Source organism: Streptomyces sp. NPDC093064, from assembly GCF_044754605.1.
In the GTDB taxonomy this organism is placed as follows: domain Bacteria; phylum Actinomycetota; class Actinomycetes; order Streptomycetales; family Streptomycetaceae; genus Streptomyces.
Genome location: NZ_JBIVPK010000011.1, coordinates 115,344 through 172,304, shown reverse-complemented (window position 1 = coordinate 172,304; position 56,961 = coordinate 115,344). Strand labels below are relative to the sequence as shown.

The following is a 56,961-nucleotide window of genomic DNA, read 5'->3' as shown; positions in this document are numbered from 1 at the left end:
GCGCATCGGTCGTTCCCTTCGGATGGACGTCGTCGCCTGGGTGGATGACGGAGTGGATGACTGACGGACGGGCTGATTGTTCGGTGGATGTTCGTCTGGTGAAATTTATTTCACTATGATGTGCCCTGAGTTTCCGTCCGGACCCATCCGATGTCAATGGTTGCCCTCGTCAATGGGGGGCCGCGTCAGCGAGTGCCCGCGTCGACGGGGTGTCGCGGGTACGGAAGCGCGCTGCCGCCAATGAGGTGAAGTGAGAGCGCGCGGGCCCCGGGTGCGGGGAGACCTGCTCGGACCCGCCCTCCGGCCGCGGGGCACGGTCCGTTGGCCGGACCGTGTGCGGCGTGGTGGTGCCCGGAGCCGGACTTGAACCGGCACGCCCGCGAAGGGGCAGCGAGGTTTAAGCTCGCCGTGTCTGCTTTCCACCATCCGGGCAGGCCATGGGCTCCGCGCTGCGGCTCCGACCCTATCGGGACCCCTTCCCCGAACAGCGGGCGGGTGGACTCATGTTGTCTTATTTTATTGGTAACTGAGGGAGCATCAGCACGCGGGGGTGGCCATCGGCACTTGCCAACAGCCTTGCGGGCGAGTGCCGGACGCGCACGTGGAATGACGGAATTTCACCGTCCGAACCAGGGGGCTCCACCTGTTCTCGACGACCCGGCGCGGAGGACGCGTCTCGGGGACGGCCTCCTCCCTCGGCATCAGGGACGGTCCTCATCCCCAGGTATGACGTGCCCGACGCCGGTCCGACCCCAGTCGGCCCCCGGAACGGGAACAGCGGCTGACTGCACGGGCCCGATCGGCCGCGACGATGGTCTACGACCCGCGAACATCGTCGTCCCGTCAGGAGCACCCACCCGTGACCACCTCCTCCATCGCCGGCCGGACCACCGCCGTGGCCGCGCGTGCCACGGATCTGTCGAAGATCTACGGACAGGGCGAGACCCAGGTGGTCGCCCTCGACCGGGTCTCCGTCGACTTCCGCCAGGCCGAGTTCACCGCGATCATGGGTCCCTCCGGGTCCGGCAAGTCCACGCTGATGCACTGCGTGGCGGGCCTGGACACGTTCTCCTCCGGTTCGGTGCGCATCGGCGACACCGAGCTGGGTTCGCTGAAGGACAAGCAGCTCACCAGGTTGCGCCGGGACAAGATCGGCTTCATCTTCCAGGCGTTCAACCTGCTGCCGACGCTCACGGCCCTGGAGAACATCACCCTTCCGATGGACATCGCCGGCCGCAAACCGGACCGGAAGTGGCTCGACTCCGTGATCGCGATGGTCGGGCTCGCCGACCGGCTGGGCCACCGGCCCTCCCAGCTGTCCGGCGGTCAGCAGCAGCGCGTCGCCGTCGCCCGGGCGCTGGCCGCCAAGCCGGAGATCATCTTCGGTGACGAGCCCACCGGAAACCTCGACTCGCGCGCCGGCGCCGAGGTGCTCGGCTTCCTGCGCAACTCCGTGCGCGAGCTGGGCCAGACGGTGGTCATGGTGACCCACGACCCGGTGGCCGCGGCGTACGCGGACCGGGTGGTGTTCCTCGCGGACGGGCGGATCGTGGACGAGGTGTACGAGCCCACGGCGGACGCGGTCCTCGACCTCATGCGGCGTCTTCCCGGGGGGAACCTCCGGACCCCCGAGTCCGACGGCAAGAGCCGCGTCGGCTGACCTGTCGCCGCCTCCCACCCCCCTCGCCACCCCCTCGTACACCCTGGACTGAGACGAACCCATGTTCCGCACAGCCTTGCGCAACGTACTCGCGCACAAGGCCCGGCTCCTCATGACCGTGCTCGCCGTGATGCTCGGCGTCGCCTTCGTGTCGGGGACCCTGGTCTTCACCAACACCATCTCGGACGCGTTCCAGAAGAGTTCCGCCAAGGGCTTCAACCATGTCGACGTGGCCGTGCGGGCCAAGTTCCAGCAGAGCAAGGGCGACCGGGTCGGCAAGCGGCCCGAGCTGACCCAGGCGCTGCTGGACGAGAGCGCCCGCGTCCCCGGCGCCGGCTCCGCCATCGGCGTCGTGCACGGCTTCACCGCGATCGCCGACAAGGACGGCAAGCTGATCGGCGGCGGCTTCCAGTCGCAGGGCGGGAACTACTGGGGCGCGAACGACCCCCGGTACCCGCTGAAGTCCGGCGCCGCCCCGCACGGCGAGGGCCAGGTCCTCATCGACTCCGAGACCGCCCGGCGCGCCGGGTACAAGGTCGGCGACCCCATCCGCATCTCCGTCGACGGCCCTGTCCTGACGCCCACCGTCAGCGGCGTCTTCACCACCGACGACGGCAACGTCGCCGCCGGCGGCAGCCTCGCCCTGTTCGACACGACGACCGCCCAGAAGCTGTTCGGCAAGCCGGGCACGTACGACGAGATCGACGTACGGGCGAAGGCGGGCACCAGCCAGGCGATGCTGAAGGCGCAGCTGGACCGGGTGCTGCCGAAGGGGACGACCGAGACGACCACCGCCAGGCAGCTCGCCGACGACCAGGCGCGGATGATCTCGGACTCGATGAGCGGACTGCGTCAGGGCCTGCTGGTCTTCGCCGGCATCGCGCTGTTCGTCGGTACGTTCATCATCGCCAACACCTTCACCATGCTGGTCGCCCAGCGCACCAAGGAGCTGGCGCTGCTGCGCGCGGTCGGCGCCTCCCGCCGGCAGGTCACCCGGTCCGTGCTGATCGAGGCGTTGCTGGTGGGCGCGGTGGCCGCCGTGACCGGTCTGGTCGCGGGCATCGGCATCGGCGCCGGGCTGAAGTCCCTGCTGGGCTCGATGGGCGCCACCGTGCCCGACGGGCCGCTGGTCGTCACGCCCGGCACCATGGCCGCCGCCCTCGCGGTCGGCGTCCTCGTGACCATGCTGGCCGCTTGGCTGCCCGGCCGCCGGGCCGCCAAGATCCCGCCGGTGGCGGCGATGAGCAGCCTGCACGCGCAGGCGACCACCAAGTCGCTGGTGCTGCGCAACACCATCGGTGCCCTGTTCTCGGCCGCCGGTGTCGCCGTGGTCCTGGTGGCCACGGCGATGGACGACATCGAGGCCGCCCAGGCACCCATGGGTCTCGGCGCGGTGCTGCTGATCATCGGCGTGTTCATCCTGACCCCGCTGCTGTCCCGTCCGCTGATCGCGGCCGCGGCCCCCGTCCTGCGCGCCTTCGGCGTCTCCGGCAAGCTGGCCCGGCAGAACTCGGTGCGCAACCCGCGCCGTACGGCGGCCACCGCGTCCGCGCTGATGATCGGCCTGACCCTCATCACCGGCATGACGGTGATGGCGGGCAGCCTCCAGCACGCGATCGACAGGATGGCCTCGTCCGCGATCCGCGCCGACTACGTGGTGTCGATGGCGAACGGCAACTTCCTCTCACCGGACGTCGACAGGAAGCTGCGTGCCGCCGAGGGCGTGACGGCCACCAGCCCGCTGCGCAACGCGCCCTCCCGCATCGATGGCCGGACCGAGTTCCTGACCGGGGTGAACGGCGAGTCGATCGGCGAGCTGACCGATCTCCGCGTCGACGACGGCTCCTTCACGGTCGGCGGCACGAAGGTCGTCGTGGACGCCAAGACCGCCACGTCGCACGACTGGAAGGCCGGTTCGGTCTTCACCGCCGCCTTCGAGGACGGCAAGAAACAGCGCCTGACCGTCGCCGGCGTCTACGAGGGCAACGAGATGATCCGCGGGATCATGCTCGACAACGCCACCCTCGCGCCGCACCAGCCCGACCCGACCGACATGCAGGTCATGGTCAAGACCGCCGACGGCGCGTCCGACGCGACCAAGGACCGGCTGGTGAAGGCCCTCGGCTCCAACCCGGCGATCAAGGTCCAGGACAAGAAGGACATCTCCAACGGCATCGCGCAGATGTTCACCCTGATGCTGAACCTGCTCTACGGCCTGCTCGCCATGGCGGTGATCGTCGCGGTCCTCGGCGTCATCAACACCCTGGCGATGTCGGTGTTCGAGCGCTCCCAGGAGATCGGCATGCTCCGCGCGATCGGCCTGGACCGCAAGGGCATCAAGCGGATGGTCCGCCTGGAGTCCCTGGTGATCTCCCTGTTCGGCGGCGTCCTCGGCATCGGGCTCGGCGTGTTCTTCGGCTGGGCGGCCGGTGAGCTGCTGGGCTCCAGTCTGTCGACGTACCAACTGGTCCTGCCCTGGTCGCGGCTGGCCGTCTTCCTGCTGCTCGCGGCGGCGGTCGGCGTGCTGGCGGCGCTGTGGCCGGCCCGGCGCGCGGCACGGCTGAACATGCTCCAGGCCATCAAGTCGGAGTAGCGGCGCCTCTGTGCCGAAGGGGCCCCTTCCCTGGCGGAAGGGGCCCCTTCGGCGTGTGCGCTAGACGGCGGGCGCGCCCCAGGTACGGGCCCGTAGCGGCATCCCCGAGTCACCGGATCCGGGGGTCCGCACGGCCAGCACCTGGTTGACGCCGATGCGGTTGCGTTCGAAGGCGAGCGCGGAGGCCGCCATGTACAGGCGCCAGACGCGAGCACGGCCGGGGCTGGTGAGCCGTGTGGCCCGGGCCCAGTCCGCCTCCAGGTTGGCCACCCAGCGGCGCAGGGTGAGCGCGTAGTGCTCGCGAATCGACTCCACGTCGCGCACCTCGAAGCCGGCCCGCTCCAGTTGGGTGACGGTGGTGCCGACGGGTGCGAGCTCACCGTCCGGGAAGACGTAGGCGTCGATGAACTCGTCCACGTGGTACGACGATTCGTCCCGCTGCGGGCGGCGGCCGATCTGGTGGTTGAGCAGCCGTCCGCCGGGCTTCAGCAGGGCGTGCAGCTCACGCGCGTAATCCAGGTAGCGGGTGGCGCCGACGTGTTCGGCCATGCCGATGGAGGAGATCGCGTCGTAGGGGCCGTCCCGCACGTCCCGGTAGTCCTGGACGCGGATCTCCACCCGGTCGGTGAGCCCCTCGTCGGCGACGCGCTTGCGGGCGTACGCCGCCTGTTCCTGGGACAGGGTGACGCCGACGACGCCCACGCCGTGCTCGCGGGCCGCGTGGACGGCCATCGATCCCCAGCCGCAGCCGACGTCGAGGAGGCGCTGACCGGGCCTCAGGTCCAGCTTGCGCGCGATGAGTTCGAGCTTGTCGTGCTGGGCCTGTTCGAGGGTGGCGAGGGGTTCGGGGGCCGGCCAGTAGGCGCAGGAGTACACCATGGAGGGGCCGAGGACGAGCTCGTAGAAGTCGTTGCCGACGTCGTAGTGGTGGCTGATGGCGCTCTTGTCGCTGCGTCGGGTGTGCAGGTGGCCGCGGCGCTTGCGGGCCTCCTCGCGGGGCGGGGCGGGGGGCAGCGGCGGACCGGCCAGCTTCACCAGGCCACGGACGGCGGCGCGGGCCTGCGGGTCGCGCAGCGTCGCGGCGAGGCCGCGGGCGTCCTCGCCCCGCTCCCAGATCAGGCCCGAGAGCCGTTCCAGGGCGGCATAGAGGTCGCCCTCGACGGTCAGGTCGCCGGCCACCCAGGCACGGGCCAGGCCCAGTTCCCCCGGCTTGAACAGCAGCCGGCGCAGGGCCCGGCGATTGCGTACGACGAGCATCGGTGCGTCCGGCGGCCCCGCCTCGGAACCGTCCCAGGCGCGAATGCGCAGGGAAAGCGGGGACCCCAGCAGCTGTTCGAGGAGTCGTGTGAGCCGCAGCGCGGCATCGGGCATGGTGCACACCTCCATGACGACGAACGCCGGAATGTCATCCACCACGTAAACACCGGGACGCGTCGAGCGCAGTCCCGCAACGTAGTTACGACTGGGCAAATACCACCGTTCCACCGCAACGGCTCTGGGTCACGCCGCGCGGAACGCCGAAGGACCTCCCGCACCACGGATGGCGGGAGGCCCTTCGGTTCGTTCGTCGGACCGGGAGGCCCGGAGACCTGAAGGTCTGGAGGCCTGAAGGTCAGGAAGCCTTGGCCTTCTCCTCGGTCTTGCTCGCGGCGGGCACCGGCGCGGGCTTGGCGGCCTCGTAGAACTCCTCGCGGGGGTTCTCCATGGCGCCGAGGGAGACGACCTCGCGCTTGAGAAACATGCCGAGGGTCCAGTCGGCGAAGATGCGGATCTTGCGGTTCCAGGTCGGCATGGCCATGCCGTGGTAGCCACGGTGCATGTACCAGGCGAGGCGTCCCTTGAGCTTGATCTTCATCTTGCCCATGACGATCATCGCGACGCCCTTGTGCAGGCCGAGACCCGCGACCGCGCCCTTGTTGGCGTGCTCGTAGTCCGCCTGCGGGAAGCCCCGCATCTGGGAGATCACGTTGTCGCCGAGGACCTTGGCCTGGCGCAGCGCGTGCTGGGCGTTCGGCGGGCACCAGGCGTTCTCGTTGCCCGCCCGGCGGCCGACGAGGTCGGGCACCTGCGCGTTGTCACCGGCGGCCCAGATGTAGTCCGTGCCCTGCACCTGGAGGGTGGGCGCGCAGTCGACGTGGCCGCGCGGGCCGAGCGGCAGGCCGAAGCGGGCCAGCGCCGGGTTGGGCTTGACGCCCGCGGTCCACACGATCGTGTTGGAGTCGACCTCGAGGCCGTTCTTGAGCACCACGTGGCCGTCGACGCAGGAGTCCATGGACGTGGAGAGGTAGACCTCCACACCGCGGCCCTCGAGGTGCTCCTTGCCGTACTGGCCGAGCTTCGGGCCGACCTCGGGGAGGATCTTGTCGGCGGCGTCGACGAGGACGAAGCGCATGTCCTCGCGGGACACGTTGTTGTAGTACTTGGCCGCGTCCCGGGCCATGTCCTCGACCTCACCGATGGTCTCGGCGCCGGCGAAGCCACCGCCGATGAAGACGAAGGTGAGCGCCTTGCGGCGGATCTCCTCATCCGTGGTGGAGTCGGCCTTGTCGAGCTGCTCCAGGACGTGGTTGCGCAGGCCGATGGACTCCTCGATGCCCTTCATGCCGATGCCCTGCTCGGCAAGGCCCGGGATCGGGAAGGTGCGGGACACCGCGCCCATCGCGATGACGAGGTAGTCGAAGGGCAGCTCGTACGCCTCGCCGACCAGCGGGGCGATCGTCGCGACCTTCCGGTCCTGGTCGATGGTGCTGACCCGGCCGGTGAGGACCTCCGCCTTGGGCAGCACGCGTCGCAGCGGGACGACGACGTGCCGGGGGGAGATGCTGCCGGCTGCGGCTTCGGGGAGGAAGGGCTGGTAGGTCATGTACGAACGGGGGTCGACGACCGTGACGGTCGCCTCTCCGTAGCGCATCTTCTTGAGGATGCGCCGAGCTGCGTACAGGCCTACGTACCCACCGCCTACTACGAGGATCCTGGGACGCTCCGTGGTGCTCATGGCATCGAGTATCCACCTGCCCCAGGGGGGTCGCTCGTGCGCCCCTTCACAAGGTTGGGCAGACCCTGTGCTAAACTCCGCGACCCCGCTCGCCGGGCCCTGGCGGCGGCAGGCGGCCACCGTCCGGTTCGGACCGTTGTCAAGGCCGCGTGAGCTGCTGCTCTGACCGAAGAAGGTCCCCCATGGAGGGGCCCTGCGGCCCTTCCGGAACCGCTTCCCGCCGCTCACCCGAGCACGGTTTTCTGCCTGCTGAGACCCCGAAAAGGCCCCCGGAGGCCCTTCCGGCCCTTGACAGGGCCGAATTCCTTGTGAAGAACTTCACGAAGTTTTCCTGGCAGGGCGTCACCCAGGGGTGCCCGGCGGGGCCCCGGGTGCGCTCACACGGTATCCGGACTGCTCAACCGGAGGCTACCGACCAGTAGGTCCAGCGCGGAACGCGCCTACGCCACCGACCACGCGATGCCGTCGAGGATGTCGTGTTCGCTGACGACGACCTCCCGCGCGCCGATGCGTTCCATGATCGCCAGCAGGACCAGGGCGCCCGCGCCGATGACGTCGACACGGCCCGGGTGCATGGAGGGGATCGCCGCGCGCTCGGCGTGCGTGGAGTGCAGCAGGCGCTCGCTGATCTCGCGGACGCGCTCGAGGGAGACACGGGAGTGATGGATGGCCGCCGAGTCGTACGCGGGCAGCTCCTGCGCGATCGCCGACACCGTCGTCACCGAGCCGGCCAGGCCCACCAGGGTGTGCGCCTCGCGCAGCGGGACCGATTCCTCGGCGAGGTCGAGCGCGGCCTCGATGTCGGCCCGTATGGCGGCGATCTGCTCCTCGGTCGGCGGGTCCGTGACCACCCCGTCCCGCACCAGGTGACGCTCCGTCATGCGGACGCAGCCCACGTCCACCGAGCGCGCCGCGCGGACGTGGTCGTCGCCCACGACGAACTCCGTCGAGCCGCCGCCGATGTCCACCACCAGGAAGGGCCGGGCGAGGTCCGCACGGCCCGTCAGTTCCTTCGTCGCACCGGTGAAGGAGAACTCCGCCTCCTGGTCACCGGAGATGACCTCGGGCTCGACGCCGAGGATGTCCATCACCCCGCGCACGAACTCGTCCCGGTTCTCGGCGTCCCGGGAGGCGGAGGTGGCCACGAAACGCAGCCGCTCGGCGCCGTGCTCCTTGATGGCCTCGGCGTACTCCCGGCAGGCCGCGAAGGTCCGCTCCAGCGCCTCGGGGGCGAGCCGGCCGGTGCGGTCCACGCCCTGGCCGAGCCGCACGATGGTCATGCGCCGGTCCAGCTCGAGAAGTTCGCCCGTCGCCGGGTCGGCGTCCGCGACCAGCAGACGGATGGAGTTCGTGCCGCAGTCGACGGCGGCGACCCGGGTCATGCGCGGTCCTCCTCGGTCCCGACGGGCCCGGCGGGGAACCCGCCGTCCTCAAAGGCCCCGTTCTGCCGCCCCTCGCCGGACGGCGGCGCCGCGGGCGTCACGCACGGGCCCTTGCGCCACCACTCGGGCAGCATCGCGATCGCCTCGTCACCGAGCGGGTTCACGCCCGGCCCGGCGGCCAGCGAGTGGGCGACCAGGACGTGCAGGCACTTCACCCGGTCCGGCATGCCACCCGCGCTGGGGAAGCCCGTCAGCTCCTCGATCTCGTCCCGGCGCCGGATGTAGTCCTCGTGCGCGGCCCGGTACGCGGCCGCCAGCTCCGGGTCGGTGGCCAGCCGCTCCGTCATCTCCTTCATCACGCCGTCGGCCTCCAGCGTGCCGATGGCCGAGGCGGCGCGCGGGCACGTCAGGTAGTACAGCGTGGGGAAGGGCGTGCCGTCGGGCAGCCGCGGGGCCGTCTCCACGACGTCGGGCTGCCCGCAGGGGCAGCGGTGCGCGATCGCGCGCAGGCCGCGCGGCGGCCGCCCGAGCTGCTGCCTGAAGGCCTCGACGTCCGCCTCGGTGGGTTCGGTGCGCTCGGTGGGCGGCGGTGGGGTTTCCATGCCTTGCGTATGTCTCTCTGTCAGTTCACTGGTCGGAGGCGTCGGACTTGTCGACCCCGTCCCAGACGTTGGCGTACCAGGGGCGGCGGGCCGTCCCCCGCTCGGCGCGGGACCGCTCGGCCGGGTCCGGGTCGACCACGACGTAGCCGGTCTCCCCGGGCTTCACGTAGTGCAGCCGCTGCCGGATCTGCTGTTCGGCGTAGGCGTCGTCCTGCCAGCGTGCCTTGAGGTCGCGCATTTGTTCCACCCGCTCCTGGGCCTGCCGCTTCTGTCGTTGCAGATCGGCGATGTCGGCGCGCTGGGTGACGTACTGCCGCATCGGGTACGCCAGGGCGACCACCATCGAGCACAGCACCAGCGCGAGCAGCGCCGCGCGGCCGGTGAGGCGGGAGCGGCGGGCCTGGCGGCGGGTCTGCGAACGGTAGACACGGGCCGCGGTCTGCTCACCGAGCAGTCTGAGCCTGGTCGTGGTGGAGAACCGGTCCCGGTCCTTGACGGCCATCGTCCCGCCTCCCGTTCGTGCCCGCGCACACACGTGCGTACGTCCCCGGACACGGTACGGGACCGGGTACGGGGACGTACGTGCGACTGGCGAAGCCTTACGCTTTGCGGCTCAGCCTCCGGGACGGCTCGGCCCTTGGAACGGCTGAGCCCTCGAAGCGGCTCAGCCCTTGAAGCGCGGGAAGGCCGAGCGGCCGGCGTACACCGCGGCGTCGTCGAGGATCTCCTCGATGCGCAGCAGCTGGTTGTACTTGGCGACGCGCTCGGAGCGGGCCGGGGCGCCGGTCTTGATCTGGCCGCAGTTGGTGGCGACGGCCAGGTCGGCGATCGTGACGTCCTCGGTCTCGCCGGAGCGGTGGGACATCATGCACTTGAAGCCGTTGCGCTGGGCCAGCTCGACGGCGTCCAGGGTCTCGGTGAGCGAACCGATCTGGTTCACCTTCACGAGCAGCGCGTTGGCGGCGCCGTCCTCGATGCCGCGGGCGAGGCGCTCGGGGTTGGTGACGAACAGGTCGTCGCCGACGAGCTGGACCTTGTCGCCGAGCTTGTCGGTGATGACCTTCCAGCCGGCCCAGTCGTCCTCGAACAGCGGGTCCTCGATGGAGACGAGCGGGTAGGCCGCGACGAGCTCCTCGTAGTACTCCGTCATCTCGGCGGCGGAGCGCTCCTTGCCCTCGAAGACGTACTTGCCGTCCTTGTAGAACTCGGAGGCGGCGACGTCGAGCGCGAGGGCGATCTGCTCGCCGGGGGCGTATCCGGCTTCCTTGATCGCCTCGAGGATGAGGTCCAGGGCCTCTCGGTTGGAGCCGAGGTTCGGGGCGAAGCCGCCCTCGTCGCCGAGGCCGGTGGACAGGCCCTTGCTCTTCAGGACCTTCTTCAGGGTGTGGTAGACCTCGGTGCCCCAGCGCAGGGCCTCGGAGAAGGACTCCGCGCCGATCGGGGCGATCATGAACTCCTGGATGTCCACGTTGGAGTCGGCGTGCGAGCCGCCGTTCAGGATGTTCATCATCGGCACCGGCAGCAGGTGCGCGTTCGGACCGCCGAGGTAGCGGAAGAGGGGGAGGTCCGAGGCCTCGGAGGCGGCGTGGGCGACGGCGAGGGAGACGCCGAGGATGGCGTTGGCGCCCAGCGAGCCCTTGTTGTCGGTGGCGTCCAGGTCGAACATGGCCTGGTCGATCAGACGCTGCTCGGTGGCGTCGTAGCCGACGAGCTCCGGGCCGATCTGCTCGATCACGGCGAGGACGGCCTTCTCGACGCCCTTGCCCTGGTAGCGATTGGGGTCGCCGTCACGGAGCTCGATGGCCTCGAAGGCACCGGTGGAGGCGCCGGAGGGGACGGCGGCACGACCGGTGCTGCCGTCGTCGAGGCCGACCTCGACCTCGACCGTGGGGTTGCCTCGGGAGTCCAGGATTTCCCGGGCTACGACGACGTCGATGGACGGCACGAGCATCTCCTTCTGGGATGTGACGCTGGAAGTGCGGGGCGTGAGCCTTGCGACTAGAGCCTAACCGTCCCGGGGCGGCGACCGGCCGACCGACCGCCTCGTGGACAGAGTGACGGTACCCATTGTTCCCACTCGGAACAAAGGGGAGGGGAAGGTTCGGGAACGGCCGGGCGTGCGGGAGACGAAAAAGCCCCGCCCCGGCGCGTAGGGGGGAACGCGCCGGGGCGGGGAGCCCTGGAAAGCGCCGAGGGCGGGACGGGCCCTTACTTCAGGTGGAGCTGCTGGCCCGGATAGATGAGGTCGGCGTTGTCGACGATGTCCTTGTTCAGCTCGAACAGCTTCTTCCAGCCACCCTGGACGCCGTGCTCGGCGGCAATGGAGCTGAGGGTGTCGCCGGAGACCACCCTGTACTCGCCGTCACCCTTCCTGACCTTCTCGCCGGTCGGCGTAGTGACGGTCTTGCTCGGGGTGGGACGCGTCGCGGAGCGGTTGGCGGCCTGCTGCTCGGTCGAGCGGGTGGCGGTGCTCTTGGCGGAGCTGCCGCTCGACGACGACGAAGACGAAGAAGACGACGACGAGGACGACGAGGACGACGACGCGGGGGCGCTGCCGGTGTAGGCGGCACCGGACAGGCCCCTGCCGCAGACCGGCCAGGCGCCCTTGCCCTGGCCCGCGAGTACCTTCTCGGCGACGGCTATCTGCTGCGACTTGGAGGCCAGGTCGGCGCGCGACGCGTAGGCGGTGCCGCCGTACCCGGCCCAGGTGGAGTTGGTGAACTGGAGGCCACCGTAGAAGCCGTTGCCGGTGTTGATGGACCAGTTGCCGCCGGACTCGCACTGGGCGACCGCGTCCCACTCGGAGGCGGTGGCGGCGGAGGCGTCGCCGACCGCCATCAGCGGGGCGGCGACAGCGGCGCCGGCGACACCGGCGAGCGCGATGACACGGGTGGTCTTGGACGTGCGACGGTGCTTGCCCTTGCTGGAGAACAGCATGGTGGGATCCCCTCACCGACGCCTGCGAGGTGAGCTGTCGGGTTCGGGCCGGTTGAGTTGCCCGGCCGTGCCTCGTGCGTGAGGCACGGCTCCACCCCTAGCCGCTCCGGTCAACTGCCGGGCGCGGCACTTACCTTGGGTCCCCCGCTCCTGCCCACGGCGCTTGACGCGACGACTGTTCCCGTACGGCCGCTGGCAGGATTCGGCGTTGCGGCAGCCGGGGCTCGCGGTGACGAGCGGTCACGACCGTAGGCACGCGCTCCGCCGAATTCCAAAGACGATCAGGGCTTCTGAGAGTCATCCCACACTTTCACCGAATGGGACATTCGGTGCGAAGTGGGACGTGAACTCCCGCTACTTTTGGGGCGTTTCGGTAGGGACATTCAGGGTCTGACCGGCAGAGATGTGGTTGGGGTCGGACCCGACCGCCCCCCTGTTCGCCGCGTACAGCGCATCCCATCCGCCCTGAAGGTCAAGGGAGTCGGCGATGGACTCGAGCGAGTCGCCGGCGCGGACGGTGTAGGAGTCGGCGACGACGGCGCGCGCGATGCCGCCGCGGGAGGCGTGGCGGCCGGAGGACGCGGCCGCGTGACTGTCGGCCGGGTCCTCGGCGGCACTGCCGCCGCGGTGCCGCCCACCGCCGAGCGCCCCGGCGTCGAGCGCCCCGGTGTCGACCAGGGTCGAAGTGCCGCCGATCTGCCACGAGTTGTCCGTGTCACCCGGCTGCGGCGTGACCGAGGGCGAGGCGTCGGGCGACTGGAACCCGCTTGCGGCGACATCGGGGGACGTGTCGGACTTGGCCGGGTTGCCCTTCTTGGCGGGCGAGGACGGCGAGGGGGAGGACGTGGTGGGGGACGCGGTCGGCGAGCCGGAGGAACCGGAGGAATCGGCCGGACCGGGGTCGGCGTCCGACGAGCCGGATGAACCGGACGGGTCGCTCGACGACGCCTGTGACGAGTCGGACAGACCGAGGTCGTCCGTGAGGGACTTTCCGGAGGAGTTGGAGGATCCGGACGCATTACCCACGCCGGTGTCGACCTTCGCCGCCCCGGACTTCTTGTTGAGCCCGGAGAGCAGCCCGCACGTCGGCCAGGCATCGGGGCCCTTGTCGGCGAGCAGCTTCTTGGCCACGGCTATCTGCTGGGACCGGCTGGCCTGGTCGGCGCTCGAGGCGTAGTCGAGGCCGCCGTACTTCTCCCAGTCGTCCTGCGTCAACTGAAGGCCGCCGTAGTAGCCGTTGCCGGTGTTGGCGCTCCAGGCGCCGCCACTCTCGCACTTGGCCACCTTGTCCCACGCGTTGCCGTCGGCCGCGCTGGCGCCGCCGGCGCCGATCAGTGGGATGGCGATGGCGGATCCGGCCACTCCGGCGGCGACAAGGAGGGCCGGAGCCTGACGGGGCCGACGGTGACGTCCGTTCCCGGAGAGCATACGGAGACCTTTCGTGCGACAGCGGTGACCCGCGTGGCGACCGCAGACTCGGCGCCACGCTGATGGGTGAAAGTATCGGCTGACGATCGCTTGTCACAAGTTCATGCCGCACAGATCACGTGAAGATCACACCGTTGAACATGTGTCATCTTCGTGCCCGTCATTGGGTAGGCGTGGTGCGGCGGCAGGCGTCTTTTCCTGCCTTGTCCGGCTTCCCTGCGACTTACCGACCAGGCGTGAACCGCACCGGCAGCGTCCGCAGTCCGCGCATGATGAGCCCACCGCGCCAGCGCAAGTCGGCCGGATCTGTGTCCAGTTGCAGGTCCGGGAGCCGGGTGAGGAGGGTCGCCAGCGCGGTCTGGCCCTCCAGGCGGGCGAGCGGTGCGCCGAGGCAGTAGTGGATGCCGTGGCCGTAGCCGAGGTGTTGATTGTCACGCCGCCCGAGGTCGAGGACATCGGGGCCGGCGAACCGCTCCGGGTCCCGGTCGGCGGCGGCGAGGACGACGAGGACCGGGTCGCCGGCGGCGATGTCCTGCCCGCCGATGGTGAGCGGCCGGGTGGCGTAGCGCCAGGTGGCCAGCTCCACCGGACCGTCGTAGCGAAGGAGTTCCTCCACTCCCGTCTCCAGCAGGCCGCCGTCCCCCTCGGCGAGGGACCGCTGGAGCCGGTCCCGCTGCTCGGGGTGGGTGAGCAGGGCGTAGGTGCCGTTGCCGATGAGGTTGACGGTGGTCTCGAAACCGGCGAACAGAAGGATGAAGGCCATGGCGGCGGCCTCGTTCTCGGTGAGGTGCTCGCCGTGGTCGGAGGCGCGGATGAGGGCGGAGATGAGGTCCTCGCCGGGGGCGGGCTCGGCCGGGAGCGCCTCGCGCTTGCGGTGGATGAGGTCCGCGAGATAGCCGCGCATCTTCTTCACCGAGCGGGCGACCCCGCCACGCGGGCCCTTGCCGTGGCGGATCATCATGCCCGCCCAGTCCCGGAAGTCGTCCTGGTCCTCGCGGGGGACGCCGAGCAGGTCGCAGATGGCGTAGATGGGCAGCGGGAAGGCGAACTCGTGGATGAGGTCGGCGGTGCCGCGCTCGGCGAACCCGTCGATGAGTCCGTCGGCCAGCTCCTGCACACGCGGGGCGAACTCGGCGACGCGGCGCGGGGTGAACGCCTTGCTGACCAGCCGGCGCAGCCGGGTGTGGTCCGGCGGGTCGATGTTCAGCAGGTGGGTCATCAGCTCGGCCTTGCGCTCACCGGGGATGCCGGTCTTGCCCTTGGCGTGCGCGGGCTCGGCGTGGTGCGCCGGGTTCTTGGACAGCCGCTGGTCGGCCAGGGCCTGCTTGGCGTCCGCGTACCGGGTGACCAGCCAGGCCTCCACTCCGCTGGGCAGCCGGGTCCTGTGCACGGGGGCGTGCTCGCGGAGCCAGGCGTAGGCCGGGTAGGGGTTGCTCGCGAACTCCCAGGTGAACAGGGCGGGTGGCTGGTCGTGCATACGGTTGACCCTAGCGCCGGGGGTTCGGCGTCAGGCTTTCCGCCCCCACCGCCGCGGCTCCGGCCCTTCCCGTCCCTGGCGGCGATGCCCCCGGCTCCCCTGCCGGACCACCCCCTCCCCGCCCGCGCCCTCAGGGCTTCAGTTGCCCTCCGCCTCTACGATCGCGTCCCGGTACGCGCGCGCCGCCGCGCGCAGTGCCGCCTCCGGGTCGACGCCCTCCGCCTCGGCGCGGGCGGCCAGCGCCAGCAGCTCGTACCCGAAGCCCTCCCTCGCCGGGAGGGGGACCTCCAGGCCCGCCGTGCGGACCCGGGAGGCCAGCTTGGCGGCGAGGGCGAGGCCGGGCTGGCCGAGGGGGACACCCTCGGTCACGGAGGTGCGCCGCTTCTCCTCGGCCTTGGTGCGCAGCCAGTGCTCCTTGACCTCCTCCGGGGTGGTGGCGGTCTCGTCGCCGAAGACGTGCGGGTGGCGGTGGATCAGCTTGGCGACGATGGTGCCGGCCACGTCGTCGATGGAGAACGGCTCCTCGGGGTCCTCCTCGGCGATACGGGCGTGGAAGACCACCTGGAGCAGGACGTCGCCCAGTTCCTCACGCAGCTCCTCGCGGTCGCCGTCCTCGATAGCCTCGACCAGCTCGTACGCCTCCTCGATGCCGTACTTGGCCAGGCCCTTGTGGGTCTGTCGGGACGACCAGGGGCACTCGGCGCGGATGCGGTCCATGACCTGGACGAGGTCGAGCAGGCGGGCGCCGGGCAGGTCGTAGGAGGCGGGCAGCAGCTCCAGCTCCGGCATGTTCACACGGCCGGAGCCGGCCAGGCGGGCCAGTCCGTCGGTCAGGGCGGGTTCGCCCTCGCCGGTGGCCACGACGACGACCGTACGGCCGCCGGCGCACACGTCCACCAGTTCCTCGGCGCTCGGTGCCGACTCGTCCACGGCTATACCCGCCTCGCGCAGATACGGCAGCTGCGGATGGGCGCCGTCCGCGCACAGCACCCGGTCGGCCGCCCGCAGCGCCTGCCAGGCGGGCCAGGACAGGAGCCCGGGGGCGACCCGGTGGCTGGTGGTGAGCAGGACGATCCGGCCCGGGGCCGCTGCGGAGGTGGTCGCGCTGGTGGTGTTCACGGTCCGAACGTAACGCACACCGGCGACGTCACCCCTGGTTGTCCACAGGCCGGGGGCCGTCCCCCGGCCCGGTTGTCCACAGGCCCGGTCGTCCGGCGTCCGGTCGTCCGGCGTCCGGTCGTCCGGTCAGGCCGACTGCTTCGCGTCCACCGCCGAGACGTCCCGCAGCCACGGCGTCTTGGCGTTCACGAGGGTGCTCTTCTCGACGTCCCACGTGCCATAGCGCGGGTTGAGGTCCACGTGGAGTTCGGCGGAGGCCTCGGACAGCGCCTTCCAGAAGGCCGGCTGGCCGGCGTCGGTGTTCAGATGGGCCGCGAGCTTCTGCGCCTCCAGCTGGAGGCGGAGGTTGTCGTCGAGGCGCCGCGGCGGCACCCCGTACCGCTGGAGCCACGTGTCCTCGAGCGCCTTGGCGCCGCCCGCCTGCTGTTCGAGACCGGTGCGCAGCTGCTGGATCTCGCTACGGCTGACGCTGAGGCCGGCGTTCTTGGCGGCGCGGTCCAGCACCCGGTCGAGCACCATCTGGTGCAGCGTGTCCCGAGTGAGGGTGCCGGTCGCGGCGACGGCCTGCTGGTACTGCGCCTCGTCGGCCACCGCGGCACGCTGCGCGTCGCGCACCTCGCTCACCCGGCTCTGCAACTGCCCGAGGGTGATCCGCTGGCCGCCGATCACGGCCGCCGCGCCCGGACGTGCGTCGTTTCCACAGGCGGTGAGCAGGGGTGCCGCCGCGAGGATCGTGGCGGACAGGACGAGCGCGGTGCGACGGCGGCGGTGCAAGGAAACCTCCCGTGGTGGAGATTGTGCGGCGGTGCACAAAGTCTTGCGGTGATCGATATTAGGCAGCGGCCGGGCTCCGGCCAACCCATTCGACCAACGATTCACCACGACTTCGGGCACCGTCGCACCACGCCCCGCCCGAGCGGGCGTCGGCCGACACGGAAGCCGGGCGTCACCGCCCGGTTCCGGCTCAGCCGGTGATTGCCACCGGGGCGTCCCAGGTGTCGCGGTCGACGGTGAGGGTGTAGCCGCCGCGGGTCTCCTTGCTGTTGACCATGTACTGGTGGGCGCGGCTGTGGTCGGTGAACTGGGTCTTGCCGAAGGGCCAGTCCGTGGTGGTGGTGTCCTTGCCGTCCCACAGGGCGTACCAGAGGTTGCCCGGCAGGTCGGTCTTGTCCGTCGCGGTGGCGATGGCCTTGGCGCTGGAACTGGTGAAGCCGTAGAAGCCGGCCCGGTACGTCTTGGCGCGCAGTTCCTTGTCGAAGGCGCGGACGTAGGTCAGCACGGCGTCGTTGCACGCCTTGTCGGTGATGTCGTACGGCTCCATGTCGAGGTAGATCGGGCTGCCGGCCTTGATGCCGAGCCCCGCCGACTTGGCCACCGCGTCCTTGGCGTCGCTGGTGCCGAGGGAGGCGGCCGTGGCGGCGGTGAGCCGCTCGGGGTTGGCGCTCTTCTGGCAGGGCGGCTGGGCGCCGACGTACAGCGGGATGAGCTTCCAGCCCATGGAGCTGACCGACTTCACCCAGGAGGCGGTGAGGTTGGGCTGGGCGCAGCCGCGGTTCTTGCCGCCGATGTAGACGGCCGCGGCGCCGTAGTAGCCGGTGTTCCAGGCCTTCATGGCGCTCAGCGAGGGCGCCGTGCAGGTGTCGAAGGCGCGGCCGGTGAAGGTCTTCTGGGCGGGCCAGGCGGTGGCCGCCATGGAGGTCTGGGCCGCGATCCCGGCGCCGGCGACGACGACGGCCCCGGCCGCCGCCCACGTGATGTACCTGCGCTTCTTCGACTGCCGGTGCTCGGCCATCCCCACCCCTGTTGTCGTGTACGTGCTTGTTGCGCGTGTGCGGACGCACGCTAACCGACGGAACGTCTCCGGCCTGAAAAGTGATCGCCTCGCAGGGCACAAGAATCACTCAAGACGCAGCAAAAACACGCGTGTTACCTGCGACAGGCGACGGTCCGGCCTGCTCGGGCGGCATAAGGTCCGCTGGCCACTCCTCTGTGGCCCAGCCCGAGAAAGCACCTCACATGCACTTCGCGTCCCGCGCCGCCCATGTCCTCGCCCTGGCAGCGCTTCCCCTGGCCCTGACGGCCTGCGGCTCGTCCGGTTCCGCCGGCCACGCGTCCTCCGGGTCCACCCGCGACCCCAACGCCGGTCTGCTCACGGGCACCCAGCTGAAGAAGGCCCTCGCCCCGGCGTCGTTCTTCGCCTCCGGCTTCGCCGTCGACCCGAGCGGGGCCAGGGACTCCGGCGACACCTACACGCCCCCGTCGAACGCCCCGGCGGCCAAGCCGGACTGCACCAAGCTGGGCGGCACCGCGTGGATAGACGTCACCGGGATCACCGGCGTGTCCTTCGCCCAGAACGACTACGTCCGCAAGGACACCTCCGAGGACATCGGCCAGGAGATCGACACCTACCGGGGCACGACGGCGGCGAGCGTCCTCAAGGCCGTGGAGAAGACGGCCACGGACTGCGCGGGCTTCACCGACTCGCAGACCCACACCAAGGTGAAGGTCACCGGCCGCTCCACGCCGGGCCTGGGCGACGGCGCCTACACCCTCACCCTCACCGACCCGTCCTGGGAGAACGGCACGACCCTGGTCGCGGCCCGCGTCGGCACGAACGTCGTCAGCGTCATGTCGACGGACGGCCACGACAACGGGGCGGCGACGGCGAAGAAGCTCACGCTCCGGATCGTCGGCGCCCTGCGCAAGGAGTCCTGAGCCCGCGCGCTCCCCTGCGCCCCTCGCCCCTTTCCGCCGCCCGGCCCGTCGTCCACAAGCGGCCTCCACACCCCCCGCCGTGGCCTAACCTTGCCCTGCGACGACTCCGTCCCCGAGCGGCGGAGCGCTTGGGGGTGGAGATGGACAAGCGGCTGGAGGCCGGCTGGTTCCAGCGGATCGTCTGGTCCGTCCTGGTCTGGGGCTCGCTGGGCCTGCTGGTGTGGGTGCCGTTCCTGTACGTGGCGATCCGCCGCGGACGCGGATCGGACTGGGGCGCCTTCGCCGCGTTCGTCCTGTACGAGTGCGCCGTGATGCCGGGACTGTCCCTCGTGCCCGACGACAGCGACGCCGCCGCGGTACTCGGCACCGTGATCATCCTGTGCCTGCTGATGGCGACGGGGATGCTGCTGTTCGCCGTGTTCGACCGGCGGATACCGCAAGCGGTGGCAGCGGCCGGGTACGGCGCGACCCCTTCCTCACCCACGGTGCCGCAGGGCACGTACGGCTACCCCTACGGGCGCTGAACCGCACCGCGTACGGGCGTTGAGCCGCGGCCCCGAACGGGCGCTGAACCGCATCCCGTACACGCGCTGAACCGCACCGGTCAGCCGTGCACCTGGCCCAGCCACTGCAAGGTGCGCTGGATCTCGGCCGGGAAGGGATGCACGGGTCCGTGCCGCCGCTCCGCGTCGTGCAGCAGGCGCAGCAGGGTCTCGTGGGCGGCGGTCCGGTCGCCCAGGGCGAGCAGCAGGTGCCCGATGCGGCGGCGGATCTCGAAGGGCAGGTCGGGGTCGGCGGCCGTGTACGGGTTCTCCGCGAACCGGTTCTCGAAGTAGGGCAGCAGGGCCCGGTACTCGGTGAGCGCCGCGGCCGGCTCGCCGAGTTGTTCGAGGCACTGCGCCGCGTCGTAGCGGAACCGGAGGGACTGCGGGTCGGCGGCGCCCGCCTCGGTGGCCCGTTCGTCGGCGAGGCGCCGCAGTTCGGGCAGGGCGCGCCGGTACTGGCCGTCGTCCATCAGCGTGGCCGCGTACTGCTTGCGCAGGGTGCGCACCACCGGGGAGTGCTCGCCGTGCTGGGCGGCGGCGGCCGGGAGGATCGCGCCGAGGATGTCGACGGCCTGGGTGATGCGGCCCTCGCCGAGCAGCCGCTTGACCTCGTCGACGGCGGTGGCGACATCGTGGTGGCCGCCGGTCCTGGCGGTGGACGGTTCGGGGCGCGGTGCGGGGATGACGGCGCGGTCGGGCCAGGGGGCGTGCGGGCGCAGGAAGGGGCGGGTGGGATCGAGGGGTCCGCCGGTGTGCGGGCCGCGCGGGGGCAGCAGCGGCAGCAGGTCTTCGTACACCGCCTGGGCACCGGCCGGGCGGTGCTGGGGGTCCTTGGCGAGCAGCCGCAGCACGAGGGATTCGAGGGCGTCGGGGATCTCGGGGCGCAGCCGGCGCACGGGCACCGGCGGCTCGTAGAGGTGGCGGTGCAGCACGCCGACCGCGGTGGACGCGGCGAACGGGACGTCCCCGCTGAGGAGTTCGTGCAGCACCACGCCGAGGGCGTACAGGTCGGTGTACGGGCCGACGGCGCCGCCCATGGCCTGTTCGGGGGCCATGTAGGCGGGGCTGCCGATGGGTGATCCGGTGCGGGTGAGGCGGGTGGTCTCTGCGTTGAGGACGGAGGCGACGCCGAGGTCGAGGACGGTGACGGTGCCGTCCGGCTTCACCATCACGTTTCGCGGTTTGAGGTCGCGGTGGACGATCGGTACGGCGTGCACGGCGGACAGTACGGCGCACAGCTGGGCGGCGACGGCGACCGCCCACTGCCAGGGGTACGGCTCGTGTTCGGCGAGGTGGTCGGCGAGGTCGGCGCCGTCGACGTACTGCATGACGAGGTAGAGGTTCTCGTCCTCGCTGCCCGCGTCGTGCACGGTGACCAGGCCGGGGTGGTCGACCTGTGCGGTGACGCGGCACTCGCGGACGAAGCGGCGGCGCAGCTCGGCGGCGTCCTGGCTGCGGGGTCCCGCGACCTTGTCGGGGCGCATCAGCTTGACGGCGACCCGGCGGTCGAGCCGCTGGTCGTAGGCCGTCCAGACCTGGCCCATGCCGCCTTGTCCGATGAGCGTGGACAGTTCGTAGCGTCCGGCGACGACGCGTGCGGTCACCGGCCGTCCCCCGCGCCCCAGCTCGTGGTGAACCCGGCGTCCCCGGTACCCGGGGTCCCACCCGGTCCGGACCGCCCACCGTGGCCGGACTGGCCGCCTTGGCCGGACTGCCCACCGTGGCCGGGGCCGTTGTCCTGGCCTCGCAGGAAGTCGCTCAACTCGTCCAGTTCGGCGCGGACCTGGTCGATCCGGGCGGGCGCGGGACGCTGCGGCTGCTGGGGCACCGCGTTGGGGGCGGGCGCGGGCGCCGGGTTCGGCGCGGGTGGGAAGGAGGTGGGCCGCGGCGGGGAGTAAGGCCCCGGCTGCGGTGGGGAGTAGGGCGCGGGCTGCGGCCGGCCGTACGGGGTGGGCGGCGGACCGTAGCTCTGCGGGGCGGGGGCCGGCGGGTAGCCGTACACCACGGTGGCGGCCGTGGCACTGGGGGCGACCCGACCCGCCAGGAGGGCCTCGTGGTGGCGGAGGTCCCGGTACAGGAAGTAACCGACGCTGCCGAACGCGGACAGCAGGAGCAGCGCCACACCGACGTCGCCGCGCCAGGTCTCCGGGTCGCCCTTCTCGCCGGTGCCGTCGACGCCGATGAACACGCACCCCACGAACAGGAGGACGAGCGACAGGGCGAACAGGACCCAGTCGCGCCGGGCCCGGGTCATACAGGCGACGCGCAGCATGGTGCCCCAGGCCAGGAAGCCGAGGCTCAGCACCGAGAGGGCCACGAACAGCACCCTGAGCCCGACCACCAGCGCGATCGGGGGGCGCGGAGGCTGCGGCGGCGCGTAGCCGGGGCCGTGCATGACTGCTCCTAGTGCCGAGGCCCTGGCGGGGCTCCTGCGGGGACGTTGCGTACGGTGCGGAACCAAGGGTGTTCCGAGCGTGTTCCGAGGGTATCGGTCCACCCGGACAACCGGCTTGGGATGTACCGAACCGTTGCCGTCTCCCGTTCCCGCCGCACCGACCAGCCCCGTCCCGCCACGCTGCCCGCTCGGCCGCCGGTCCGTCAGCCGCCGGGCTGGACCGTCCCGTCGGTCAGTCCGTCGTACATGCCCCGCACGAGTTGCTCGCCGAGGTGTCCGGCCAGTCGCAGGGCGTCCTCGAAGGCGGCCAGCCCGCGGAACCGTTCGCCGTAGGTCCGCTGCTGCTCCAGCGGGATCCGCGGGAGTTGGAGCCTGCGCACGTCGAGCCGGGTCGCGGTGGACGCGTAGCTGCTGGCCTGGCGGTTGTTGGCGGTGCCGCGCAGGAATCCGGCGAGGAACCACGGGTCGAGCGCGGCCGGGTCGGGGCGCAGCAGGGTGAGGTTGCGGCCGAGCGCGGCCCCGGCCGTGCGCTCGTCGACGACGCGGGCGACGCGTCCCCCGCCGAGGACGGGGACGACGACGTCGCCGGCTTCGGTGAGCACGATGTCCTCGGCCGGCTCCCCGTCGGGCAGCACCCCGGACGGCGCGGCGGCAGCGAGGACGTCGTGGTCGGTGAGGACGGGGACGCCCGCGCGGGCCGGCCGGCCGGCGGCCGGGGTACGGGAGTGTGACGCCGCCGTGGGACCGGAGCTGCCGGAGGTGCGCAGGACCAGGGCTCCGGCGCGGGCGAGTTCACCGACGCTGGTCAGCGGCCAGCGCGCCGGCGGCGCCCCGGTGGCGGGCGGCGGTGGGGCGAGGGCGGCGGCGAGCCGCAGGGTGTCGCCCAGGCGTGCGCCGACGTCGGCCAGTTGCTCGGCTCCGCCGTCGGCCGGGAGCGGCAGATGGCGGGCGGGGGCGAGGTCGACGTCGTCGTCGAGGAGGTCGATCACCGGTACGCAGCGGCTGAGCCCCGGCTGCTCGTCGGCCGTGCCGGTGCGGTCGAAGGGCCGCCAGGCGTCGAGGACGGCGGAGCGCACGGCCTGCCAGTCGCCGCGGGCGCGCCCGTCGGCGGCGTCCGCCGAGTCCACGAGCAGCAGTTCGGGCGGCGAGGGCTGGGCTCCGGCGGCGGGGCGGCGCAGCACCCACAGGTGCAGCGGGATGTTGTACGGGGGCGCCGATCCGGCGGGCAGTGCGATCACGGCGCGCAGGGCGCCGCGGCGCAGCAGGTCGGCGCGGATGCGGCGGCCGGAGCGGCGGGACGCGGCGGCGGGCGGCATCAGCAGGACGGCGGTGCCGCCGTCGCGCAGGTGGGCGAGGGCGTGCTGGACCCAGGCCAGCTCGGATTCGGTGCGGGCGGGGAAGCCGTACTCCCAGCGCGGGTCGTAGGCGAGTTCGTCATGGCCCCAGTTGCGCTCGTTGAACGGCGGATGGCACAGCACCGCGTCCACGGCGAGGCCGGGGAAGGCGTCGGCGCGCAGGGTGTCGCCGACGCGCGCGTGCACCTCGGCGTCGGTACTCAGGGCGAGCCGCAGCGCGGTGAGGGCGGCGAGGTCGGGGGCGGCGTCCTGCGCGTACACGACGGTCGGCGAGCCGAGCGCGCCGAGCAGGGCGCCGGTGCCGGCGGCGGGGTCGAGCACCGTACGGGGCCGGCCGGCGAGTTCGGCCATCAGGGCGGCGGGCCCGGCCGGAGTGAGCGTGTACTGGCGGGGGTTGGCGTCGAGCTGCCGTCCGAGCAGGAACTCGAAGGCGCGGCGGGTGCCGAGTTCGACGGCGAGTTCGCCGACGCCCCTCAGCAGCGGCACGGAGGCGGCCAGTTCGGCGGGGCCGGGCGGGGTCAGGGCCGCGTGGCCGGTGTGGCCGGCGGGGGCCGGCACCGGGCCGGAACCGGGTGCGGCGGCGGAGGGAACGCCGTCGGCGTTCACAGCCGCCTGTGAACTGTGGCCGGCATCGACCGGGGCGGCGGTGGCACCCTCGCTGTTCACAGCGGTCTGTGAATCGAACCGCCGAGTGAGGGCCTTGGCGAGCTGGGCGGGCAGCAGCTCCGCCAGACGCGCGTCGGTCAGGCCGCTCAGCTTCAGCCATTCGGTGGGCCGGTCGCGGATCAGGAGCAGGGCGCAGCCCGCGTGGACGAGGGCGGTGACGGGGCCGGCGGGGTGTCCGGCGAGCTGCTGCCAGACCCGTTCGCGGAGCGGGACCTCGGCGAGTTTGCCCTGCTTGCGCAGCCACTCCTCGACCTCGGCGAGCGCGAAGGCAGGGCTCGCCTCGGTGCCGCCGACGGGCCGGGGGAAGTCGATGTGGCGGCGGCGCCAGTTGCTGACGGCGGCCCGGCCGACCCCCGCGAGGCGTGCGATTCCGGCGGCGGTCACCTCGGTGGCGTTGTCCTGCACCCGCGCGACTCCCCTCGTGATGGCTCTGTGACGTCGAGCATACCCAAGGACACCCGAAAGCCCCCTTCACGAGGTGAACCGATGAATCGAAAGATGTCGTGTTGACTCGGTTCACAACGCCTGCTCTGATTGACCCATCGGAACGAGCGGCCGCCGGATCGGCGGCCGCCATCCTGGGGAGGGATTTCTCATGGGCATGAAGACGAAGCTCGCGCTGGGTGCCGCCGTGGGTCTCGCGATCATCGGCGCGGTGTCGTGCAGCGCGGACACCGGCGACTCCAAGAGCGGCTCGTCCAGCTCGGCGGCGGCCGACGGGGCCAGCGGCGGCACCTCCGGCAAGGGCGGCGCCAAGGACAAGCAGTCCGACGCCGCCAAGGGCTCCCAGGCGGACCAGTTCAAGGCCTTCGTGAACAAGAACGGCACCGCGAAGGAGAAGGAGGCCGTCGCCCACGTCACCAAGGTCCAGGGCGCCGACGAGCAGAACGACATCCTCGACAGCGTCGACGTCCACACCGACTTCACCGGCGGCCTGATGGGCAAGGGAACGGGTCCCGCCAAGCTGATCGCCTCCGCCTTCGCGGACTGGAAGCACAGCAAGAACGGCCTCGTCACGATCTACGACGCCGACGGCGAACTGCTCGGCAACGGCAACTTCTAAAGCCGGCGGACCGGGCCCGCGCCCCGCGCCGCGCCCCTTTCATCCCCTGCTTCCCCCTCCAGCACCGGGGCCCCACACCCGGTGCCGCACCGCACCACACCGGACCCCCGGTCCCCGGCGCTCCCCGGCGCTCCCCGCCGCACCACCGCCCCCTGCCCGTGCCGTCACCACGACACGGCAGCCGCTCACCCACCTCACGACTCCCTCGGGGGACCCTCATGCGTCACACCGCCGCCGCACTCTGCCTGACCGCCGTCACCGCCTCGCTCGCGCTCACCGCGTGCGGCTCCGAGAAGCCGGACGCGGCGGGCGGCGACGCCAAGGGCAAGGCACACCAATCCGCCGGCGCCACGGCCGAACGCGCCCCGTTCGCCGACCTGTCCGGGCAGGAGATCGTCGACAGGGCGCTCAAGGCCACCCGGAGCGCCACCTCCCTCACCCTGAAGGGCAGCGTCCCCGACGACGAGGGCACCATCGAACTGGACCTGGCCCTGGACCGCGAGGGGCACTGCGCCGGGACCCTGGGCATGTACGGCGAGGGCGAGGTCGGCCTCATCAGGACCGACGACACCGTCTACATGAAGTTCGACGAGCCGTACCTGCGCTCCGAGGGCAAGGGGCAGTCCAAGTCCGAGGTCGACGGTGTGGTGGACATGCTCGCCGACCGCTGGGTGAAGACCGGCGCCGACAGCGACGACGCCAAGGACATGGCCGACTTCTGCGACCTCGACAAGCTGCTCGCCGACTTCGACGACACCCGCTCGGCGGCCCGCAAGGGCACGGCGACGACCCTCGACGGCACCCCCGCGTTCACCCTCACCGAGGCCGAGGGCAAGGACCGCTACACCCTCTACGTCGCCACCGAGGGCAAGCCGTACCTGCTCCGGATCGAGAACACCACGGCGAAGCAGCCGGAGGACATCTCCTTCACGGACTACGGCAAGCCGGTCCCGGCGGTGCCGCCCGCCGACAAGGACGTCCTGGACCTCGACAAGCTCTGACGCCCGAACGGCGCCCCACCCGACCACCCCTCCGGCGGTCCGTCACCCCTCTGGGGGGAGCGGGCACGGACCGCCGCCCCGGCCGGGGAGGAACACCCGCCTCCCCGGCCACAGGGCGTCAGGTCACGGCGCGTGGCGGCGACGCCGACCGCTTCTCAGCGGGCGTGGAACCGCTCCGGTGCCTTCGTCGGGTTGCCGCCGGAGGGCAGCTTCTGGTTCGGGCAGGTGGACAGGACCGTCTTCATCGCGGTCTTCTCGGCCGCGGTGACCCACAGTTGGTACTTCTTCTTCACCGCGACCTGCGCGGCGACGTACGTGCACCGGTAGGCCTTGGCGGGCGGCAGCCACGTCGCCGCGTCGCCGTCGCCCTTGGAGCGGTTGGCGCTCGCGTCCACGGCTATCAGGTTGAGCGGGTCGTTGGCGAGCGCTATGCGCTTGCTCGCGTCCCAGTACGCGGCGCCCTTCTGCCAGGCGTCCGAGAGGGCGACGACATGGTCTATGTCGACCTGGCTGCGCCCACGCCGGTAGACGATCTTCTTGTCGGAGTACGGGTCCCGCTCCAGCACGCCGTACGACACCTTGCAGTCCCCGTCGGTGAACCGCACCTGCTTCAGGTCCCGTTTGAGGATGTCGTCGCGGGTGGGGCAGCCGTTGGAGTCGGTGTCCGCCCAGGCGGTGCCGAACTTCTCCCGGACGTAACCGGTCTTCGGCGACCGCCCCTTGACGGTCAGCGACTCGGCGGCGGCGAGCGCCTCGCCGCCGGTCTTCACCGGCTCCGGTCCGCTCGCGCCACCGTCCAACTGCTCCGTGCATCCGGTCACGAACAGTGCCACGACGGCAGCCGCAACCGCCCCGCCCCTCAGACGCGTCACGCTGCGCCCCTCCCCTAACCTGCCTGGTCCCGCCCCTGGTTCGGGCGTTCTTCACCTGGTGCCCACCGTAGCGGGGAATACGCCCAGGCCACCCGGGGGGTACTGGGGTCACGGGGGGCGAACGCGCGGACCGCGCACCCTCCGCGACCCCAAAGACGCGCGGGCTACGACCCCAGGATGGACGCCAGGAACTCCCCCACCCAGCCCAGCAGTTCACGGCCGACCAGCGGCTTGCCGCCGATCTTCGCGGTCTTGGGGCGGGGTACGAGGACCTGGTGGACGGCCGGCTTGATCACCGAGCCCGGGTAGAGGCGCTTGACGCGCAGCTCCTGCGACTCGCGCAGATCCACCGGGGCGAAGCGGATGTTGTTGCCCTGGAGGACGATCTCGCCGACACCGCACGCCCGGGCGAGCATGCGCAGCCCGGCCACCAGCAGCAGGTTCTCCACCGGTTCGGGCAACTTGCCGTAGCGGTCGGTGAGTTCCTCGCGGACGGCCTTGATGTCCTCCTCGGAGTTCGCGGAGGCGATGGACCGGTAGGCCTGGAGGCGCAGCCGCTCGCCGGGCGCGTAGTCGTGCGGGACGTGCGCGTCGACCGGCAGCTCGATCTTGACTTCGAGCGGCGGCTCCTCCGCCCCTCCCGCCGAGGGCTCCCCTGCCTCCAACTGCCGCCGGTAGTCCGCGACCGCCTCCCCGACCATGCGGACGTAGAGGTCGAAGCCGACACCCGCGATGTGCCCGGACTGCTCGCCGCCCAGCAGGTTTCCCGCGCCGCGGATCTCCAGGTCCTTCATCGCCACGTACATGCCGGCGCCCATCTCGGTGTGCTGCGCGATGGTCGCCAGGCGCTCGTGCGCCGTCTCCGTCAGCGGCTTCTCCGGCGGGTACAGGAAGTAGGCGTAGCCGCGCTCGCGGCCACGGCCCACCCGGCCGCGCAACTGGTGCAGCTGGGACAGGCCGAAGTTGTCGCCGCGCTCCACGATCAGGGTGTTGGCGTTGGAGATGTCGATGCCGGACTCGACGATCGTCGTGGAGACCAGCACGTCGAACTTCTTCTCCCAGAAGTCGACGACGACCTGCTCCAGGGCCGTCTCCGACATCTGGCCGTGGGCGGTGGCGATGCGCGCCTCGGGGACGATCTCCCGCAGCCGGGCCGCGGCGCGGTCGATGGACTCCACCCGGTTGTGGATGTAGAAGACCTGGCCCTCGCGCAGGAGTTCGCGGCGGATCGCCGCGCCGATCTGCTTCTCCTCGTACGGCCCGACGAACGTCAGCACCGGGTGCCGCTCCTCGGGCGGCGTGGTGATCGTCGACATCTCCCGGATGCCGGTCACCGCCATCTCCAGGGTGCGCGGGATCGGGGTCGCCGACATCGTCAGGACGTCGACGTTCGCGCGGAGCTTCTTCAACTGCTCCTTGTGCTCGACGCCGAAGCGCTGCTCCTCGTCGACGATGACCAGGCCGAGGTCCTTGAACTTCGTCTCCGAGGAGAACAGGCGGTGGGTGCCGATGACGATGTCCACCGCGCCGTCCCCGAGGCCCTCCACGACCGCCTTCGCCTCGGTGTCGGTCTGGAAGCGGGAGAGCGCTCGGACGTTCACCGGGAACTGCGCGTACCGCTCGGAGAACGTGCCGAAGTGCTGCTGCACCAGCAGTGTCGTCGGGACCAGGACCGCGACCTGCTTGCCGTCCTGCACGGCCTTGAAGGCGGCGCGAACCGCGATCTCCGTCTTGCCGTAGCCGACGTCGCCGCAGATCAGGCGGTCCATCGGGACCGACTTCTCCATGTCCTCCTTGACCTCGGCGATCGTGGTCAGCTGATCCGGGGTCTCCGCGTACGGGAAGGCGTCCTCCAGCTCGCGCTGCCACGGCGTGTCCGTGCCGAAGGCGTGCCCGGGCGCCGCCATCCGCGCGCTGTAGAGCTTGATCAGGTCGGCGGCGATCTCCTTGACCGCCTTCTTCGCCCGCGCCTTGGTCTTCGTCCAGTCGGCGCCGCCGAGCCTGTGCAGCGTGGGTGCCTCGCCGCCGCCGTACTTGGTGATCTGCTCCAGCTGGTCGGTGGGGATGTACAGCCGGTCGCCGGGCTGGCCGCGCTTGGCCGGGGCGTACTCCACCACCAGGTACTCGCGGGTCGCGCCCTGCACCGTGCGCTGCACCATCTCGATGTAGCGGCCCACGCCGTGCTGCTCGTGGACGATGTAGTCGCCCGTCTCCAGGCTCAGCGGGTCGATGGTCTTGCGCCGCCGCACCGGCATCCGCGCGCCGTCCCGGCCGGCCGTCTTCTGGCCGGTCAGGTCGGTCTCGGTGAGCACGGCCAGCTTCAGCGCGGCGTCGAGGAAGCCGTGGTCGATGCCGCCGCAGGCGACGTGCACGACCGACGGGGACACCTGCCCGAGGTCCACGTCGAGGCGGGCCGCGATGCCCTCCCCGCCCAGCACCTCGACGGTGCGCGAGGCCGGGCCGTGGCCCTCGGTGACGAACACCGCGCGCCAGCCGTCCGCGAGCCAGCCCTTGGTGTCGGCGAGCGCCTTCGCGATGTCCCCGCGGTACGTCTCGGGTGCGTGCATGCCCAGCTTGAGCGTGTCCCCGTCCCCGTCGTACGCCGTCTCGTCCGCGGCGAACGGCGACACCGACCACCACATCATGTCCAGATCGCGCGCCCGGTCCCGGACGTCCGCGATCGACCACAGGGAGGCCGCGCCGAGGTCGATGGGCGCCTCGCCGCCGCCGGCCGAGGCCGCCCAGGACGCCTGGAGGAACTCGTGGGAGGTCGCCACCAGGTCCGCCGCGCGCGTGCGCACCCGCTCCGGGTCGCACACCACGGTCATGGCGCCCTTGGGCAGCACGTCGAGCAGCAGCTCCATGTCGTCGACGAGGACCGGCGCCAGGGACTCCATGCCCTCCACCGCGATGCCCTCGGCGATCTTGCCGAGCAGCTCGCCGAGCTCCGGGTGCCGCTCGGCGAGTGCACGCGCCCGCGTGCGTACGTCCTCGGTGAGCAGCAGCTCACGGCAGGGCGGGGCCCACAGTCCGTGCTCGGCGACCTCCAGGGAGCGCTGGTCGGCGACCTTGAAGTACCGGATCTCCTCGACGTCGTCGCCCCAGAACTCGATGCGCAGGGGGTGTTCCTCGGTGGGCGGGAACACGTCGAGGATGCCGCCGCGCACGGCGAACTCGCCACGCTTCTCCACCAGTTCCACGCGGGAGTACGCGGCGGCGGCGAGGTCGTCCACCACGTTGTTCAGGTCCGCCGTCTGCCCCGTTCGCAGGGATACAGGCACCAGGTCGCCCAGGCCCTTGACCTGCGGCTGGAGCACCGAGCGCACGGGTGCGACGACGACGGAGACCGGGCCGGTCTCCGGATCGTCGGGGTTCGGGTGGGCCAGGCGGCGCAGTACGGCCAGGCGGCGGCCCACGGTGTCGCTGCGCGGGCTGAGCCGCTCGTGCGGCAGCGTCTCCCAGGAGGGGTACTCCACGACGCCCTCCGCCGGCAGCAGCGAGCGCAGGGACGCGACCAGATCCTCGGCCTCGCGGCCGGTCGCCGTCACCGCGAGCACGGGACGGGCGGCCTCACGGGCCAGGGCGGCGACGGTGAAGGGGCGGGCGGCGGGGGGACCGACGAGGTCGACGTGCATGCGGTTGCCGTCCGCCGCCGCGGTGATCGCTTCCGCGAGGGCTGGGTCCTTGACGACGGCGTCGAGCAGACCGTGCAGGCTCATGGGGGGCTTTCCGTCCGAATCCGTCCGAAGGTGGGCAACGCGAAGATCCCGACTCGTGCGCGGGCCGGGGATTCCTTCAGCGTACGCCGCCGGGCAGGCGGGCCGCGGGGGCTGTGGACAACCTCGGTCGCGCCCCCGCCGCCCCTTCCTGCACAAGCCCGGTGCCGGGAAGTCCCCCTGACTTCCCGGCACCGGGCTCCACCGCGGCCCCCGTCCACGGAAGGGTCGCGTCGCGCTCGCTACTCCGTCGCGATCGCGTTCAGAACGTTCATCCGGCCCGCCCGGAAGGCCGGGATCAGGGCGGCGAACAGGCCCACGAAGGCCGAGCCGATGAAGACTCCGGCGATCGTGATCCAGGGGATCTCCAGGACCTTCAGGCCCTCCAGGGCGAGGAGCTTCTGGGCGGTCGCGCCCCAGCCCATGCCAAGACCCAGGCCGAGCAGCGCGCCGAACAGGGCGATCACCACGGACTCCAGGCGGATCATGCGGCGCAGCTGGCGGCGGGAGAGGCCGATCGCCCGCATCAGGCCGATCTCCCTCGTCCGCTCGACCACCGACAGCGCCAGGGTGTTCACCACGCCCAGGACGGCGACGATGATCGCCAGGGCGAGCAGGGCGTAGACCATGTTGAGCAGCTGGCCGATCTGGTTCTGCAGCTCCTCCTTGTAGTCGGTCTGGTCGCGGACGGTGTACTGCGGGTAGTCGTGCAGCGCGGACTTGAGCGCCTGGTACGCGGCGGTCTCCTGCCCGTCCTTGGCGGTGGCGAAGAGCAGCAGGTCGAGCGGCATCCGGTCGGCCGGCAGGTACTTTCCGACCGTGGCGATCGAGACGTACATCGCGCCGTTGTCGATCATGCCGTCGTCGCTGGTGATCGCGCGGACCGTGAGCTCGGCCGTCCTGCCGCCCCTGAACCCGACCCCGACCGTGGACCCCTGCTTGATGCCGTGCTTCTTGGCGAAGCCCTCGGGGACGGACATCGAGTCGGGCCCGTAGGCGTCGGCGAGCGTGCCGGAGACCGTCTTGGTGCGCAGGTCCTGGGCGTACGTCGGGTCGGCCGCGTTGATCATCTCGTTCTTCGAGGTACGGCCGTCCGGCGTGGTCAGGGAGACGTCCACGAGCTTGTACTCGGTGACCCGCTCCAGCCCCGGGGCGTCCTTCACGGCCTTCACCGCCTGCGGGGTGATGACCTCGCCGTTGTCGCTCTGGATGATGAAGTCCGTGCCGACGGTCTTGTCGAGCTGGTCGGTGGCGGAGGCGACCATCGAGGAGCCGACCACCGACAGGCAGGCCACCAGGGCCAGGCCGATCATCAGCGCGGCGCCGGTGGCGCCGGTGCGGCGCGGGTTGCGCAGCGCGTTGCGCTCGGCCATCCGCCCGATCGGGCCGAAGATCCGCAGCAGGACCGCGCTGAGCACGCGGACCAGGCCGCCCACGAGCAGCGGACCGACGACGACGAGGCCGATCAGGGTGAGCACCACGCCCAGACCCAGCCACGCCGAGCCCTGAGTGGCCTTGTCGGCGCCGGCGGCGGCGTACAGGCTCGCGGCGCCGGCGCCGGTGAGGACCAGGCCGACGACGGCCCGTACGGTCCCGGCCCTGCCGTCGGCCGGGGTCCCCGCCTCGCGCAGGGCGGCCATCGGGGAGACCTTGCCGGCCCGCCGGGCGGGCAGGTAGGCGGCGAGGACCGTGACGACCACGCCGAGGACCAGGCCGATCACGGGGGTGGTCCAGGCGACCGTGAGGTCGTCGGTGGACAGGTGCATGCCCATCTGGCTCATGAGCTTCATCAGGCCGACCGCGATGCCGACGCCCGCCCCGACACCGAGCACGGAGCCGACCACGCCCAGCAGCAGCGCCTCGACCAGCACGGACCGGTTGACCTGGCGGCGGGAGGAGCCGATGGCGCGCATCAGGCCGATCTCCCGGGTGCGCTGGGCGACCAGCATCGAGAAGGTGTTGATGATCAGGAAGATGCCGACCAGGAAGGCGATTCCGGCGAAGCCGAGCATCCCGTACTTCATCACGTTCAGGAAGCTCTCGATGTCCTTCTGGTTGGCGTCGGCGACCTCCTTGGCGGTCTGCACCTTGTAGCCGGCGCCGAGCGCGGAGGCCACGTTCTTCTTCAGCTGCTCGTCGGTGACGCCCTTGGCGGCCGTGACGTTGACGTTCGTGTACACGTCGGTCCGGCCGACCAGGGTCTGCTGGGCGGTCCTGGTGTCCAGGTAGAAGATCGCCGCGCCGGGGTTGGTGACGGTGAAGGCGGCGATGCCGGACACGTGCGCGCGGTGGGTGCCGACCGCGGTGATCACACCGATCTCGTCGCCCAGCTTCAGGTGGTGCTTGTCGGCGGTGTCGGCGTCGACCATCACCTGGTCCGAGCCCTTGGGCGCCGCACCTGAGGTGATCTTCATGGTGCGGGAGTCGTTGTCGTTCCAGTTGCCGACGATGGTGGGCGCGCCGCTGCTGGGCGACAGCTTGTCCTTGTCGGCGTCGACGACGGTCACCGAGGTGGAGAACACCGTCCCCTCGGCGGCCCCCACACCCTGGGCCCGGCGCACCTCGCCGAGCACGGAGGCCGGCATGACCGGCGGCTTGCCGGTCCGGGAGGTGGTCTCACCGGTGTCGGACGAGGTCTTGGCACTCACCGTCACGTCCGAGGCGGTCGCCTGGAACAGCTTGTCGAACGTGGTGTTCATGGTGTCGGTGAACACGAGCGTGCCGCACACGAAGGCCACCGACAGCAGCACGGCGACGGCCGACAGCGCCATACGTCCCTTGTGCGCGAAGAAGTTGCGCAGGGAGGTCTTCAGGACGGTCATGACGTACGCCCCCGGGCGTCGAAGTCCTTCATGCGGTCCAGGACCTGATCGGCCGTCGGCTGGTTCATCTCGTCGACGATCCGGCCGTCGGCGAGGTACAGCACGCGGTCGGCATAGGAGGCGGCCACCGGGTCGTGCGTGACCATCACGATCGTCTGGCCGAGGTCGTCCACGGACCGGCGCAGGAAGCCCAGCACCTCGGCGCCCGCGCGGGAGTCCAGGTTGCCGGTCGGCTCGTCACCGAAGATGATCTCGGGCCGGGCGGCCAGGGCCCGGGCCACGGCGACGCGCTGCTGCTGGCCGCCGGAGAGCTGGTTGGGCCGGTGCCTGAGCCGTCCCGCGAGGCCCACGGTCTCCACCACCTGCTCCAGCCACTTCCGGTCCGGCTTGCGGCCGGCGATGTCCATGGGCAGGGTGATGTTCTCGAGCGCGTTCAGCGTGGGCAGCAGGTTGAACGCCTGGAAGATGAAGCCGATACGGTCCCGGCGCAGCTGTGTGAGCTTCTTGTCCTTCAGCCCGGTGATCTCGGTCTCGTCCAGGAAGATCTGGCCGCTCGTCACGGTGTCGAGACCGGCGAGGCAGTGCATCAGCGTGGACTTGCCGGAGCCCGAGGGGCCCATGATCGCGGTGAACCGGCCGCGGGCGATGTCCACGTCGACGTGGTCGAGGGCGACGACACGGGTCTCCCCGGCCCCGTACGCCTTCACGACCTGCCGCGCCCGAGCGGCGACGGCCGTAGTCCCTCCAGTACCCCCGTGCCTGGGAATGGTCACAGCCGTTGTCACGTCAAGTCTCCTATGTCGGTCTGGTGGTGAAACGCGTCTGGTGGCGAGTGGCGTCTGCTGGTGAATCGCGGTGGTGGATCGCGGTGGTGAGCCGCGTTCGACGGATCGAGTCGGTGCGTGTACGTCGTGCGCTGCGGTACGCCGTCGAGTCTGGTCGACGGGGGGTGTCCGGCGCGCTGGTGCTCAGCGCAGTCTTCTCCGGGGGAAAACCCCACCCCCACCGCTCCGGCGTACCGCCCCCGTCGGCGTAAAACCAGGTTAAGGACCGTCCCCGTCCCCGCTCGTCCTCCGTCGGTACGAACCCTCCCCGACCCCGGGTACGGAGCTTCCCCTAGGGGGCCTCCCCCCATGGGTGGACACGCTCTCAGGGTCGCCTCCGCCTCCCGGCCCCCTCAGCCTCCGCCCTCCCGCTACGTGAAGGTCAAGTGGGAAGCTGTCCGAGGCAGATGGATGCAGGGGGAAAGGATCCGGAGTGGGCAGCACCGAACCCGCGACACGGCAGGCCGCTCGACCCGGCGCGACCGACCGGCGGGGCGCGGTCGTCGCCGCGCTCATGCTGGCCATGGCACTGGCCGCCCTCGACTCGACGATCGTGTCGACGGCCGTGCCGCAGATCGTCGGGGACCTGGGCGGCTTCTCCGTGTTCTCGTGGCTGTTCTCGGGCTATCTGCTGGCCGTGACGGTGACTCTGCCCGTCTACGGCAAGCTGTCCGACACCTTCGGCCGCAAACCGGTGCTCGTCGCGGGCGCGATCGTCTTCCTCGTCGGCTCCCTGCTGTGCGCCGGCGCCTGGAGCATGGGCGCGCTGATCGCCTTCCGCGTCGTCCAGGGCCTGGGCGGCGGGGCGTTGCAGGGCACGGTCCAGACACTCGCCGCCGACCTGTACCCGCTGGAGCAGCGTCCGAAGATCCAGGCGAAACTCTCCACCGTGTGGGCGGTATCGGCGATCGCCGGACCGGCCCTGGGCGGCGTCCTGGCCGCCTACGCCGACTGGCGCTGGATCTTCCTGGTCAACCTTCCGATCGGCGCCGTCGCCCTGTGGCTGATCGTCCGCCACCTGCGCGAGCCCGAGTGGGAGCGGCGGTCGCGCCCGCGCGTCGACTGGGCGGGCGCGCTGGCGGTGTTCGCGTGCGCGGGTGCCCTGCTCACCGCGGTGGTGCAGGGCGGGGTGGCGTGGCCGTGGCTGTCGGCGCCGTCGCTCGCCCTGTTCGGTACGGGGTTGGCGCTGGCCGCCGCGGTGGTGGTGATCGAGCGGCGGGCGGCCGAGCCGATCCTCCCGGGCTGGGTGTGGCGCCGCCGTACGATCGCCGCGGTGAATCTCGCCCTGGGCGCACTGGGGTTGCTGATGGTCGCGCCGACGGTCTTCCTGCCCACGTACGCCCAGTCGGTGCTCGGCCTGGCGCCGGTGGCCGCCGGATTCGTCCTGTCGGTCTGGACCTTGAGCTGGCCGGTGTCGGCCGCGCTCAGCCAGCACGTCTACCGGCGGATCGGCTTCCGCAACACCGCCTTGCTCGGCATCGGCGCGGCGGCGCTGACCCTGTTCGCCTTCCCCTTCCTGCCCTACCCCGGCGCGGCCTGGCAGCCCGCCGCGCTGATGCTGGTGCTGGGCGCGGCCCTCGGCCTGTTCCAGCTCCCCCTCATCGTGGGCGTCCAGTCGACGGTGGGGTGGTCGGAGCGGGGCACCGCCACCGCCTCCATCCTGTTCTGCCGCCAGACCGGCCAGACGCTCGGCGCGTCCGTCTTCGGCGCGGTCGCCAACGGGGTGCTGGCCACGCGCCTCGGCGGCGCGAGCGACCTGGACTCGGTGACGCGGGCGCTGAGTTCGGGCACGGCGCCGGAGGCCACACGGCGGGCCATCGCGGACGCGGTCCACGCGGTGTACATGGGAGCGGGGTGCGCGGCGGCGCTGGCGTTCACAGTGCTGCTGGTACTGGCGCCGCGCCGCTTCCCGGTACTGAAGGATTGAGGCGGCCGGCCGCGGGGCGCTACTCGGCCCACGCTCCTTCCTTCAGTGCCGTGATGCTGTCCTGCACGGTGTCCATCTGGACCCGTACGTCGTCCCACACCTCGCCGTGCTCGCGCAGTACCCGCTCGGTCTCGTGGGCGATCCGGTCCGCGCGCAGCCGCGCCCCGGCCAGCAGCTCCGCCGCCCGCGCGCGTGCCTCCTCCGGTTCCCGCCCGGCCTCCTCCCGCGCGTCGGCGAGAGCCTGCTCCGCCTCGGACAGCGCCCTCTCGGCGGCCGCCACCCGCTCGATGTGGTCCACCTCCAGCGCGGTCTGACGGTCCGTCGCCTCCTGCTCCGCGTCGACCAGCGCCTCCGCCTGTTCGCGGGACTGCTCGGCGAGCATCCCGGACGTGCGCTGCCGCATCTCCCGCAGCGCCGCCAGCGCCTCGCCACGGGACTCCTTCATCTCGCGCCGCACGGAGATCCGGATGTCGTCGGCCTCCGCCTGGGCCGCGAGCAGCCGCTGCCGGGCCCGTTCGTCGGCCTCGGCGCGTACCGCGTCGGCGTGCGCCCGCGCGTCCTGGAGCACGCCGTCCGCGTGCGTCCGCGCCGTCTCCAGCAGTTCGTCCGCCTCCTGCCGCGCCCGCTCCCGGAGCGTACGCGCCTCGTCCAGCCCCAGCTCGTACAGCCGCCGGGCGCCCTCGCCCAGCGACTCGTAGGTCTGCTCGCCGAGTCGCGCGACCCTCTCCCGCAGGGCCGCGAGTTCCTCCTCCATGTTCCTGGCCAGGACGGTCAGCCGGGCGGCCCGCTCCCAGCCGGCGTCCCGGTCGTCGGAGAGGGCGTCTGCGAAGGCCTTCACCTGATCGGGGCGGTAGCCGCCTCCCCGTACGACCACGAAGCCGTGGAGCGACATCGGTGCGCTGCCCATCCTGGACCCCTCTCCCGCCGTCGGTGATTTCGCGCACATCTTGAGGGATTGGGCGGAAATGTTCATAACGCGACACTCCGGGCGGAAGCGTCGGTCGGCCTCGAACACAAAAGGGCCGGGCCCGGTCACACGACCGGGCCCGGCCCTCTGAGCCGAACGCTCACACGCTCACAGGAGTCCGTCCCACATCTGCTCCAGCAGCACCGACCACCAGCTCTCGGGCGAACCGAGCGCCGCCGGGTCGAGCGCGGCCAACTGCGCCTGGAAGTCGACGGTCCAGCGGCCCGCCTGCTCCTGGTTCAGGCCGAACCGCAGCCGCCACATCCGGCCGAGCAGCGCCAGGCAGCGCGCGAACTCCGGCAGACCGGTGTTCACGAACTGCGGCGCCACGGGCGCACCGCCCGGACCCGCCTCCACGGGCACCGCCACGATGTTCGCCGTGCCGTACTGCACGCAGATCGCCTTGCCGAAGTCGCTGCCCATGACGAGGTAGGAACCCGCGTCCGAGGCCGGCTGCACCCCGCGCTCGGCCGCCAGCTCCGCCAGCGTCGGCACCGGGCGGCCCGGTTGGGCCTGCGCCCAGAAGAACGGCCCCATGTCCATGGGCAGACCCGCCACCACCAGCGTGTGCGCCACGACCGGCGGTACGCCCTGCCGGGAGACCGCCGCCTGCTCGAACCGGAAGACACCCGGCCCGAACGCCGCGGCGAGCTCCTGCGCGATCCCCTCCGGGGGAATCGGCGGCACCGGCTGCACCGGCGGCAGCGGTGCGCGAACCGGTCCCGGACGGGCCGGACCGTCCGCCACCTGGTGCAACTCACCCTGATGAGCGAGCAGTTGCTGCATGCCCTGCTGACGGCTCGCGTGGTCGGTGCCGTACGGGGCGATGGACGCGATGCGGGCCTGCGGCCACTGCTCACGAATCATCCGCGCGCAGTAAGCGCCGGGCAACTCGCAGGACTCCAGCTCCGTGTGCAGCTCCAGGACCCGGTCCGGCGGCACGTTCATGGCCCGCAGCTCGTGGAAGATCTGCCACTCCGGGTGCGGCGTGCCGGGCGCGGAGCGCCGGATCAGCTGCTGCTCGGAACCGTCGTGCGCGCGGTAGCGCAACACGGCCTGGTAGCCGGGCCCGACGGTCGGCTGCCCCTGCTGGGGGTAGCCGTAGGCCGGGGGATGCTGCCCGGGAACGGGCGGCTGACCGGGCATCGCCTGGCCAGGGACCGGCGGCTGACCGGGCATCGCCTGCCCCGGAACGGGCGGCTGACCAGGCATCGCCCGCCCCGGAACGGGCGGCTGACCAGGCACTGCCTGACCGGGCATGGGCGGCTGACCAGGCACTGCCTGACCGGGCATGGGCGACGCGCCCGGCGGCGGTACCGCGCCCGGCGGCATGGGCGGCGGGGTGCCCGGAGGCATACCAGGCACACCAGGGCCGCCCGGGGCGCCGAGCGCGCCCGAGGGGGGCGGAGGCGTGTGGGGGCCACCCGAGGGGGGCGCGGCCAGCATCGTCTCCGCGTGGTGCACGGCTCCCGGAGCGCCAGGCGCGCCAGGGGCGCCCGGGGCGCCGGGCATGCCAGGGGCACCCGGAGGAACACCGGGGGCGCCAGGAGCACCCGGAGTGCCAGGGGGCGTCGGCGGCTGCGGCGCGCCGGCGGCACCCGGCGGCTTGGGCGCACCCGGTGCACCCGGAGCACCCGGAGCGCCGGGCGGAGTCGGCGGGTGCGGGGCGCCCCCGCCGGTCTGGCCGGGGTCGGCGAGCATCGTGGCGGCGTGGTGGACGCCGCCCGGGGGCGTACCGCCGGGCGCGCCCGGACCGGTGAGGCCCTCGGGCCCGTCGGGGCCGAGCGACGACACCATCTGGGTCGGCACGTAACCGCCCGCGGCGCCCGGAGGGGGAGGCGTGGACGGACCACCCGGCCGCGCGCCCGGAGTGCCCGGAGCACCGGGCGGCGGAGGCGTGGTCGAACCGCCCCCGCGGCGCGGCGGAGGCGCCGCCTTGCTGGTCGCGGCGTCGGCGATGTCACCGGCGTTGGGCGCGAGCGGCCGCCCGTGACCGGCACCGCCCGGCACCTGCGCACCCGGCACCGGCGGCGGAGTACCAGGGGCCACCGGACCACCCGGATGCCCGTACCCGGCATCACCCACCGGCCCGGACGGCGGCGGAGGCGTACTGCCCTGCGGCACACCCGGCAGCGACGGCGGAGGCGGCGTACCCGGAGCCCCCGGGCCGCCCGGTCCACCCGGCCCCTGCGGATACCCGTACCCCGCACCCGGGGCAGGCGAAGTACCCGGCGGAACCGGCCCGTTGGGATCGTCGACCGCCGGTGAGAACGCCGTGCGCGGGAGCGCGCTGCCGCCCGCCATCAGCGCCGTCTTGGCGTCCGGCGGGGCGGCGGGCGGCGGGGTGTCGTCGTCGGAGCCGCTCAGCGGCGGCGCGAACACGGTCGCCGGCAGCGGTACGGAACGGTCGTCCCCGGTGTCGGCGTTGGTGTCCGTACCCGCCCACGGGGTCGCCCCGGCCGGCGCACCCGGCACACCCGCGTCCGCGGACGCGCCCAGCGGCACCCCGGCCTGCGTCTGGGGAAGCGCACCGCTCCCGGCCGCCTCCGCCGACGCGGCGGCGGCAGCCGCACCGCCACCCGTGCCCGAGTCACCGCGCCGGTCCGGAATGCCCATCCGGTCCGCCGCCTCCTGAAGCCACTCCGGCGGGCTCAGCAGGAAGGACGTCTGATTCAGGTCCACCCGCGCCGGGGGCACCGGGGCCGCGCCGGCGGTCGGCTCGACCCGGCCGTACTCCTCCTCGTACCGGCGGACCACCTCGCCCACCGGCAGCGCGGGCCACAGCGTGGCCTCCCCGCTGTCCCGGGCGATCACCAGCCGCTGCGCGCCCCCGTCCAGGCGCGGGCCGCCCTCACGGTCCTCGGCCCACACCACGAAGCCCAGCTCGAACTCCCGTACCCGCACCTCGCGGTGCTGGTACGCGGGCACATCTCCGTTGATCCACTCCTCGGCGCGCTCCTGCGCCTGCGCGAACGTCACCATCGCTCGACTCACTCCCCCACCGACGAGACGGCCACGGCACGGACGAAACCGCCGTCCACCATCAGGTTCGCCACCGTCTCCAGCTCCGGCGGCGAACCCGCCAGCCGGGACAGGAACGCGTCGAAGTCCTCACCGCACGACAGCAGCAGCCGCTGCACCCGCTCCGCCTGCGGCCAGGACGGATCCACGTCCCGTGCGTCGTCGTACGCGCAGAACCACACCGAACCGGCCCGCTCGCCCTTCACCTTCACGGCGAGCAGTCCGCCCTGGACGAAGCCGACGGCCAGGTAGTCCTTGGTCAGATGGTCGCGCAGGCACTTGTTGACGTACACCAGGTCGTTGACCGCCGCTTCTTCGCGGACCGTGAAGAACGGCTGGTCGACCAGCAGTCCCAACTCCGCGTCCAGGGCCGTCCCGACGGGCGCGCAGCCGCCCGCGGCCTTCAGGAAGGAGCGGTAGGGGCCCGGCAGCCGGTACCCGAGGTCCTCCTCGACCCCCTGCACCTGCTGCTCCGACACCGCGGCACCCGACTTCGGCAGCCGGAAGTGCGCCGGCCGCGTCTCCTGCAACGGGCGGGTGCCCCGCTTGCCCTGGTCGACGTTCGCGGTCGCGATCCCGCCGTGGTGGCGCAGCAGCGCCTTCACCTCCACCGGGACCAGTTCCAGGCGCCGGGAGCCGGCCACGTGGTGCCAGGTCCAGCCGTGCGGGGTCGCCACGTTCGGCACCGTGTCCCACAGCTCGTGCCCCGACGCCGCCATCGCCGCGTTCGCGGACACGTAATCCGTCAGCCGCAGTTCGTCGACCCCGAACCCCTGCGGCGGCTCCGCGATCTCCACCGCGGCCCGCGCGTACGGCGAGAAGTCGGGGAAACCGCGGTCGTCCACCCGCACCCCTCTGGGGTGACGTGCGGCCCGGACCGGATCCGGAAAGTGCACGACCTGCCCGGCATAGGCCGCGTTCGGCGGCGCGGCCTGTCCCCCAGCCTGGCGGCCGGGTGGTACCCCAAGCCCGAGCCGACCTGTCGTCATGGCTGTTGCCCCCTGCGGCACTCTGTACGGCCCACGGCGACCGGCTCGCTGCTCCGCCCCGCCGAGGCCCGTATCCCTACTTCTCTCCAACGCGTCCACCGCGCGCATCGCGGCGTGCCGACAGCCTATGCGGTACGACGTCACCGGTCACCGGGCCGCCACCCGCCGGCCCGGCCCCGCCGTGACCAGCCGTCACCCTCCAGTGACGCACTGCCCCGGACGGGGTGTGTCACACCGCCCCAGCTTCCGCAGCGGGCACGGCATTTGGCACTCTGTGAGTTTCCGGGGGATGCACGGGAGGGAAAAACGATCATGAACGCGACGCAGACGGGACCGCACACGAGCGCCTCCGGCGACCCCAGAGTCGGCTGGAGCAGCGCCGAGACACCACCCGCGCCCGCGCTCCGCCACCGCCGCGACGGCATTCTCCCGACGATCGCCGCCGCCCTCTCCGTGCGCGGCGCCACGCTCACCGGCACCGCCGCCCGAGGCGAGGAGCCGCCCGCCCTGCACCCCCTCGTCCAGGACTTCCTCGACGCCCTCACCAGCGCCCAGCGGGACCGCTTCACCGGCCGCTGCGCCGAGACCGTCCTGATCTCCCGGCACATCACCGCCGCCGACGCCGCCCGGAGTAAACGTGCCTCCCGCAAACCCATGAGCAACGGCGAGGCCCGCAAGAGCCTGAAACACGCCAAACTCACCACCCGGCGCATCCGCGAGGACGGCGACCCCCTGCACGGCGGCTTCGCCGGCCCCTGCCGGGCCTGCACCGCGCTCAGCGCCCACTTCGGCGTCCGCATCGTCGATCCCACCGCCGGGAAGGCCTGACCCGCCCGGCCACGAGACCCCCCGACCGCGGCCGCCGCGACACCCCCCACGACCGCACCGCCCGCCACGGCGCCACCCGCCGCGGCACGATCCACGAACGAAGGGCAGATGCACGCCGACCACGTCTCCTTCCCCAAGCCCTCGACTCCTCCCCCTGGGCAGGGGGGAACCCCGGCTCGCTTCGCCGCACCCGTCGACGCCGCGCTGCGCGCCGCCGGCTGGCAACCGGGACGGTGGGACATAAAGCAGGCCGAGGGATGGGCCGACGCCCTGCGCGAACACCTCTCGCCCGCCGGCCACCACCACGCCGTGTTCCCCGCCGCCGTCGAGGCCTGGGCGGAATTCGGCGGCCTGCGCGTCTCGCCCACCGGGCCCGGCCGCAGGATCGCCCCCGCCGCCCTCGACCTGGACCCGCTGCACGGCCTCCACCTGGCCCGCACCCTCGGCGACCTCGGCCGCGCCCTGGACACCGAGGTCTGCCCGCTGGGCGCCGAGACCGACAGCCGGTCCCTGCTCGCCATCGACACCGAGGGCCGCGTCTACGCCCTCGACCACACCGGCGACTGGTACCTCGGACCCGACGTCGACCAGGCCCTGTCGGCGCTCATCTCCGGCACGGAACCCGTACGGCTCACCACGGGCTGAACACCCGTACGACTCACCGGCCCGCCGTGGGCGGGACCCACCGCGCACCGGGCGGAAGCGCCGCTACGCCGGAATCACCGCCGACACGCGGAAGCCTCCCGCGTCCGTCGGTCCCGACACGAAGACACCGCCCAGCGCGACGACCCGCTCCCGCATCCCGAGCAGTCCGTTCCCGCCCGACGGCAGCCCCGCCGACGCCGACGCGGGCTCGGGCGGCGGCTCGTTCTCCACCTGCATCGCGATCTCCGCCGACCGGTGCGCCAGCCGCACGTACGTCTTCGCCCCCGCCGCGTGCTTGTGGACGTTCGTCAGCGCCTCCTGCACCACGCGGTACGCCGTCTGCTCGACCTCCGCCGCGTACGGGCGGACCGCGCCCTGCACCGACAGGTCCACGGCCATTCCGGCGGCCGCCGACTGCCCGACCAGTTCGTCCAGCTCCGACAGGCACGGCCCCTCGAGCGCGCCGCCGGCGGCCCGGGAGGCCGCGGCCGCCGCGGCGGCCCCCACCGCGGCGAGCGGCACGGCGTCCGGCGCACCGGGCACACCCTGCTCCGACAGCTCCGTCTGCGCCTGGGTCTGAGGCCGGGGCGGGGGCTGAGCCTGGGCCTGGGCGGACCCCTCCGTACTGCGCAGCACCCCGAGCATCTCCCGCAGCTCGGTCAGCGCCTGTCGCCCCATGTCCCCCACCAGGGCCGCGTTCTTCACCGCCTTCTCCGGATCCTTGCGGGCCACGGCCTGCAACGCGGCGGCATGGACCACCATCAGACTCACCCGGTGCGCGACCACGTCGTGCATCTCCCGCGCGATCCGGGTCCGCTCCTCGTTGCGGGCCCACTCGGCCCGCTCCTCCGCCCGCTCCGCGAGCAGCTGCAACTCCCGTTCGAGACTGTCCGCCCGCTCCCGCAGGCTCTCCATCAGCCGCCGCCGGGCCCCGACGTACAGGCCGAGAAGAAGGGGAGGGGCCGTCAGCCCGAGCGAGGTGGTCACCGCGGCGAACGGCACGAACCAGTTGCCGAGGGTCAGATCCCCGCGCGCCATGTCCTGGCGCACTCGCACGAACGTCACGATCATCGTCCCGACCAGAGACATCCCGGCCAGCGCGGCGATCACCCTGCGTGGCAACTCGCACGAGGCCAGGGTGTACAGCCCGACGATGCCCATCAGGAAGCCCATCTGGGCCGGCGTGATGGCGATCGCCACCAGCACGACGGCGATCGGCCACCGCCGCCGGATGAGCAGAACGGACCCCGCCAGCACCCCGAAGACGATCCCCAGAGACGCCGGAATCCCCGCGTCCCGGGCGAACGGCACGCCCTCGGCCCCGCACTCCAGCGCGGACACCAGCGCCAGCCCCCCGTCGAGCGCGGCGCTGCGCCGGCGCGTCCACCACCACGGCCCGGTCGGGACCGCCTCGTGGTCTTCCCCCGTCGTGGTCATGGCTCCAGCCTACGGGCGCCGGCCGGGGCATTTCCGGTGAGTTCCGGGTACCGGACCCCAGCACACTCCGTAATCGAATAACAGCGAAACCGGCCGGTATCCCTCGAACTGCCGAACCAAGCCCCGTTCGAGATCGGAAGCGGACATTCCCTCCGGCTCGTGGGCCAGTTCCGAGGGCCGGCGGGACGGAATCGTGGCCCGGACCCGGGCACGTCTCCGGTAAGGTCTGAAGCGCTGTCCCCCGTGGTGTAACTGGCAGCACACTGGTTTTTGGTACCAGCAGGACAAGGTTCGAATCCTTGCGGGGGAGCTGCGGCACACACGGTCCCGGTCCGGGTCCCGCCCCCACGGGTCGGGACCCGCTCTCATATCTCCTCACAACCACCCCGGTATCCTGCGGATGTCCACCCCCACCCATCCACAGCCGAAGGGCATCCCGTGAGCGCCATTCGCCCGGCAGCCGTCGTCGTTCTCGCAGCGGGTGAGGGCACCCGTATGAAGTCGGCCACACCGAAGGTCCTGCATGAGATCTGCGGCCGGTCACTGGTGGGCCATGTGCTCGCCGCCGCACGTGAGTTGAAGCCGGAGAACCTCGTCGTCGTGGTCGGGCACGCGCGGGAGCAGGTGACCGAGCACCTGACCGCGGTCGACTCCGGGGTCCGCACCGCCGTGCAGGAGAAGCAGAAGGGCACCGGGCACGCGGTCCGGATGGGCCTCGAGGAGCTCGGCGGGCCCGTCGAGGGGACCGTGATCGTCGTCTGCGGCGACACTCCCCTCCTCACCGGTGAGACCCTCCAGCGGCTCGCCACCACGCACCAGGAGGACGGCAACGCCGTCACCGTGCTCAGTGCGGAGGTGCCGGACGCGACCGGCTACGGCCGGATCGTCCGCGACGCCGGCACGGGCGCGGTGACCGCGATCGTCGAGCACAAGGACGCCAGCGAGGCCCAGCGGGCGATCCGGGAGATCAACTCCGGGGTGTTCGCGTTCGACGGGCGGCTGCTCGCCGACGCGCTGGGCAAGGTCCGGACGAACAACAGCCAGCACGAGGAGTACCTCACCGACGTCCTCGGGATCCTGCGCGAGGCCGGGCACCGGGTCGGTGCCTCCGTGGCCGGCGACCACCGGGAGATCGCGGGGATCAACAACCGGGTGCAGCTGGCCGAGGCGCGGCGGACCCTCAACGACCGCCTGCTGACGAACGCGATGCTCTCGGGTGTCACGGTCGTCGACCCGGCGACCACCTGGATCGACGTGACGGTGACCTTCGAACAGGACGTCGTCGTGCACCCGGGCACGCAGCTGCACGGGACGACCCGGCTCGGCGAGGGCTGCGAGGTGGGCCCCAACAGCCGGCTGACGGACACCCGGGTCGGCGCGGGGGCGCGGGTGGACAACACGGTGTCCGACGGCGCCGTGGTGGGCCCGCAGGCCTCCGTGGGGCCGTACGCGTACCTGCGGCCGGGCACGCGGCTCGGGGCCAAGTCCAAGGTGGGTACGTACGTCGAGACGAAGAACGCCTCGATCGGCGAGGGGACCAAGGTTCCCCACCTGTCGTACGTCGGTGACGCCACCATCGGCGAGTACACGAACATCGGCGCGGCAAGCGTGTTCGTGAACTACGACGGGGAGAGCAAGCACCACACGACGGTCGGCTCGCACTGCAAGACCGGTTCGGACAACATGTTTGTGGCTCCCGTCACGATCGGGGACGGCGCCTACACCGCCGCCGGGTCCGTGATCACGAAGAACGTGCCGCCCGGTTCGCTGGCCGTGGCCCGTGGTCAGCAGCGGAATATCGAGGGCTGGGTGGCTCGCAAGCGCCCGGGAAGCGCGGCGGCGAAGGCGGCCGAGGCGGTTTCCGGACAGCCGGAGGGCGAAGCCTGACCGGAAACCGGCACCCCAAAGACGGCGTACCGTGATAAGTACACGCCCCCACCATGCTGCGAACACCCGCTGAGGAGACACTGCTGTGACCGGGATCAAGACGACCGGCGAGAAGAAGATGATGTTCTTCTCCGGCCGCGCCCACCCCGAGCTTGCCGAGGAAATCGCCCACGAGCTGGGTGTCGGGGTCGTCCCGACGAAGGCGTTCGACTTCGCGAACGGCGAGATCTACGTGCGTTATCAGGAGTCGGCCCGCGGCGCGGACTGCTTCCTGATACAGAGCCACACCGCTCCGATCAACAAGTGGATCATGGAGCAGCTGATCATGATCGACGCGCTGAAGCGTGCGTCGGCCCGCTCCATCACGGTCATCGTGCCGTTCTACGGTTACGCACGGCAGGACAAGAAGCACCGAGGACGTGAACCGATCTCGGCGCGTCTGATCGCGGATCTGATGAAGACCGCGGGTGCCGACCGCATCCTGACCGTGGATCTGCACACGGACCAGATCCAGGGCTTCTTCGACGGGCCGGTGGACCACCTGTTCGCGCTGCCGCTGCTGGCGGACTACGTGGGCAACAAGGTCGACCGTTCGAAGCTGACGGTGGTGTCCCCGGACGCCGGCCGGGTGCGGGTGGCGGACCGCTGGTGCGACCGGCTTGGCGCGCCGCTGGCGATCGTGCACAAGCGGCGCGACAAGGACGTGGCGAACCAGGTCACCGTCCACGAGGTCGTCGGTGACGTGAAGGGCCGCATCTGCGTTCTGGTGGACGACATGATCGACACCGGTGGCACCATCTGCGCCGCGGCGGACGCCCTGTTCGCGCACGGCGCGGAGGACGTGATCGTGACGGCGACGCACGGTGTGCTGTCGGGTCCCGCGGCGGACCGGCTGAAGAACTCCAAGGTGGGCGAGTTCGTGTTCACCAACACGCTGCCGACGCCGAACGAGCTGGAACTGGACAAGGTCACGGTGCTGTCCATCGCGCCGACGATCGCGCGCGCGGTGCGCGAGGTGTTCGAGGACGGTTCGGTGACGAGCCTGTTCGACGAGCAGTGAGGACCACGCTCTAGATCGTTTTGGGTCCGGCCTCCCGCTCCGAGTAGACTGCTTCAGTTGCTCGGCGAGGGAGGCCGTACTCGTTCTCGTGGTACGGCGATCCGTTATCGACGCGCTCTTCGTAGCAGGCCGTTCGTGGCCGGGTGACCCCGACCGTTTTCCGTGTACCTCTACGAGGAGTGAAGAGCATGTCCGAGGTGAAGCTCGCCGCCGAGACGCGCACCGAGTTCGGCAAGGGTGCCGCCCGCCGTGTCCGCCGTGAGAACAAGGTTCCCGGTGTGCTGTACGAGCACGGCATGGTGCCGATCCACCTGACGCTGCCGGGTCACGAGCTGCTGATGGCGCTGCGTACGCCGAACGTCCTGATCTCGCTGGACATCGACGGCAAGACCAACGAGCTGGCGATTCCGAAGGCCGTGCAGCGCGACCCGCTGAAGGGCTTCCTGGTCCACGTGGACCTGCTGATGGTCAAGCGCGGCGAGCGCGTCGTCGTCGAGATCCCGGTCGTCGCCGAGGGCGAGCTGGCCCCGGGCGGCAACCTGCTCGAGCACGTCCTGACCGCGCTGCCGGTCGAGGCCGAGGCCACGCACATCCCGGACTCCCTGCCGGTGTCCGTGGCCGGTCTGGCCGCCGGTGCCGCGATCCTCGCCAAGGACATCAACCTGCCCGACGGCGTGAAGCTGGCCGTCGAGGAGGACACCGCGGTGCTCCAGGTGCTGGCCGCGCAGGCCGAGGAGGCCCCGGCGGGCGAGGAAGGCGCAGAGGCCGCGCAGGCCTGAGCCCGACCGTCGCCGTCTCGCCGGCCGCCGCTTCCCTCGGGGGGCGGCGGCCGGCGCGTATGACGCGTACGACGTGTATTGAGGAGACATGGACGTGACGACCTCCGCGAACGCGCCCTGGCTGATCGTCGGCCTCGGCAATCCCGGACCGGAGTACGCCATGAACCGGCACAACGTCGGGTTCATGGTGGTGGATCTGCTGGCCGACCGGATCGGGGGCCGGTTCAAGCGGGCGGGCAAGGCGCAGGCGCAGGTGGTGGAGGGGCGGATCGGTCCTCCCGGGCCGGAGAGCCGCCGGGTGGTGCTGGTGAAGCCGATGTCGTTCATGAACCTGTCCGGCGGGCCGGTGAACGCGCTGCGCGACTTCTACAAGGTGCCGCTCGCGAACATCGTGGCGCTGCACGACGAACTGGACATCGACTACGGCGTGCTGCGGCTGAAGCTGGGCGGCGGCGACAACGGCCACAACGGGCTGAAGTCGATGACGAAGGCGATGGGTCCGGACTACCACCGGGTGCGGTTCGGGATCGGACGTCCGCCGGGCCGTATGCAGGTGGCGGACTTCGTGCTGAAGGACTTCTCCTCCGCCGAGCGCAAGGAGCTGGACTACTTCGTGGACCGAGCGGCGGACTCGGTGGAGTGTCTGCTGGCGGAGGGTCTGGAGCGGGCGCAAAGCGCGTACAACTCCTGACTTGTCCCCCCACCACACCCCCCTGGAGTTGACCGGTCGTAGCGACATGGCCAATGATCCCGGCCATGCCTGCCGCAATCGCCACTCGTTCCCGTCAGGCCTCCGACGCCGCGCTCCGGTTCGGGCGGGTCGCGGCCATGGGCGCCGTCACGGCGCTGATCCTCATCGCGGGGGTGTGGGCGTCCTGGCGCACCGCGCCGTACGTGCTGCTGACCAAGGGACGTGAGCAGGGCACGATCGCGGTGACGCGGTGCGACGCCGGCACGTGCACCGGGCCGTACACACCGGTCTCGACGGGGTCGAAGGCCCGTGACCAGGTGGTGATCGACCACACCGTGGCGGTGCGCAAGGGGCAGACCTACAGCGTCGTCGTGAAGCCGGGGACGGACGAGGTGGTCCGCTCGGGCCCGGCCGGGATCCTGTACGCGTGGGCCCCATTGGGCGGTGCGCTGCTGCTGGCCTCGGTGGTCGTGGCGGGCGGGCTGCGGCGGACCCGGGCGGCGTGGGTGCTGGCGGGGTCGGGCTTCGCGCTGCTGACGGTGGTCTTCGTGGCGTTGTGAGCCGTAGGGCATGAGGGTGCCCCCGGTGTTCGTCGGTCGGTACGAACCCCGGGGGCACCCTTCGCCGTTCCCGGGGTGGTCAGCCGGTGTTGCGCAGGCCGGCCGCCACGCCGTTGACCGTGAGCAGCAGGGCCCGGGAGAGCAGCGGGTCGGGTTCCCGGTCGGCCGCCGCCGCGTCGCGCTGCCGCTTGAGCAGGGTGACCTGGAGGTAGGAGATCGGGTCGAGGTAGGCGTCGCGGATGGCGAAGGTCTGCCTGAGCACGGGCTGTGCGTCGAGGAGTTCGCTTTCGCCGGTGACGCGCAGCACCTCGCGCACGGTGAGTTCGTGCTCGGCCCGGATGGTGTCGAAGATGTGCTTGAGCTCGTCGGGGACGAGGGTGTCGACGTAGTGCTGCGCGATGCGCAGGTCGGTCTTGGCGAGGGTCATCTCGACGTTGGAGATGAAGTTGCGGAAGAAGTGCCACTGTCGGTGCATCTCGTCGAGCACGGTGTCCCCTTCCAGCCGCAGGCCCGCCTCGCGCAGCGCCTTCAGCCCGGAGCCGACGCCGAACCAGCCGGGCACGATCTGCCGGGACTGGGTCCAGCCGAACACCCAGGGGATGGCGCGCAGTCCGTCGAGTCCGGCACCGGAGTCGGGGCGTCGCGAGGGACGCGATCCCAGGTGCAGGTCGGCGAGCTGGTCCACCGGGGTGGAGGCGAAGAAGTACGCCGGCAGGTCGGGGTCCTCGACGAGCCTGCGGTAGGCGGCGTGGGCGGCGTTGGACACCACGTCCATCGCGGCGTCCCAGCGGGCCAGCGCCTCCCCCGACTGGCGCGGGGCGGTGTGCAGGGCGGAGGCCTGAAGGGTCGCCGCGACCGTCAGTTCCAGGTTCTCCCGGGCCAGGGACGGGATGAGGTACTTGTCGGAGATGACCTCGCCCTGCTCGGTCACCTTGATCTCGCCCTCCAGGGTGCCCCAGGGCTGGGCGAGGATGGCGTCGTGGGTGGGGCCGCCGCCGCGGCCGACGGTGCCGCCGCGGCCGTGGAAGAGCCGCAGCCGTACGCCGTAGCGGTGGGCGACGTCGCGCAGGCGCCGCTGGGCGCGGTGGATCTCCCACTGGCTGGTGGTGATGCCGCCGAACTTGGAGGAGTCGGAGTACCCGAGCATGACCTCCTGCACATCGCCCCTGAGCGCGACCAGGCGCCGGTAGGACGGGTCGGAGAGCATGTCCTCCAGGATGGTGTCGGCGGCCCTGAGCTCGTCGGTGGTCTCCAGCAGCGGCACGATGCCGATCCTGGCCCAGCCGGCGTGCAGGTCGACGAGTCCGGCCTCGCGGGCCAGGACGGCGGCGGCGAAGACGTCGTCGGCGCCCTGGCACATGGAGATGATGTACGACTCGATGACCTCGGGCCCGAAGACGCTCAGGGCCCGCTTGACCGTCTCGAAGACGCCGAGGGTCTTGGCGCCGGCCGCGTCGACGGGGGCCGGGGCGGGGGCGAGCGGCCTCCTGGACCTCAGCTCCTTGGCGAGCAGCTTGGCGCGGTACTCGCGGGGCATGTCGGCGTAGCGCCAGGACTCCTCGCCGAGCCGGTCGAAGAGCTGGCCGAGGGCGTGGTGGTGGGCGTCGGCGTGCTCGCGGACGTCCATGGTGGCCAGCTGGAGGCCGAAGGCGGCCAGGGTGCGGATGGTGCGGCCCAGGCGGCCGTCGGCGAACAGGCCGCCGCGGTTCCCGCGCAGGGAGTCCTGGATGATCCGCAGGTCGCGCAGGAGTTCGGCGGTGCCGAGGTAGTCGCGGCCTGCCTCGTGCGGGGTGCCGGTGGCCAGGCGCTGCTTGGTGTTGACGAGCTTCTGGCGGATGCAGGTGGCCTTGAGCCGGTAGGGCTCCTCGGCGTTGAGCCGCTTGTAGCGGGGGCTGATCTCCGGCAGGTTCTCCAGATCGGTACCGAGGGACTGGAGCAGTGCGTCGGTGGCGCCGGTGTAGCGGATCGAGTTGGACAGGAAGCCGCGCAGCTCGTCGATCATGTCGAGGGCGTCGTTGATGCCGTGCTCGTGCTGGAGGATCAGCACGTCCCAGGTGACCTCCGGGGTCACGTTCGGGTTGCCGTCGCGGTCGCCGCCGATCCAGGTGCCGAAAGTGAGGGGGCGGGTGTCGTCGGGCAGCTTGACGCCGACGCGCTCCAGTTCCGCGGTGAGGTCCTCCAGGACGTCGCCGACGGCGCCGGCGTGGAGTTCGTCGAGGTAGTAGATGGCGTTGCGGGACTCGTCGGCGGGCTCGGGACGGACGACGCGGAGTTCGTCGGTCTGCCAGACGAGGTCGATGTTCTCCGCCAGCCGGGTGTCCAGGCGACGGCGGTCGGACTCGGCGACCGGGGCCTCCAGGAGCGCGGCGATGCGCCGGAGCTTGTTGAGCACCGAACGGCGGGCGGCCTCGGTGGGGTGGGCGGTGAAGACCGGGCGAACGTTCAGGTGCCGGACGGTCTCGCGCAGGTGTTCGGGGTCGGCGTCCTTGAGACGGTCGGCGGTGCGGGCGAGCAGGCCGCCCTCGGCGGCGCGCCGGGCACGCAGTTCGCGTCCGCGGTGCACCTGTTCGGTGACGTTCGCCAGATGGAAGTAGGTGGAGAAGGCGCGGACCAGCTTGGCCGCGGTGTCGAGTTCGGTTCCGCGCAGCAGTTCGGCGGCGGCCTCACCGTCCTCTCGGGTGAGGCGGCGGACCTTCTCGACCAGGTCGAGGAGCTCGGGGCCTTCCTGCCGTACCAGGGCCTCCCCGAGGAGGTCACCCAGTCGGCGGATGTCGGCACGCAGCTCGGCGCTGGTCGTCGTCTGGTCGTCGGCACTGCTCACAGGTGCGGCTCCTTGCGGGTTGAAGCACGTCTGGGAGGGGACCCGGACTAGTGCCGCGCGGCGGCTGCCGCTTACGGGCCAGGTGTCCGGGAAGGAAATCTTCAGAGCGGACCGCGCTGTCCGACCGCCTCCAAGTCTAGGTGTCGCGGGGGACGCGCAGGCTAGGGGCTCTTGCCGCAGCGCGACGCGCTGCCATACTTACGACGCCGTAGGTTACGGAACCGTAGGGAGCTGAACGGTTCCCTGACCCCCGACAACCCGTCTCGACCCTCGACCCCACAGGGGACGCCCATGACCACAAGCTCCGATGTGATCGACGACGCCCCGAAGGCGACCGACACCTCTCTTCCCTCCGCCACCCTTGGAGGTGAGCAGAAGCGTTCGATCGAGCAGATCACGCTGCTGCTCTTCATCACCGTCCCGTTCCTCGCACTGCTCGCGGCGGTGCCGCTGGCATGGGGCTGGGGGGTGAGCTGGCTGGACCTCGGCCTGCTGGTCTTCTTCTACTTCCTCGGCTGTCACGGCATCACGATCGGTTTCCACCGGCATTTCACACATGGCTCGTTCAAGGCGAAGCGGCCCCTGAGGATCGCGCTGGCGATCGCGGGGTCGATGGCGGTCGAGGGACCCCTGGTCCGCTGGGTCGCCGACCACCGCAGGCATCACAAGTTCTCCGACCACGAGGGTGATCCGCACTCCCCGTGGCGGTACGGCGAGACGGTTCCGGCGCTGCTGAAGGGACTGTGGTGGGCCCATGTCGGCTGGATGTTCGACGAGGAGCAGACGCCGCAGGACAAGTACGCCCCGGACCTGATCAAGGACCGGACCCTGCGGACGATCTCCCGTCAGTTCATCCTGTGGACCGTGGTGTCGCTGCTGCTGCCGGCGCTGATCGGCGGCCTGGTCACGATGTCGTGGTGGGGCGCGTTCACCGCGTTCTTCTGGGGCTCGCTGGTCCGGGTGGCGCTGCTGCACCACGTGACCTGGTCGATCAACTCCATCTGCCACGCGGTCGGCAAGCGTCCGTTCAAGTCGCGGGACCGCTCGGGCAACGTGTGGTGGCTGGCGATCCTGTCCTGCGGCGAGTCCTGGCACAACCTGCACCATGCCGACCCGACCTCGGCCCGGCATGGGGTGGAGCGCGGCCAGCTGGACTCCTCGGCCCGGATCATCCGCTGGTTCGAGCGGTTCGGCTGGGCCTATGACGTGCGCTGGCCGTCACGCTCGCGTATCGATTCCCGCCGCAACGACGGGGTGGGCGACTCCCGCCGCCGGAGAAAGACCGCCGAGGCGGCATGATTGACAGCGTGGCGACCGACTCCAGCACCCCCAGCAATGACAAGCCGCGGCGCACGCGGCGTACCCGTATGACCGGTGCCGAGCGCCGCCAGCAACTGCTGGAGATCGGTCGCACGCTGTTCGCCACGAAGGGCTTCGAGGGCACCTCGGTGGAGGAGATCGCGGCCAAGGCCGGGGTGTCCAAGCCGGTGGTGTACGAGCACTTCGGCGGCAAGGAGGGCCTGTACGCCGTCGTGGTGGACCGCGAGATGCGGCGGCTGCTGGACATGGTCACCAGCTCGCTGACGGCGGGCCACCCCCGCGAGCTGTGCGAGCAGGCGGCGTTCGCGCTGCTGGACTACATCGAGGAGTGCACGGACGGCTTCCGCATCCTGGTCCGCGACTCCCCCATCCCCCAGTCGACGGGTTCCTTCGCCTCCCTGATCTCCGACATCGCCACCCAGGTGGAGGACATCCTGGGCCGCGAGTTCAAGTCCCGCGGCTTCGACCCGAAGCTGGCCCCTCTGTACGCCCAGGCGCTGGTCGGCATGGTCGCCCTGACCGGCCAGTGGTGGCTGGACGTCCGCCGCCCGAAGAAGGCGGAGGTCGCCGCCCACCTGGTGAACCTGGCCTGGCACGGGCTGGACGGGCTGGAGCCGCGGCCCCGGCTGATCGGGCACCGCAAGTCCTAGGCGAGCGGTCCTAGGCGAGCGCCTCCAGGAACTCCAGGCGGTTGCCGACGGGGTCCTCGGAGTAGAAGCGCCTGTGGCCCGGCAGGCCGTCGTCCCAGACGACCTTCGCGCCGTGCGCCGCGAGCCGGGCGGCGAAGGCCTCGACAGCCGTCACCCGGAGCCCCGGGTGGGCCTTTCCCGCGGGGCGGAAGTCCCACTCGATGCCCAGGTGGAGCCGGACGTCCCCGGCCTGGAACCAGCAGCCGCCGCGCGCGGCCAGAGCCGGCGGCTTGGGGACCTCGGTCATGCCGAGGACACCGGCGTAGTACGCCCGCAGGTGGTCCTCGGAGCCGGGCGGGGCGGCGAGCTGGACGTGGTCGACGGCGGCGAGCATGCCTCACGCCTCCTTGGTGGCGACCGCGAAGATGCGGCGGAAGGGGAACGGGGTGCCGTGCGGTCCGGCCGGGTAGGCCTCCCGCAGGGCGGCACGGTACTCGGCCAGGAACTCCTCGCGGGCCGCCGGGTCGTCGGCGAGGGCGGTGAGGACAGGCCGCAGACCGGTGCCCTTCACCCAGTCCAGCACCGGGTCCTCACCGGTCAGCAGGTGGATGTACGTGGTCTCCCAGACGTCGGCGGCGCAGCCGAGGCCGGCCAGCCGCTCCAGATAGGCCTCGGGGGCGAGCACCGCGTCCTCGTGGCGCAGGACGTCCGCGAGCCGGTCGCGCCGGCGGGCGGAGCCGGCGAGTTCGCGCATGAGCCGGTGGCTGGGGGCGGAGAAGTTGCCGGGGACCTGGAAGGCGAAGGTGCCGCCGGGGCGCAGCCCCGCCACCCAGTCGGCGAAGCGGTCCGGGTGCCCGGGCACCCACTGGAGCGTGGCGTTGCTGACGATCAGGTCGTACGGCTCGCCGGGGGTCCAGGTCCGGGCGTCGGCGGCGGTGAAGTCGAGGCGGCCCCCGCCGGGGGTGGGGCCCTGGTGGTCGACGACGGCCTTGTCGAGCATCGCCGGGGAGTTGTCGTAGCCGGTGATGTGCGCGGTGGGCCAGCGGTCGGCGAGCAGAGCGGTCACATTGCCGGGGCCGCAGCCGAGGTCGGCGATGCGGGGACGGTCGCCGGGCAGAGCGGGGACGCGGGCGAGGAGGTCGGCGAAGGGGCGGGCCCGGTGGCCGGCGTGGCGCAGGTACTGGGCGGGATCCCAGGCAGGGCTGTGGGCGGACATGGCGGCCTCCTGGAGGTGCGGGGAGTCGTCGGCGGCTGCGTTCACCACTCTCCCCCGGCAGTTATCTCGACGTCAAGAGACTCGACGCCAAGAGACTTCATGTCGACACAACCACTACACTGATCGCCATGGAGGACGAGGTCGATCGGCTGGTCGCAGCGTGGCGCCGGGAGCGCCCGGACCTCGACGTGGAACCGCTCGAGGTGCTCAGCCGGGTGAGCAGGCTGGCCCGGCACCTGGACCGCGCACGCCGGCTCGCCTTCTCCGAGCACAGCCTGGAGCCCTGGGAGTTCGACGTCCTGACGGCGCTCAGGCGCGCAGGCTCGCCCTACCAGCTCTCCCCCGGGCAGCTGCTGACCCAGACGCTGGTCACCTCGGGCACGATGACGAACCGCATCGACCGGCTGGCCAAGAAGGGCCTGGTGGAGCGACTCCCCGACCCCAGCGACCGGCGCGGGGTGCTGGTCCGCCTGACGGACGAGGGCCGGGACCGCGCCGACCGGTCCCTGGCCGGGCTCCTGGATCAGGAGCGCGCGCTGCTGGCCGAACTGTCGACCGCGCAGCGCGGCGAACTGGCCGGCCTGCTACGCCAGTTGACCGCCCCGTTCGACAACATCCCCGGCTGAGGGTCTGCCGGGCGGACCGGCGCGGGGTCAGGCGCTGCTGCTTTCCTCCACCCCGATCCGCCCGGCGGGCCCCAGATCGGCCGGCCCCACCCCGGCCCGGCGGGCCAGTGCCACGGCGGCCAGCGTGGAGTGCACGCCGAGCTTGCCCAGGACGTTCTGCATATGGGTGCGCACGGTGTGCGGGGACAGGTACAGCCGCTCGGCGACGGCCTTGCGGCCCAGCCCCGCGACCATGCAGCGCAGCACCTCCCGCTCGCGCGGGGTCAGCGACTCCACCAGGCGCTCGCTCTCGGTGCGGTGCTTGCGGGCGGCAGTCAGCTCCCGCAGCACACCGGTGAGCAGGGCGGGCGGCAGATGGGTCTCGTCGCGCAGGACTCCGCGGATGACGGTGAGCAGCCGGGACAGCGAGCAGTCCTTGGCGACCCAGCCGCAGGCACCGGCCTGGAGGGCGAGCGCGGCGCGCCGCGGGTCGTCCTTCTCGGCGAGTACGACGGTCCGCACCCCCGGCTGGGCCCCTCGCACCCCCGCGACCAGGGAGATCCCGTCCACCAGTCCGTCCTCGTCGCCCTCCCGCACGGGGACGGCGGGCCGGGCCCCGGGGACGGTGCCGCCGAGGTCGGCGTCGACGAGCACGACGTCGAAGCGGCGGCCGTCGGCGGCCGCCCGCTCCAGGCAGCGCAGTGCCGCCGGGCCGGAGCCGGCCGCGGACACCTCGACGTCGGGCTCGGCGGCCAGGGCGGCGGCGAGCGACTCGGCGAAGATGCGATGGTCGTCGACGACCAGGACTCGGACACGAACCACTGAAAACCCCCTTCCCCACGCTCCTGGTCAGAGCGGGGGAGTCTCCCATCGTCGGAGAACGCCGAGCGGCACGGACCCGACGCCCGGAGCCGAGCACGGTCGCACGGCCCTCGCCGTACCGGACCGCCATCCGCCTCCGGTGTCCTGCCCGAGCCCTCTCGCCCCCCTGACCAGCACCGGCCCCCACCGGTGCCGCTCATCAGGGTACGGCCGGCAGCCGGGAGGGGAAGGCAATTCGCAGAACTGACCGGCCGACGCGTTTAGGGTGTGCCGCATGTTTCGTATTGAGGCAGAAGTCGACAAAGCGCGCCACGATCTGCTCCGCTCCCGCCTCCGCGACACGAACACGGCGGCCTCCCCGCTCATCGACGCCCTGCGCAGAACCCCCGCCGTCCGAGAAGTCCCCATCCACCTCTGGGCGTTGGACGACTCCGGCGATCTGGCGGGCGGGCTGGTGGGCCACACCTGGGCGACCTGGCTGCATGTGACCCACCTCTGGGTCGACGACCCCCACCGCGGCACGGGCCTCGGCTCCCGCCTGCTGACCCGCGCCGAGCGCATCGCCCACCGCGAACGCGCCTGCGTCGCCG

General features: G+C 71.8%; 46 protein-coding genes, 2 tRNA genes and 1 riboswitch (2 of these 49 running past the window's edge). Of the genes, 19 read left to right on the top strand and 29 right to left on the bottom strand.

Translation table 11 applies throughout. From position 1 onward, the window contains the following. Positions 1-6, bottom strand: partial view of a 4-hydroxybenzoate 3-monooxygenase gene (locus ACIQFZ_RS16280; protein WP_402691491.1) — the beginning only. The gene continues 1,170 nt to the left of window position 1, outside the view; the window shows 6 of its 1,176 coding nt (coding positions 1-6); it begins with the start codon at positions 4-6; its stop codon lies beyond the left edge, outside the window. Between the two features lie 339 nt (positions 7-345). After that, positions 346-432, bottom strand: a tRNA-Leu gene (locus ACIQFZ_RS16275). Between the two features lie 427 nt (positions 433-859). Here ACIQFZ_RS16275 and ACIQFZ_RS16270 point away from each other — a divergent pair. Further along, positions 860-1,660, top strand: coding sequence for an ABC transporter ATP-binding protein (locus ACIQFZ_RS16270; protein WP_365775644.1), 801 nt, complete (start codon positions 860-862; stop codon positions 1,658-1,660). 61 nt (positions 1,661-1,721) lie between these two features. Next, positions 1,722-4,253, top strand: coding sequence for an ABC transporter permease (locus ACIQFZ_RS16265; protein WP_402691490.1), 2,532 nt, complete (start codon positions 1,722-1,724; stop codon positions 4,251-4,253). Positions 4,254-4,313: 60 nt separating this feature from the next. Here the strand turns inward: ACIQFZ_RS16265 and ACIQFZ_RS16260 are convergent, their stop codons facing one another. The 12 genes from ACIQFZ_RS16260 to ACIQFZ_RS16205 all read right to left on the bottom strand — a co-directional run bounded on the left by ACIQFZ_RS16260 (position 4,314) and on the right by ACIQFZ_RS16205 (position 17,985). Then, positions 4,314-5,624, bottom strand: coding sequence for a class I SAM-dependent methyltransferase (locus ACIQFZ_RS16260; protein WP_383056618.1), 1,311 nt, complete (start codon positions 5,622-5,624; stop codon positions 4,314-4,316). Between the two features lie 241 nt (positions 5,625-5,865). After that, a complete protein-coding gene (locus ACIQFZ_RS16255) occupies positions 5,866-7,248 on the bottom strand; it encodes an NAD(P)/FAD-dependent oxidoreductase (protein WP_402691489.1) in 1,383 nt (460 codons plus the stop codon). Positions 7,249-7,688: 440 nt separating this feature from the next. Next, positions 7,689-8,630 carry an exopolyphosphatase gene (locus ACIQFZ_RS16250; protein WP_383056455.1) on the bottom strand — a complete coding sequence of 314 codons (942 nt, stop codon included), beginning with the start codon at positions 8,628-8,630 and terminating at the stop codon, positions 7,689-7,691. Then, complete coding sequence (locus tag ACIQFZ_RS16245) at positions 8,627-9,232, bottom strand: DUF501 domain-containing protein (RefSeq protein ID WP_365417113.1); 606 nt, start codon at positions 9,230-9,232, stop codon at positions 8,627-8,629. The genes ACIQFZ_RS16250 and ACIQFZ_RS16245 overlap by 4 nt, the downstream gene beginning before the upstream one ends. 25 nt (positions 9,233-9,257) lie before the next feature. Further along, the gene (locus ACIQFZ_RS16240; RefSeq protein ID WP_365417115.1) at positions 9,258-9,734 is read right to left on the bottom strand and encodes a septum formation initiator family protein; all 477 of its coding nucleotides are present in this window, start codon (positions 9,732-9,734) and stop codon (positions 9,258-9,260) included. Between the two features lie 162 nt (positions 9,735-9,896). Beyond that, on the bottom strand, positions 9,897-11,183 hold the full coding sequence (gene eno / locus ACIQFZ_RS16235) for a phosphopyruvate hydratase (protein ID WP_361411793.1): 1,287 nt from the start codon (positions 11,181-11,183) through the stop codon (positions 9,897-9,899). A gap of 257 nt (positions 11,184-11,440) precedes the next feature. Further along, positions 11,441-12,169 (bottom strand): transglycosylase family protein, encoded by a 729-nt coding sequence (locus ACIQFZ_RS16230; RefSeq protein ID WP_402691488.1) that lies wholly within the window; start codon positions 12,167-12,169, stop codon positions 11,441-11,443. A gap of 4 nt (positions 12,170-12,173) precedes the next feature. Continuing rightward, positions 12,174-12,341, bottom strand: a riboswitch (cyclic di-AMP (ydaO/yuaA leader). A gap of 182 nt (positions 12,342-12,523) precedes the next feature. Continuing rightward, entirely contained in the window at positions 12,524-13,597 is a 1,074-nt protein-coding gene (locus ACIQFZ_RS16225; protein WP_402691487.1) for a transglycosylase family protein, read from the bottom strand. A 223-nt stretch (positions 13,598-13,820) separates the two neighbouring features. Beyond that, complete coding sequence (locus tag ACIQFZ_RS16220; RefSeq protein ID WP_365417120.1) at positions 13,821-15,074, bottom strand: cytochrome P450; 1,254 nt, start codon at positions 15,072-15,074, stop codon at positions 13,821-13,823. A 138-nt stretch (positions 15,075-15,212) separates the two neighbouring features. Further along, positions 15,213-16,193, bottom strand: coding sequence for a nucleoside triphosphate pyrophosphohydrolase (locus tag ACIQFZ_RS16215; protein ID WP_365417122.1), 981 nt, complete (start codon positions 16,191-16,193; stop codon positions 15,213-15,215). Between the two features lie 126 nt (positions 16,194-16,319). Continuing rightward, positions 16,320-16,967, bottom strand: coding sequence for a SurA N-terminal domain-containing protein (locus tag ACIQFZ_RS16210; RefSeq protein WP_365417124.1), 648 nt, complete (start codon positions 16,965-16,967; stop codon positions 16,320-16,322). Between the two features lie 190 nt (positions 16,968-17,157). Continuing rightward, positions 17,158-17,985: a glycoside hydrolase domain-containing protein gene (locus ACIQFZ_RS16205; protein WP_365775639.1), complete on the bottom strand. Its 828-nt coding sequence runs from the start codon at positions 17,983-17,985 to the stop codon at positions 17,158-17,160. A gap of 224 nt (positions 17,986-18,209) precedes the next feature. Here ACIQFZ_RS16205 and ACIQFZ_RS16200 point away from each other — a divergent pair, with 224 nt between their 5' ends. Then, positions 18,210-18,908: a hypothetical protein gene (locus tag ACIQFZ_RS16200; protein ID WP_402691486.1), complete on the top strand. Its 699-nt coding sequence runs from the start codon at positions 18,210-18,212 to the stop codon at positions 18,906-18,908. 140 nt (positions 18,909-19,048) lie between these two features. Continuing rightward, the gene (locus tag ACIQFZ_RS16195) at positions 19,049-19,432 is read left to right on the top strand and encodes a hypothetical protein (protein ID WP_365417153.1); all 384 of its coding nucleotides are present in this window, start codon (positions 19,049-19,051) and stop codon (positions 19,430-19,432) included. Between the two features lie 80 nt (positions 19,433-19,512). Here ACIQFZ_RS16195 and ACIQFZ_RS16190 read toward each other — a convergent pair whose 3' ends face one another. The 3 genes from ACIQFZ_RS16190 to ACIQFZ_RS16180 form a co-directional block, all read right to left on the bottom strand. Continuing rightward, the gene (locus tag ACIQFZ_RS16190; protein WP_402691485.1) at positions 19,513-21,057 is read right to left on the bottom strand and encodes a protein kinase; all 1,545 of its coding nucleotides are present in this window, start codon (positions 21,055-21,057) and stop codon (positions 19,513-19,515) included. After that, positions 21,054-21,848, bottom strand: a complete 795-nt coding sequence (locus tag ACIQFZ_RS16185) for a hypothetical protein (protein ID WP_402691484.1) — start codon at positions 21,846-21,848, stop codon at positions 21,054-21,056. The genes ACIQFZ_RS16190 and ACIQFZ_RS16185 overlap by 4 nt, the downstream gene beginning before the upstream one ends. A gap of 203 nt (positions 21,849-22,051) precedes the next feature. Next, on the bottom strand, positions 22,052-24,274 hold the full coding sequence (locus ACIQFZ_RS16180; RefSeq protein WP_402691483.1) for an N-6 DNA methylase: 2,223 nt from the start codon (positions 24,272-24,274) through the stop codon (positions 22,052-22,054). 190 nt (positions 24,275-24,464) lie between these two features. Here ACIQFZ_RS16180 and ACIQFZ_RS16175 point away from each other — a divergent pair, with 190 nt between their 5' ends. Further along, entirely contained in the window at positions 24,465-24,932 is a 468-nt protein-coding gene (locus ACIQFZ_RS16175; protein ID WP_365417136.1) for a hypothetical protein, read from the top strand. Positions 24,933-25,150: 218 nt separating this feature from the next. Then, the gene (locus tag ACIQFZ_RS16170) at positions 25,151-25,933 is read left to right on the top strand and encodes a hypothetical protein (RefSeq protein WP_402691482.1); all 783 of its coding nucleotides are present in this window, start codon (positions 25,151-25,153) and stop codon (positions 25,931-25,933) included. Between the two features lie 155 nt (positions 25,934-26,088). Here ACIQFZ_RS16170 and ACIQFZ_RS16165 read toward each other — a convergent pair whose 3' ends face one another. From ACIQFZ_RS16165 to ACIQFZ_RS16150, 4 genes are all read right to left on the bottom strand, one after another. Next, positions 26,089-26,805 carry an HNH endonuclease family protein gene (locus ACIQFZ_RS16165; RefSeq protein WP_365775635.1) on the bottom strand — a complete coding sequence of 239 codons (717 nt, stop codon included), beginning with the start codon at positions 26,803-26,805 and terminating at the stop codon, positions 26,089-26,091. A gap of 164 nt (positions 26,806-26,969) precedes the next feature. Further along, positions 26,970-30,524 carry a transcription-repair coupling factor gene (gene mfd, locus ACIQFZ_RS16160; RefSeq protein ID WP_402691481.1) on the bottom strand — a complete coding sequence of 1,185 codons (3,555 nt, stop codon included), beginning with the start codon at positions 30,522-30,524 and terminating at the stop codon, positions 26,970-26,972. 239 nt (positions 30,525-30,763) lie between these two features. Further along, positions 30,764-33,343, bottom strand: coding sequence for an ABC transporter permease (locus tag ACIQFZ_RS16155; protein ID WP_402691480.1), 2,580 nt, complete (start codon positions 33,341-33,343; stop codon positions 30,764-30,766). Then, on the bottom strand, positions 33,340-34,128 hold the full coding sequence (locus ACIQFZ_RS16150; protein ID WP_361411827.1) for an ABC transporter ATP-binding protein: 789 nt from the start codon (positions 34,126-34,128) through the stop codon (positions 33,340-33,342). Before ACIQFZ_RS16150 ends, ACIQFZ_RS16155 begins: the two co-directional genes overlap by 4 nt. Positions 34,129-34,600: 472 nt before the next feature. Between ACIQFZ_RS16150 and ACIQFZ_RS16145 the strand changes: the two genes are divergently transcribed. Continuing rightward, entirely contained in the window at positions 34,601-36,094 is a 1,494-nt protein-coding gene (locus tag ACIQFZ_RS16145) for an MFS transporter (protein ID WP_365775634.1), read from the top strand. Positions 36,095-36,113: 19 nt separating this feature from the next. Here ACIQFZ_RS16145 and ACIQFZ_RS16140 read toward each other — a convergent pair whose 3' ends face one another. From ACIQFZ_RS16140 to ACIQFZ_RS16130, 3 genes are all read right to left on the bottom strand, one after another. Continuing rightward, positions 36,114-37,001, bottom strand: coding sequence for a cellulose-binding protein (locus ACIQFZ_RS16140; protein WP_402691479.1), 888 nt, complete (start codon positions 36,999-37,001; stop codon positions 36,114-36,116). A 168-nt stretch (positions 37,002-37,169) separates the two neighbouring features. Next, positions 37,170-40,043, bottom strand: a complete 2,874-nt coding sequence (locus ACIQFZ_RS16135) for an SUKH-4 family immunity protein (protein ID WP_402691478.1) — start codon at positions 40,041-40,043, stop codon at positions 37,170-37,172. Positions 40,044-40,051: 8 nt separating this feature from the next. After that, a complete protein-coding gene (locus ACIQFZ_RS16130) occupies positions 40,052-41,071 on the bottom strand; it encodes an SMI1/KNR4 family protein (protein WP_365775604.1) in 1,020 nt (339 codons plus the stop codon). A 312-nt stretch (positions 41,072-41,383) separates the two neighbouring features. Between ACIQFZ_RS16130 and ACIQFZ_RS16125 the strand changes: the two genes are divergently transcribed. Beyond that, positions 41,384-41,899 carry a YwqJ-related putative deaminase gene (locus tag ACIQFZ_RS16125; protein WP_402691477.1) on the top strand — a complete coding sequence of 172 codons (516 nt, stop codon included), beginning with the start codon at positions 41,384-41,386 and terminating at the stop codon, positions 41,897-41,899. 108 nt (positions 41,900-42,007) lie between these two features. Continuing rightward, on the top strand, positions 42,008-42,544 hold the full coding sequence (locus tag ACIQFZ_RS16120; RefSeq protein WP_365422610.1) for an SUKH-3 domain-containing protein: 537 nt from the start codon (positions 42,008-42,010) through the stop codon (positions 42,542-42,544). 63 nt (positions 42,545-42,607) lie between these two features. Here the strand turns inward: ACIQFZ_RS16120 and ACIQFZ_RS16115 are convergent, their stop codons facing one another. Then, entirely contained in the window at positions 42,608-43,981 is a 1,374-nt protein-coding gene (locus ACIQFZ_RS16115) for a sensor histidine kinase (RefSeq protein ID WP_402691476.1), read from the bottom strand. A gap of 237 nt (positions 43,982-44,218) precedes the next feature. Here ACIQFZ_RS16115 and ACIQFZ_RS16110 point away from each other — a divergent pair. The 6 genes from ACIQFZ_RS16110 (at position 44,219) to ACIQFZ_RS16085 (ending at position 48,958) form a co-directional block, all read left to right on the top strand. Beyond that, positions 44,219-44,291, top strand: a tRNA-Gln gene (locus tag ACIQFZ_RS16110). Positions 44,292-44,419: 128 nt separating this feature from the next. Next, on the top strand, positions 44,420-45,868 hold the full coding sequence (gene glmU, locus ACIQFZ_RS16105) for a bifunctional UDP-N-acetylglucosamine diphosphorylase/glucosamine-1-phosphate N-acetyltransferase GlmU (RefSeq protein WP_365422604.1): 1,449 nt from the start codon (positions 44,420-44,422) through the stop codon (positions 45,866-45,868). An 85-nt stretch (positions 45,869-45,953) separates the two neighbouring features. After that, positions 45,954-46,928, top strand: coding sequence for a ribose-phosphate diphosphokinase (locus ACIQFZ_RS16100; RefSeq protein WP_365422601.1), 975 nt, complete (start codon positions 45,954-45,956; stop codon positions 46,926-46,928). Between the two features lie 188 nt (positions 46,929-47,116). Continuing rightward, on the top strand, positions 47,117-47,707 hold the full coding sequence (locus ACIQFZ_RS16095) for a 50S ribosomal protein L25/general stress protein Ctc (RefSeq protein WP_365422598.1): 591 nt from the start codon (positions 47,117-47,119) through the stop codon (positions 47,705-47,707). Positions 47,708-47,795: 88 nt separating this feature from the next. Beyond that, positions 47,796-48,398 carry an aminoacyl-tRNA hydrolase gene (pth, locus tag ACIQFZ_RS16090; RefSeq protein ID WP_365422595.1) on the top strand — a complete coding sequence of 201 codons (603 nt, stop codon included), beginning with the start codon at positions 47,796-47,798 and terminating at the stop codon, positions 48,396-48,398. 53 nt (positions 48,399-48,451) lie between these two features. Then, a complete protein-coding gene (locus ACIQFZ_RS16085; RefSeq protein WP_365775601.1) occupies positions 48,452-48,958 on the top strand; it encodes a hypothetical protein in 507 nt (168 codons plus the stop codon). A 79-nt stretch (positions 48,959-49,037) separates the two neighbouring features. Here the strand turns inward: ACIQFZ_RS16085 and ppc are convergent, their stop codons facing one another. After that, complete coding sequence (ppc, locus tag ACIQFZ_RS16080; protein ID WP_402691475.1) at positions 49,038-51,779, bottom strand: phosphoenolpyruvate carboxylase; 2,742 nt, start codon at positions 51,777-51,779, stop codon at positions 49,038-49,040. Between the two features lie 291 nt (positions 51,780-52,070). Here ppc and ACIQFZ_RS16075 point away from each other — a divergent pair, with 291 nt between their 5' ends. Together ACIQFZ_RS16075 and ACIQFZ_RS16070 are read left to right on the top strand one after the other, a co-directional pair. Continuing rightward, complete coding sequence (locus tag ACIQFZ_RS16075; protein ID WP_402691474.1) at positions 52,071-53,078, top strand: acyl-CoA desaturase; 1,008 nt, start codon at positions 52,071-52,073, stop codon at positions 53,076-53,078. Next, positions 53,075-53,749, top strand: a complete 675-nt coding sequence (locus ACIQFZ_RS16070) for a TetR/AcrR family transcriptional regulator (protein ID WP_365422584.1) — start codon at positions 53,075-53,077, stop codon at positions 53,747-53,749. The genes ACIQFZ_RS16075 and ACIQFZ_RS16070 overlap by 4 nt, the downstream gene beginning before the upstream one ends. A 10-nt stretch (positions 53,750-53,759) precedes the next feature. Here the strand turns inward: ACIQFZ_RS16070 and ACIQFZ_RS16065 are convergent, their stop codons facing one another. Together ACIQFZ_RS16065 and ACIQFZ_RS16060 are read right to left on the bottom strand one after the other, a co-directional pair. After that, complete coding sequence (locus ACIQFZ_RS16065; RefSeq protein WP_402691473.1) at positions 53,760-54,122, bottom strand: VOC family protein; 363 nt, start codon at positions 54,120-54,122, stop codon at positions 53,760-53,762. Between the two features lie 3 nt (positions 54,123-54,125). Next, entirely contained in the window at positions 54,126-54,944 is an 819-nt protein-coding gene (locus ACIQFZ_RS16060) for a trans-aconitate 2-methyltransferase (protein ID WP_402691510.1), read from the bottom strand. 128 nt (positions 54,945-55,072) lie between these two features. On the opposite strand from ACIQFZ_RS16060, the gene tamR reads away from it, so the two are divergent. Next, positions 55,073-55,570, top strand: a complete 498-nt coding sequence (gene tamR, locus ACIQFZ_RS16055) for a MarR family transcriptional regulator TamR (RefSeq protein ID WP_100571061.1) — start codon at positions 55,073-55,075, stop codon at positions 55,568-55,570. Between the two features lie 27 nt (positions 55,571-55,597). On the opposite strand, the gene ACIQFZ_RS16050 is transcribed toward tamR, so the two are convergent. Continuing rightward, entirely contained in the window at positions 55,598-56,371 is a 774-nt protein-coding gene (locus ACIQFZ_RS16050) for a response regulator transcription factor (RefSeq protein ID WP_365422578.1), read from the bottom strand. 274 nt (positions 56,372-56,645) lie between these two features. Here ACIQFZ_RS16050 and ACIQFZ_RS16045 point away from each other — a divergent pair, with 274 nt between their 5' ends. Then, on the top strand, positions 56,646-56,961 hold the 5' portion of the coding sequence (locus ACIQFZ_RS16045) for a GNAT family N-acetyltransferase (RefSeq protein WP_365422575.1). 128 nt of this gene lie beyond the right edge of the window; the window shows 316 of its 444 coding nt (coding positions 1-316); its start codon is at positions 56,646-56,648; the stop codon falls past the right edge of the window.

What these genes read in the sequence shown, in the direction of transcription:
- ACIQFZ_RS16265 (WP_402691490.1), top strand. Translation starts at nt 1,722, where the DNA reads ATGTTCCGCACAGCCTTGCGCAACGTACTCGCGCACAAGGCCCGGCTC.
- ACIQFZ_RS16260 (WP_383056618.1), bottom strand. Translation starts at nt 5,624, where the DNA reads ATGCCCGATGCCGCGCTGCGGCTCACACGACTCCTCGAACAGCTGCTG.
- ACIQFZ_RS16255 (WP_402691489.1), bottom strand. Translation starts at nt 7,248, where the DNA reads ATGAGCACCACGGAGCGTCCCAGGATCCTCGTAGTAGGCGGTGGGTAC.
- ACIQFZ_RS16250 (WP_383056455.1), bottom strand. Translation starts at nt 8,630, where the DNA reads ATGACCCGGGTCGCCGCCGTCGACTGCGGCACGAACTCCATCCGTCTG.
- ACIQFZ_RS16245 (WP_365417113.1), bottom strand. Translation starts at nt 9,232, where the DNA reads ATGGAAACCCCACCGCCGCCCACCGAGCGCACCGAACCCACCGAGGCG.
- ACIQFZ_RS16240 (WP_365417115.1), bottom strand. Translation starts at nt 9,734, where the DNA reads ATGGCCGTCAAGGACCGGGACCGGTTCTCCACCACGACCAGGCTCAGA.
- eno (WP_361411793.1), bottom strand. Translation starts at nt 11,183, where the DNA reads ATGCTCGTGCCGTCCATCGACGTCGTCGTAGCCCGGGAAATCCTGGAC.
- ACIQFZ_RS16230 (WP_402691488.1), bottom strand. Translation starts at nt 12,169, where the DNA reads ATGCTGTTCTCCAGCAAGGGCAAGCACCGTCGCACGTCCAAGACCACC.
- ACIQFZ_RS16225 (WP_402691487.1), bottom strand. Translation starts at nt 13,597, where the DNA reads ATGCTCTCCGGGAACGGACGTCACCGTCGGCCCCGTCAGGCTCCGGCC.
- ACIQFZ_RS16220 (WP_365417120.1), bottom strand. Translation starts at nt 15,074, where the DNA reads ATGCACGACCAGCCACCCGCCCTGTTCACCTGGGAGTTCGCGAGCAAC.
- ACIQFZ_RS16205 (WP_365775639.1), bottom strand. Translation starts at nt 17,985, where the DNA reads ATGGCCGAGCACCGGCAGTCGAAGAAGCGCAGGTACATCACGTGGGCG.
- ACIQFZ_RS16200 (WP_402691486.1), top strand. Translation starts at nt 18,210, where the DNA reads ATGCACTTCGCGTCCCGCGCCGCCCATGTCCTCGCCCTGGCAGCGCTT.
- ACIQFZ_RS16195 (WP_365417153.1), top strand. Translation starts at nt 19,049, where the DNA reads ATGGACAAGCGGCTGGAGGCCGGCTGGTTCCAGCGGATCGTCTGGTCC.
- ACIQFZ_RS16185 (WP_402691484.1), bottom strand. Translation starts at nt 21,848, where the DNA reads ATGCACGGCCCCGGCTACGCGCCGCCGCAGCCTCCGCGCCCCCCGATC.
- ACIQFZ_RS16175 (WP_365417136.1), top strand. Translation starts at nt 24,465, where the DNA reads ATGGGCATGAAGACGAAGCTCGCGCTGGGTGCCGCCGTGGGTCTCGCG.
- ACIQFZ_RS16170 (WP_402691482.1), top strand. Translation starts at nt 25,151, where the DNA reads ATGCGTCACACCGCCGCCGCACTCTGCCTGACCGCCGTCACCGCCTCG.
- mfd (WP_402691481.1), bottom strand. Translation starts at nt 30,524, where the DNA reads ATGAGCCTGCACGGTCTGCTCGACGCCGTCGTCAAGGACCCAGCCCTC.
- ACIQFZ_RS16155 (WP_402691480.1), bottom strand. Translation starts at nt 33,343, where the DNA reads ATGACCGTCCTGAAGACCTCCCTGCGCAACTTCTTCGCGCACAAGGGA.
- ACIQFZ_RS16140 (WP_402691479.1), bottom strand. Translation starts at nt 37,001, where the DNA reads ATGGGCAGCGCACCGATGTCGCTCCACGGCTTCGTGGTCGTACGGGGA.
- ACIQFZ_RS16135 (WP_402691478.1), bottom strand. Translation starts at nt 40,043, where the DNA reads ATGGTGACGTTCGCGCAGGCGCAGGAGCGCGCCGAGGAGTGGATCAAC.
- ACIQFZ_RS16130 (WP_365775604.1), bottom strand. Translation starts at nt 41,071, where the DNA reads ATGACGACAGGTCGGCTCGGGCTTGGGGTACCACCCGGCCGCCAGGCT.
- ACIQFZ_RS16125 (WP_402691477.1), top strand. Translation starts at nt 41,384, where the DNA reads ATGAACGCGACGCAGACGGGACCGCACACGAGCGCCTCCGGCGACCCC.
- ACIQFZ_RS16120 (WP_365422610.1), top strand. Translation starts at nt 42,008, where the DNA reads ATGCACGCCGACCACGTCTCCTTCCCCAAGCCCTCGACTCCTCCCCCT.
- ACIQFZ_RS16115 (WP_402691476.1), bottom strand. Translation starts at nt 43,981, where the DNA reads ATGACCACGACGGGGGAAGACCACGAGGCGGTCCCGACCGGGCCGTGG.
- ACIQFZ_RS16095 (WP_365422598.1), top strand. Translation starts at nt 47,117, where the DNA reads ATGTCCGAGGTGAAGCTCGCCGCCGAGACGCGCACCGAGTTCGGCAAG.
- pth (WP_365422595.1), top strand. Translation starts at nt 47,796, where the DNA reads ATGGACGTGACGACCTCCGCGAACGCGCCCTGGCTGATCGTCGGCCTC.
- ACIQFZ_RS16085 (WP_365775601.1), top strand. Translation starts at nt 48,452, where the DNA reads ATGATCCCGGCCATGCCTGCCGCAATCGCCACTCGTTCCCGTCAGGCC.
- ACIQFZ_RS16075 (WP_402691474.1), top strand. Translation starts at nt 52,071, where the DNA reads ATGACCACAAGCTCCGATGTGATCGACGACGCCCCGAAGGCGACCGAC.
- ACIQFZ_RS16070 (WP_365422584.1), top strand. Translation starts at nt 53,075, where the DNA reads ATGATTGACAGCGTGGCGACCGACTCCAGCACCCCCAGCAATGACAAG.
- ACIQFZ_RS16065 (WP_402691473.1), bottom strand. Translation starts at nt 54,122, where the DNA reads ATGCTCGCCGCCGTCGACCACGTCCAGCTCGCCGCCCCGCCCGGCTCC.
- ACIQFZ_RS16060 (WP_402691510.1), bottom strand. Translation starts at nt 54,944, where the DNA reads ATGTCCGCCCACAGCCCTGCCTGGGATCCCGCCCAGTACCTGCGCCAC.
- tamR (WP_100571061.1), top strand. Translation starts at nt 55,073, where the DNA reads ATGGAGGACGAGGTCGATCGGCTGGTCGCAGCGTGGCGCCGGGAGCGC.